Here is a 54,451-nt window from a genome sequence, read left to right as displayed (position 1 = left end):
GCGCTCTGCACGCCGAAGTCTTCGCGGTCCGCCACCTCCTCGCCCCGCTCCAGGAACGGGTTCTCGTCGAGCATCTGCTCGACCTCCTGCGCCATCTCCAGCGTGGACAGCTGCAGCAGGCGGATCGACTGCTGCAGTTGCGGCGTGAGCGCGAGATGCTGCGAAACGCGCAGCGACAGACCTTGCTTCATCCGCTCATCCCGTCACATGCGGAAGTTCTCGCCCAGGTAGACGCGGCGCACCTCGGCGTTTTCGATGATTTCGGCGGTGGTGCCGCTGGCCAGCACATGGCCGTCGCTGATGATGTAGGCGTGATCGCAGATGCCCAGGGTTTCGCGCACGTTGTGGTCGGTGATCAGCACACCGATGCCGCGCGACTTGAGGAAGCTGATGATGTGCTGGATCTCCAGCACCGCAATCGGGTCGATGCCGGCGAAGGGCTCGTCCAGCAGGATGAAGCGCGGCCGGGTGGCCAGCGCGCGGGCGATCTCGACCCGGCGGCGCTCACCGCCTGACAGCGCAGGCGCGGGCGAATCGCGCAGGTGGTCGACGCGCAGTTCCTTCAGCAGCTCGTCCAGCCGCGCATCGATCTCGCGCGCGGACAGCGGCTGGCCGCCGGCGTCCTGCTGCAGTTCCAGCACGGCGCGCACGTTTTGCGCCACGGTCAGCTTGCGAAAGATCGAAGCTTCCTGCGGCAGATAACCCAGGCCCAGCCGGGCACGGCGGTGAATGGGCAGGGACTCGATGCGGTGGTCGTCCAGCAGGATCTCGCCACCATCGGCGCGCAGCAGGCCAACGATCATGTAGAACGAGGTGGTCTTGCCGGCGCCGTTGGGGCCCAGCAGACCGACGACCTCGCCCTTGTCCACCGACAGGGAAACGTCCTTGACCACCTTGCGGCTGCCATAGGACTTTTTGAGCCCCCGGACTTCCAGCCGGCTGTGCGACGCCATCTCGCCCGAGGGGCTGGCGCTGGCGACGGCCTCCGTCACTTCTTGGGCTCGGTGATCTTGCCGCTGGGGCGCAGCTTCGCCGGATCGGCTGCCGGAGCGGCCGGGCCGTTCTTCTCCTCTTCCGGAATCGGCGTGAGCATGGCACGCACGCGACCGGTGGGGTTGGCTGCGGTCTTGCTGGTGTCTCCGCCCTTGACCGTGAACACCTCGGTCAGGCTGTTGTAGAGGATCTCGGTGCCCTCGCTCACGTCGTTGAGCAGGGTGCCGCGGTAGCGGCGCAGCACGGCACGGCCGGTGAACAGCACCGTCTGCGCCTTGCTGTCGTATTCGATGCGGTCGCCTTCGCCCTCGATCCACTCGTCCAAACCCTCCCGCTTCTGGCGGAAGAAGCCGGCCTTTTCGGGCGTGCCCAGCAGCAGGCCGTACTGGTTGCCTTGCGGGTCCTGGCGCACGTCCAGCTTGGCGCCGCGCATCAGGATCGTGCCCTTGGTGATCAGCACGTTGCCGGTGAACACGCTGGTCTGGCGCGTCTCTTCGTAGCGCAGCGCGTCCGCCTCCACGTTCATGGGCTTGTCCTTGTCCGCCTTTTCGGCCTGCGCCAGCAGGGGCAGCATCAGGCCAATGACGGCCAACATCCGGGCGATGGAACGGGGGGTTGGTGCGTGTAGGTGCATGGCGTTTGAGGGCACAGATCTTGCATTCATTGTAGCGGCGCCCAGACCGTTTCGCGGCCGGGCCGGCACATTGTTCCGGCCCTGAAAACAGGAAGCCCGCTGGGGCGGGCTTCGACGGGTCCAGCGGCGGAAAACGGTCAGCCTTTGCGGGCCTCGGCGATCAGCGAGTCCGCCACCAGCAGGGTACGCGGTCCCTGCCCACCCACGTAGAACTTGCCGGCGATGCCCAGCGCGGGCGTGCCTTCCACCTGGTAGGCGTCTTGCAGGCCAACGGCCTTCTCGGCCAGCTTGGCGGCCTGGCCATTGAAGATGCCGGTGAACTGTTCCCGGTTGACGCCCTGCTTTTCGATCCATTGCATGATCGCGGGCGTCGTCGTCAGCGGCTGGCGCTCCTCGTGGATGGCCTTGAACACCTTGACGTGCAGCGTGTCCACCAGGTTCATGGCTTCCAGCGTGAAATACAGGCGCTGCATCGGCACGAAGTTCTGGTTGAAGGCCACCGGCATGCGGCGCACCGTGACGTGGGCCGGCTTGCGCTTGATCCACTCGCCGAAGACGGGCTCGAAGTTGAAGCAGTGGATGCAGCTGTACGCGAAGAACTCGACCACCTCGACCTGCCCCGCCGGGCTCTCGGTGGGCGCGGGCTTGGCCAGGCGCTGGAAGTCGGTGCCTTCCTTGAAGGCCACGCGCTGGGCCAGGGCCGGCGACAAGGCCAGACCGCTGGCGGTGGCGGCACCGGCCACCAGAAGGTGGCGCGAAAAATCTCGACGATGCATGGAATCGGACTCCTTGAAATGGTCTGAATCTGGCTCCGGCGGCTTGAAAAAGTTCCTCGGCCGCCCGTGGATCAGCGCTGCACCCGCACCAGCGCCGCCTCCACCCCGTTCACCTCCAGCTGCTCGCGCGTGGCCTCCGCCATCGCTTTCTGGCCGAACGGTCCCATGCGGACGCGGAAGACGGTGCGTCCTGCCTGCTCGCGCTCGGTGACGGTGGCGTCCATGCCGAGCATGGCCAACCGGGCCTTCTGGGCCTGCGCCTCTTCAGGTGACTTGAACGCCCCGGCCTGGACGAAGTAGGAGAACGGGTCGGCCCCTTGCGCAGCCGCGGGCTCCGACGCCCCTCCGGCCTTGGCCTTCATCAGGTCGCCCAGGGGATCGGTGTCCGGCTTGGCGGCCGCGGCATCGGCGGGCTTGGCGGTGGAGGCCTTGTCGGGCTCCGCGGTGGTGGCGTCCTTCGGCGCAGCGTCGCCGGCGGCTGGCGGGGCCGTCTCGACCGGGGCCGGCAGCGGCGGCGCCTTGTTCACCAGCCCGGCGTTCGGGTTCCAGCCCTTGTTGCGCTCGGCCTCCGCCGCATCGTCGGCCGGTTTGCGGGTGACACCCCGGTCCACGAACGGCACCGGCACGCGCGTCACATACACGGCCACCGAGAGCGCCAGGCCCAGGCCGACGAGCAGGCCGACCACGAAGCCGACCAGGGTGCCGCCACGCTGAGCGCGGGCCTGCGGGAATGAAATGTTCATGGGAGGTGGGGGTTTCACATCTTCTGCGGGGCACTCACACCCAGCACGGCCAGCCCATTGTGCAACACCTGCGCCGTCGCGCGGACCAGTGCCAGACGGGCCCGCTTGACCGCTTCGTCGTCCACCAGGATGCGCTCGGCGTCGTAGTAGCTGTGGTAGGCCGCAGCCAGTTCGCGCAGGTAGAAGGTCACGTCGTGCGGCGCAAAACCCTCGGCCGCAGCGGTCAGCATGGAGGGGTATTTCGCCAGCAGCAGCATCAGCGACTGCGCGGCCGGCGTGTCCAGCGGCGACAGGTCGACACCGGCCAGCGAGGCGACGTCCCCGCCCCAGGCGGCCAGCACCGAGCAGATGCGCGCGTGGGCGTACTGCACGTAGTAGACCGGGTTGTCGTTGTTCTTCTGCACCGCCAGGTCGACGTCGAAGGTGTACTCGGTGTCGGGCTTGCGGCTGAGCAGGAAGAAGCGCACCGCGTCCTTGCTGGTCCACTCGATCAGGTCGCGCAGCGTCACGTAGCTGCCGGCGCGCTTGCTGATCTTGACCTCTTCGCCGTTGCGCACCACGCGCACCATGGTGTGCAGCACGTAGTCGGGGTAGCCCTGGGGGATGCCCACGCCCGCGGCCTGCAGGCCGGCGCGCACGCGCGCAATCGTCCCGTGGTGGTCGGTGCCCTGGATGTTGATGACCTTGGTGAAACCGCGCTCCCACTTGGCGATGTGGTAGGCCACATCGGGCACGAAGTAGGTGTAGGACCCGTCGCCCTTGCGCATGACGCGGTCCTTGTCGTCGCCATAGTCGGTCGACTTCAGCCACAGCGCGCCGTCCTGCTCGTAGGTCTTGCCGTTGGCCACCAGCTTGTTCACCGTCGCGTCCACACGGCCGTCGGTGTAGAGGCTCGATTCCAGGTAGTAGTGGTCGAACTTGACCGCGAAGGCCTGCAGGTCCAGGTCCTGCTCGTGGCGCAGGTAGGCCACGGCGAACTGGCGGATCGAGTCGAGATCATCCGCATCGCCGCTGGCGGTGAACTCGCGGTCGTCGGCGTGCACCGTCTTCTTGGCCAAGAAGTCGTTGGCGATGTCCTGGATGTAGTCGCCGTTGTAGGCGGCCTCGGGCCATTCGGCGTCGCCGGGCTTGAAGCCCTTCGCGCGCAGCTGCGTGCTGGTGGCCAGCGTGCCGATCTGCACGCCCGCGTCGTTGTAATAGAACTCGCGGTACACGTCCCAGCCCTGTGTGCTGTAGAGGTTGCAGATGGCGTCGCCCAGCGCGGCCTGGCGGCCGTGACCCACGTGCAGCGGGCCGGTGGGGTTGGCGGAGACGAACTCGACCATGAGGCGCTGGCCATTGGACGGCTGGACACCGAAGGCGTCGCCGGCCTGCAGCACCTCCGTGACGATCTGCTGCTTGGCGGCCGGCTTCAGGCGCAGGTTGAGGAAGCCCGGGCCGGCGATCTCGATGTCGGCCACCCACCGCTGGTAGACCGGCTGCGCCATCAGGGCGGCCTTGAGCTGCTCACCCAGCTGGCGCGGGTTGGCTTTCATCGGTTTGGCCAGCTGCATGGCGGCCGTGACGGCGTAGTCGCCATGGGCTGCGACCTTGGGCGATTCGAAGGCGGCCTTGTCGCCGGCGCCGGGCGAGAGCTGGTCCAGCGCGTGGGCAAGGCCGGCCAGCAGTTCCTGTTTGATCTTGAGCATAGGGACGGGATTTTAGGTTCGGGAAAGCCCTGCTCCTGGCTGTCAGATCGCCTTAAGGGAAACGGGGGTATCGTTTCCAGGCCCGTTTCGGGCGCATCCACTCACCAAGGCACGACATGAAACACCTGCTGACCCTGATCGCCCTGACCGGTACCCTCTCGATGGCCATGGCCCAGACGGCGGCGCCCGCAGCCGCTCCCGCCAAGGCCCCGGCCACCGCTCCTGCGGCGGCCGCCGCGGCACCCGCTGCAGCCCCTGCAACGGCCGAGAAAAAGCCGACCGAACAACAGAACCGCATGAAGACCTGCAACGCCGACCCGAAGGCCAAGACGCTCAAGGGCGATGAGCGCAAGGCCTTCATGCAGAAGTGCCTGAGCGGCGAGGAAGAAGCCGGCAACAGCCAGCAGAACAAGATGAAGACCTGCAACGAGGAGGCGGGCAAGAAGGCGCTCAAGGGCGACGAGCGCAAGGCCTTCATGAGCACCTGCCTGAAAGGCTGATCACGCCGCCACAGGCGGCAGGGCGGCGTGCGCCGCCGCCTTGACCGCCTGCGTCAGCCGCTGCGCCGACAGCGGTTCGCGCGCCCAGTGCTGCCAGTACAAGGTCACGTCGACCGTGGCGCCCGGCAGCACCTCCTGCATGCCGGGTCGGTCCTTCAAGTGCTGCTCGGGCACCATGCCCCAACCGAGCCCCAGCTCAATCGCACGCTCGAATGCGTCCACCGCCGGCGCGTAGTGGCGCGGGTAGGCCGGCTGTTTCAATCCAAAGTGCTGCCGCAGGAAGGCGTCCTGCAGCGCGTCCTTGCGGTTGAAGATGATGGCCGGATGGGCCAGCAGCTTGTGGGGCGAGACCGCGCCGCGCGGCGTGCGGCAGCGCTGCACCACCTCGGGCGCGGCCACGCAGCGGTAACGCATCACGCCCAGCGGCTCGGCCACGCAGCCGCGCATGGGCTCGGTCAGGGTAGTCACGCAGCCGATCACCTCGCCGCTGCGCAGCAGGTCGTGCGTGTGGTCCTGGTCGTCGATCATCACGTCCAGCAGCAGGCGGTGTTTCTGCAGCACCGAGGCCACGCCGGGCAGGAACCAGCTGGCCACCGAGTCGGCGTTGGTGGCCACGCTCAGGCTCTGCCAGGCCGCACCGGCCCGCGATTCGGCCCCGCCCTGCAGCCCGGCCAGCAAGTCGGCCTCCATCATCTGCAGTTGCTTCACATGCGCCAGAAGCGCCTGCCCGGCGGCGGTGGCGCGCACCGCCTTGCCGCGCACCAGCAGGCGCTGGCCCAGGTGTTCTTCGAGCGACTTGATGCGAAGCGACACCGCCGCCAGCGTGAGGTTCAGGGCCTGTGCGGCCGGTCCGAAGCCGCGGTGTTCGACCACGGCGGCCAGGGCTTCGAGTTGGCGGGCGTCCAGCATGTCCGATTGAAACTTGAGCGAACCAGAAACGGTTCAATCCAGTTTAACCAGACAGCCCCTGCGACGGAGCGGCCGTGACCATGGGCAGGCCGCTGTGGTCCTTGAGACCGACGCCGGTCAGACCCAGGCGCAGGCCTTCGTGCACCAGCCAGGCCAGGCGGCGCGCGGCCGTGACCGTGTCTTGCCCGGCGGGGCGCACGTTGGAGATGCAGTTGCGTTCGGCGTCGCTGCGCCCGACGCGCGGTGCGTGGGTGAGGTAGATGCCCACGCTGTCGGGCGAACTCAGGCCAGGGCGCTCGCCCACCACCATGGCCACCATGCGGGCGCCCAGCAGCTCGCCCACCTCGTCGGCCACCGCCACCCGGGCCTGACCCACCAGCACCGGCGGGCTCTGGACGAAGGCCCCGCCCAGGGCCTCGCGGATGGCGCCGAACAGGGCCACCGTGTGGCGCTGGATGCCCAGGGCCGACAGGCCGTCGCCCACCACCAGGGCCAGGTCGGGCGCCGGGTTGTCCTCGCGCCAGGCCTGCAGGGCAGCCACGCTGGCCTCGTCCAGCCGGCGCCCCAGATCGGGGCGCAGCAGGTACTCGTGTCGGTCGTGGGCCCGGCTGTGCAGGCGCAGCGGCGCGGGCCAGCCGTCGGCCTGCAGCTGCCCGGCCAGCACATCCACGTCCAGCGGCAGGTGGATGGCGTCGCGCGCCTGCGCGTGCGCCAGGGTGAAGCCCAGCACCTCGCGCGTGGGCAGGCTGGCGCCGGTGCGGCCGAGCGCAATGCGCGCGGGGGTGAAACGCCGCAGGTGGGCCCAGGGGTCGGCGCCAGCGTCGATGTCCTGGCGCGGTGCGTCCGGCACGGACAAGAGGTCCTTCGTCATGCCGGCTCCGGCAAGGTCCACAGGCGCTGCGACAGCGGCAGCTGGGCGGTGGCGGGCAGCAGGCGCCCATCGGCGCCGGTCACCCCCACCCGCTGCAGCCAGGCCTCGAACTCGGGCGCGCGCTTCAGCCCCAGCAAATCGCGCAGCACCAGCGCATCGTGGAACGAAGTGCTCTGGTAGTTCAGCATGATGTCGTCGGCGCCGGGCACGCCGATCAGGAAGTTCAGACCCGCGCTGGCCAGCAACACCATGAGGTTGTCCATGTCGTCCTGGTCGGCCTCGGCGTGGTTGGTGTAGCAGATGTCGCAGCCCATGGGCAGGCCCAGCAGCTTGCCGCAGAAGTGGTCCTCCAGCCCGGCGCGGGTGATCTGCTTGCCGTCGTAGAGGTATTCGGGCCCGATGAAGCCGACCACGGTGTTGACCAGCATCGGCCGGTAGCGCCTCGCCACCGCATAGGCGCGGGCTTCGCAGGTCTGCTGGTCCACCCCGTGGTGGGCGTTGGCCGAGAGGGCGCTGCCCTGCCCGGTCTCGAAGTACATGACGTTGTCGCCCACCGTGCCCCGCTTCAATTCCAGCGCGGCGGCGTGCGCCTCGTCCAGCACCGACAGCGTGATGCCGAAGCTGCGGTTGGCCGCCTCGGTGCCGGCGATGGACTGGAACACCAGGTCCACCGGCGCGCCGAGCTGCATGGCCTGCAGCGTGTTGGTGACGTGGGTGAGCACGCAGCTCTGTGTGGGCACGCCGCCACGCTCGATCACTTCGGCCAGCACGTGGTTGAGGCGCACCAGATCGGGCACGCTGTCGGACACCGGGTTGATGCCGATCACCGCGTCGCCCGCGCCGTGCAGCAGGCCGTCGATCAGGCTGGCGACGATACCGGCCGGGTCGTCGGTCGGGTGGTTGGGCTGCAGCCGCACAGAGAGATGACCGCGTTGGCCCACCGTGTTGCGAAAGCGCGTGACCACCTCGCGCTTCTTCGCCACCAGCATCAGGTCCTGGTTGCGCATGAGCTTGCTGACCGCGGCCACCATCTCGGGCGTGAGCCCGGGCGAGAGCCGCTCCAGCGCCGCGGGCGTGGCGGCGTCGGACAGCAGCCAGTCACGGAAACCGCCGACCGTCAGACCGCTGACCGGCGCGAAGGCGGTGCGGTCGTGGCCGTCGATGATCAGGCGCGTGACCTCGTCGCCCTCGTAGGGGATGAGCGCCTCGTCCAGGAAGCGCTGCAGCGGCACGTCGGCCAGCACCCAGCGCGCGGCCACCCGCTCCTGCTCGGTGGCCGCGGCCAGGCCGGCCAGGGCGTCGCCCGAGCGCAAAGGCGTGGCCTTGGCCATCACCTCGCGCAGGCTGCCGAAGCGGTGGTTCTGCAGTCCCAACGTCGCGCTCAGATTCACGTCAGCGGCTCCTTGTGGCGGGTCCGGTCATGGGGTGGATTTCATTCTGCCGCAGCGGCCAGCATGGCGTCGTGCGGCGCCGCATCGCGCTGTGCGGCGGTCAGGCGGAAGTAGGCGTAGCCCAGCACCATCAGCCCCAGGAAGATGAGCGATAGCAGCTGGTTGAAATACACCACCGCCGCCAGGCAGACCAGTCCGCAGCCGATGGCGATCGCAGGGAACAGCGGGTAGAGCGGCGCGCGGAAGGGACGGTCCAGCAGGGGCTCGGTGGCGCGCAGCTTGAACAGCGAGGCCATGGACATGATGTACATGACCAGCGCGCCCAGCACCGCCATGGTGACGATGTTGGCCGTCAGCGGCAGGCCGCCGATGGTGACCCACTGGTCGCTGAACACCGCCGCGATGCCCACGATGCCGCCACCGATGAGGGCGTTGACCGGGGTGCGGAAGCGCGGGTGCACCTTGGCGAACATCGCCGGCAGGTAACCCGCACGCGCCAGGGCGAACATCTGGCGCGAGTAGCCCAGCACGATGCCGTGGAACGAGGCCACCAGGCCGAACAGTCCGATCCATACCAGCATGTGCAGCCAGCCGCTGGACTCGCCCACCACCATCTTCATGGCCTGGGGCAGTGGGTCGTTGATGTTGGACAGCTTGGACCAGTCGCCCACGCCGCCGGCCATGACCATGACCAGGAAGGCCAGCGCCACCAGGGTCAGGATGCCGGTGATGTAAGCGATGGGAATGGTGCGCTTGGGGTCCTTGGCCTCTTCGGCGGCCATGGCCGCGCCTTCGATGGCCAGGAAGAACCAGATGGCGAACGGGATGGAGGCGAAGATGCCGGCCCAGGTCGCGCCGCTGAACTCGGCCGAGCCGGCCCAGCCGTTGGCGGTGAAGTTAGCCAGCGACCAGCCCGGGGCGACGACGCCGGCGAACACCAGCAGCTCGATCACCGCGAGGATGGTGACGAACAGCTCGAACGCCGCCGCGATGCCCACACCCACCGCGTTGAGGCCGATGAAGATCACGTAGGCGCCGACGGCGGCCCACTTCGGGTCCAGCGCCGGGTACTGCACGTTCAGGTAGGCGCCGATGGCCAGCGAGATGGCCGGCGGCGCGAACACGAATTCGACCAGCGTGGCGAAGCCGGCGATGAAGCCGCCGGTGGGGCCGAAGGCACGGCGCGCGTAGGCGAACGGGCCCCCGGCGTGCGGGATGGAGGTGGAAAGCTCGGTGAAGCTGAAGATGAAGGTGGTGTACATCAGCGCCACGAACAGCGTGGCCAGCAGGAAGCCCAGCGTGCCGGCGCTGGCCCAGCCGTAGCTCCAGCCGAAGTACTCGCCGGAGATGACCAGGCCGACGGCGATGCCCCAGAGGGAAAAGGTGCCCAGCACGGGCTTGAGCTCCCGGGCGACCTGAGTGGATGCGGTGGACATGGGACGTTCTCTTGTGTGTGGATGAAAAGCCCGAACGGCTCGGGCGGCCTGACGCGCAGTGTGGGTCGCCGGCCCGCTTCGCCCTATCCCGGATCGGAAACACGCCCCGCCGTGGCGCACTTTTTCCGAAACGGGATAGCCCGGACCGGTGCACCCCCGGGTTTTCCCGCCGTGCGCCCGTGGCACGGAACTTGATACTCCCGCTGCACCCCGGCGCCGCGTGCGCCGAAGGAGCCCGCCATGCCCGCTGCCTGCCCCACCCCGCCGACCGCCTTCCGCGTCAAACGCACGCGCGAGGTGGACGTGCACGCCCGCAACCTGGACGCCTGGGACCAGGACTATGTGCAGACCTCGCCCGGCGTGTTCCAGGGCCAGGTGCGCGAGCTGTTCGACGGCCCGCTGCAGGCCTTCGAGGAAGTGGCCAACTGCGCCACCAGCCAGCACTGCCGGCCCTGGCGCGGAGGTGTCTGGCTGGGCCTGTCGGTGCCCGAGCGACCCGAGGGCCTGCGCTTCATGGGCCGCCCGGTGGGGGGCCACGAACTGATGATCTCCGATGGCAGCGAGGCCTTCGACCTGCAGGTGCCCGCGGGTCACGGGCTGTACGGCCTGGTGTTCGACCCGGCCGAGTTGCAGGCCCATGTGCGCATGCGCGACCAGTCCGACGCCGCCCCGGTGCGCGGGCCGGGCGTGCGGGTGCAGCCTCTCACGCCGACCCAACGCTTCCGTCTCGTGGGGTTGATGCGCGAAGTGCTGCGCGGCCTGGAGGCCGACCCCGGCGCGCTCCAGCACGAGGCGAGCCGCCGCAGCCTGCGCGAGGCGCTGTTCTCTGTGCTGGGCGACACCCTCATGCCCGATGGCCAGGCCGACGCCGTGACGCCGCGCCAGCAGCGCCGGCAGGACGTGGTGCGCCGCGTGCGCGAACTGGTGACCGAACAGCCGCAGGAGTACCTGGGCGTGGAACGGCTCTGCGAGGTGCTGCACATCACCCGGCGCACGCTGCAGAACTGCTTCCAGGACAGCCTGGGCATCAGCCCCGCCAGCTACCTGCGCCTGGTGCGGCTGAACGCGGTGCGGCGCGAGCTGCGCGACGCGGATTCGGGCCAGACCATCGGCGACGTGGCCGCGCGCTGGGGCTTCTGGCACATGGGCCATTTCAGCCACGACTACAAGGCGCTGTTCGGAGAGACGCCGTCGTGTACACGTGAGCCCCCACGCTCCGCCGCTGCGCGGGTCGCTGCCCCCCGAGGGGGCTGATCCGGCTAGGGGCGGCCCGGCGCCGGATCGCCGCTCCAATCAAGCGGTATTTAACCAACTCGATTTCGAGTTGAAATGATTTAACAAAGCGGCGCACGGCGGCAGACTCCTGCCCCATGACCCTCGCATTCCCCACCTTCACCGCCGGCATGGTGCTCAGCATGTCGCTCATCATGGCCATCGGCCCGCAGAACGCGCACGTGCTGCGCATGGGCCTGCAGCGCCAGCACCTCTGGCTCACCGTTGCCGTCTGCGCGCTGGCCGACATCGTGCTCATCTCGCTGGGCGTGTTCGGCCTGGCCCGGCTCGGCGGCCTCTCGGACAAGCTGCTGGGCGCGCTGATCGGCGCCGGCGTGCTGTTCCTGGGCGTGTACGGCTGGCAGGCGTTCCAGCGCTTTCTCAAGCCGCAGACCCCGGTCGCGCCAGCACAAGCCACGGCCGCGGCACACCCGGCGCCGGTGACGCAGCACCAGGCCATCCTCTCGGCCCTGGCCTTCTCCTGGCTCAACCCGCACGCCTGGCTGGACACCGCCGTGCTGATCGGCACCGCCTCGCTGGCCTACGGCCCTGGCAGCAAGGCCTTCGGCCTGGGCGCCGCCACCGGCTCGGTGGTCTGGTTCCTGGTGCTGGGCGCCGCGGCCTTCTGGCTCGGCCGGCGACTGAACTCGCTGCACCTCTGGCGCGCACTGGACGGCGCCGTGGCGCTGATGATGTGGGGCACGGCCGCCTGGCTGCTGGCCGGATTGTTCTGAGAGGAGACACCATGAGCGCCACCCGCCCCGCCTCCGCCCCGGTCACCATCTTCGGCCCTGACTTTCCCTTCGCCTACGACGACTGGCTGGCCCACCCGCAAGGCCTGGCCCAATTGCCGACCAGCGCGTACGGCACCGAGGTCGCCATCGTCGGCGCCGGCATGGCCGGCATGACCGCGGCCTACGAGCTGATGAAGCTCGGCCTCAAGCCCGTCATCTACGAAGCCTCGCGCATGGGCGGGCGCCTGCGCTCGCAGCCCTTCGAGGGCGGCCAGGGCGTGGTGGCCGAGCTGGGCGGCATGCGCTTCCCGGCCTCGTCCACCGCTTTCTTCCATTACGTGAAGCTGCTCGGGCTTGAGGCCAAGCCCTTCCCCAACCCGCTCACGCCCGCTGCCGGCAGCACGGTGGTCGACCTGGAAGGCCAGACCCACTACGCGCGCACCCTGGCCGACCTGCCGCCGCTGTTCCGCGAAGTGGCGGACGCCTGGGCCTCCGCGCTGGAAGAGTTGGGTTTCGGTGATCTGCAGCAGGCCCTGCGCCAGCGCGACGTACCCATGCTCAAAGCGCTGTGGAGCCGGCTGGTGCCGCTGTGGGACGACCGCACCTTCTACGACTTCGTCGCGCAGTCCGAGGCCTTCTCGAAGCTCTCGTTCCGCCACCGCGAGGTGTTCGGCCAGGTGGGCTTTGGCACCGGCGGCTGGGACTCGGACTTCCCCAACACCATGCTGGAGATCCTGCGCGTGGTGCTGACCGGCTGCGACGAAGACCAACACCTGATCGTGGGCGGTGTGCAGCAGGTGCCGCTGGGCCTGTGGCAGCACGCACCGGCGCAGGTCGCGCACTGGCCGGCGGGCACGTCCCTCGCCAGTCTGCACGGCGGCGCCACACGGCCGGGCGTCACCGCCATCCGCCGAGCCCCATCGGGACAGCTGGCCATCACCGACAGCTGGGGCACCGAGCGCGAGTACCCCTCGGTGCTCGTGACCTGCCAGAGCTGGCTGCTGACCACACAGATCGCCGTCGAAGAAAGCCTGTTCTCGCAAAAGCTGTGGATGGCGCTGGACCGCACGCGCTACATGCAGTCGAGCAAGACCTTCGTGATGGTGGACCGGCCGTTCTGGAAGGACATCGATCCCGCGACCGGCCGCGACACGCTGAGCATGACGCTCACCGACCGGCTCACGCGCGGCACCTATTTGTTCGACAACGGGCCCGACAAGCCTGCGGTGATGTGCCTGAGTTACGCCTGGATGAGCGACGCGCTCAAGATGCTGCCGCACCCACCCGCCCGGCGTGTGCAGCTGGCGCTGGAGGCCCTGCGCAAGATCTACCCCACCGTGGACATCGCCGGCCACATCGTCGGCGACCCGATCACCATCTCCTGGGAAGCCGACCCCTACTTCCTCGGCGCCTTCAAGGGCGCCCTGCCCGGTCACTACCGCTACAACCAGCGCATGTACGGCCACTTCATGCAGGACCGCCTGCCCGCCGCCGAGCGCGGCATCTTCCTCGCGGGCGACGACATCTCGTTCACACCCGCCTGGGTCGAGGGTGCGGTGCAGACTTCGCTGAACGCGGTCTGGGGCATCGTCCACCAGCTTGGCGGGCAGTGCCCAGCAGAGAACCCCGGCCCCGGAGAGTTGTATCCCACCCTCGGCCCCGTGGCCTTGCCAGAATGACAACGTGAACGACCTTCGCATCGCGCTCTGGCAGACCCCGCACCCGGCGAGCCTCGCCGAGGCACTGCAACGACTGGACACCGCCTGCGCGCAGGCACGGGTTCAGGGCGCCGACCTGCTCATCACGCCCGAGATGTTTCTCACCGGCTACGCCATCGGTGCCGACCGCGTGGCGGCCCTGGCCGAACCCGCGGACGGGCCGATGGCGCAGGCCGTGGCGCGCATCGCGCAGCACCATGGCATCGCCATCGTCTGCGGCTACCCGGAACAGAACCCGGACGGACGGCCGTTCAACGCGGCACAGGCCATCGGCGCCGATGGCACACGGCTGATGAACTACCGCAAAACCCATCTGTTCGGCGACCTGGACCGCGCGCAGTTCAGCGCGGGCGACGCGGCTTCACAGGTCTTCGAATGGCGCGGCTGGCGCCTGGGCCTGCTGATCTGCTACGACGTGGAATTCCCGGAGACCGTGCGGCTGCTGGCGCTGCAAGGGGTGGACGCAGTGCTGGTGCCGACCGCCAACATGGTGGGATACGACGAGGTGCAGCAACTGCTGGTGCCGGCCCGTGCCTGCGAGAACCGCGTGTTCGTGGCCTACGCCAACGCCTGTGGCAGCGAAGGCTCCGTTCACTATGGCGGTGCCAGCACCGTCGCCAGTGCCCGCGGGCATCTGTTGGTGACCGCCCAGCGGCACGCGACGCTGATGGTCTCTGCGCTCGATCCCGGCGAGCTGGTCGACGCCCGGCAGCACAGCCAGCTGCCAACCCGCCGACCCGGGCTCTACCAGCCGCTCGCGGTCAGAGAATGACCGCGCCAGGTGCCTGGGAGCGCACGAACTCCAGCACCGACGGCGTTTGAAGGTTGGTGAACAAGGTGTTCACCGTGGCCTTCTCACCGCAGGGCGCCTTCGGCCCGCTCGATGCCACGCCGACCATCGCCGGCCCGCCCGGCAGCACGCGGTACATCGGTCCACCCGAGTCACCAGGGCACACGTTGCTCTGGCTGCCGTCGAACGTGAAGCCCAGGCTCTGCTCGTTCACCACGGACAGGTTGGCGGCGCCCACCGCAAGCCAGCCCGTGGGCTCACCCCATCCAGCGAAGGTGACGGCCTGTCCGGGCGCCGCCGCCTGACTGGCCAGAATGGGCATGGTGGGATTGGGCAGACCGGCGGGGAATGTCACCACCGCCACATCGTTGGGAGTGGGCGGGCCCGATCCGTCATAGCCTGGATGCAACGCCCATTTCTTGGCGGCGAGCCCTTTGGCGCTGGCGTCGGTCTTGAAAAGAGCCGCCAGGACATACCTGGGGCTGCCTTCCAGGCAATGAGCCGCCGTGATCACATGGGTGGGCGATATGCGGGTGCCTGAACAGGCCACTTGCTCTCCATTGGCCCGCGCGATGAGCAGGTACACCACCGGCGTGCTCTTGAACGACACGCAGGACGCCCCGTTGACCACCTTGGGCTGAGCGCCCGCACTGTTGCACAGCGCCGTGGGCTCCAGGTTCACAGGTTCGGCCCCATCGCCTCCCCCGCAACCGGCGAGCACCGCCGACGTCAGCACGGCGGCGCAGCCGCTCCTCCAAACGAAACCCGTCCATCCTGTCTGGTTCATAGACCCTCCCTTGAGATGTGACATTATGTATCAGCATCTCTTCTCAGCGCTCTTCGGCGCTTCCCGGATCTTGGATCTCAGAGGTAGGCCGCCTCGGGCGCCTGCGCGCGGATGAAGTTGCTCACCGCCGGACTCTGCACATTGGTGAACAGCGAGCCGTCGCCCTTGCCACAGTCGGCCACGGTGCCCGAGGACGTGATGCCGATCAGCGCGGGCTGCCCGCCCGCCGTGCGGTAGGCCGGGCCGCCCGAGTCGCCGTTGCAGGTGTTGCTCAGCTCGCCCGAGTAGGTGTAGCCGATGCTGGTCTCGGTGACCGTGGTCAGGGTCGCGAAGCCGACCGCCAGGTCGAAGCCGGGCGCGCCCCAGCCCGCCACATAGACCGGCTGACCGGGTGCGGACGGCTGGCTCAGCAACACCGCCATGGTGGGGTTGGGCAGCGCCTGCTGCAGCACGATCACCGCCGCGTCGTTGACCAGCGCGTTCGAGCCGCGCTGGTACTGCGGGTGCACCGCCCAGCGGCTGGCGGGCACACCGACCACCGTGCCGTCCGCGCGCCAGAGCCCGGCGAGCACACGCCGGGTGCCGGCCGGCAGGCAGTGCGCCGCCGTGACGATCTTGGTGGGCGTGACCAGCGTGCCAGAACACACCGCCGTGCCCGAGCTGGTGGCGACGTTGAGCAGGATGACCGACGAACGCTCCGGCGCCCCGCAGTTGGCGCCGTTGAGCACCTTGGGCTGCAGCCCCAGGCTGCCGCACATGGATTCCGCGCTGGGCAGCGAGGCATCGTCGCCGCCCCCGCACGCTGCCAACAACACCGCCGTGGCGGCCGCGGCCACCGTGGTCATCCATCCCTTGCCGATCCGATTCATGGGTTCACCCTGTTGGTTGAGAAATGGGAAAGGGCCCGCTGAGCGGCCCCGTTGCAGCCGCCAATGTACCGCCGCCGGCCCAGAAATCCGTCTGCGCGTAGTGGTGCTTGAGAAAGTCGATCCACAGCCGCACCCGCAGCGCCAGGTGCTTGCGCTGGGGGAACAGCGCATAGATGCCGTTGGGCGGCGCGGCGTATTCGTCCAGCACGGTCTCGAGCCGGCCGGCCGCGATGTCGGCCTCCACTTCCCAGGTGCTGCGCCAGGCGATCCCGTAACCGGCCAGGCACCATTCGCGCAGCACCTGCCCGTCCGAGCAGTCCAGCGGACCGCCGGGGCGCAGGTGCACGATCTCGGCCTCGGCCCCCGGCGCGGCGTCCTCGCCCGGGGGCATGCGGAACGCCCAGCCCCGGGTCTGCGAGGCGTCGGACGAGAGGGTCAAGCAGTCGAAGCGCGCCAGATCGGCTGGCGACGCGGGCCGGCCGTGCCGCCGCAGGTAGTCGGGTGTGGCCACGCACATGCGGCGGTTGTCCGCCAGGCGCACGCTCACCAGCGACGAGTCCGGCAGGTCGCCCACCCGCACCGCGCAGTCGTAGCCCTCCCCCGCAAGGTCGACCACCCGGTCGCTGAGGTTGAGCGAGATCGTGACCTCGGGGTGCAGCTCGCGGAAGCGCGGCACCAGCGGCGCCACGTGGCGCCGTCCGAAGCCGGCGGGGGCCGTGATGCGCAGGTGGCCGCTGGCCTTGACACCACCCGCGCTGACGCTGGCCTCGGCGTTGGCCAGGTCGGTCAGCAGGCGCTGGCAGTCCTCGATGAAGGCGCTGCCCTCATGGGTGAGCGTGATGCGGCGCGTGGTGCGCACCATGAGCTTGACGCCCAGGCGGGATTCCAGCGCATCCAGCCGCCGGCCGATGATGGCCGGCGCCACGCCCTCGGCCTTGGCGGCGGCCGTCAGGCTGCCGCGCGTGGCGACCGAGACAAAGGTTTCCAGCTGCTTGAGCTTGTCCATGGGCCCGCAGATTACCCCAACAAAAGGAGGCAATCAACGGGACTTTTGGACGGATTTTTTACCTGAGTGTGGAGTCGGGGTGGTCAGTTGCACTGGGCCGGCAAATTCGGGATCACGCCACAGTTGAGGCCACCCTTGGCTGTGCAGGCGTTGTTGGCCGCCGTCTGTGCATCGAATGCGGTGCCCGCCGCGGCCACCCCCCAAACCCAGCCGCCCGAACTGCCCGAACCGGAGGCAATCGCGCCGCACTCCTCGAACTGCAGCACCACCTGGCAATCGCCGGCGTCGCACTCGTCGCGTGCCGCGTCGTTGGCGATCGACTGGGTCAGGGCTTCGGACGCAATGCCCACCCGCTTGGTCGATTCGCTGACCGCAATGGCGCCGTGATAGTCGTCGTCGCTGCCCCCGCAGGCCGCCAGCGTCGCGGCGGCGATCAGCGCCGCACCCCAGGTCCACAACTTTTTCATGGGTGTCCTCCACCGGAAAGATTGATTGGCATGAACGCCCGATGCGCCCACCGCAGACAGTCTATGCCAGTGGCGCGGCCGCGTCTTGATCCAGATCGCAACCGCATGTGAATCAGGCGCGCCAGCCTTTGGGCAGGCCGGCTTCGGGCGTCATGCCGTAGAGCGGCTCGCCCGGCAGACCGGCTCGGAGCGGTTCGCGCGCCGCGATCAGCGTTTGCAGGTCCACGCCGGTGGACACCCCCATGGCCTCGAACATGAACACCAGGTCTTCCGTCACCACGTTGCCGCTGGCGCCGGGCGCGTAGGGGCAGCCGCCCAGGCCGCCGAGCGAGCTGTCGAAGCTGCGCACGCCCACGTCGTAGGCCGCGAGGCAATTCGCCAGGCCCAGGCCGCGGGTGTTGTGCATGTGGGCTGCGCCGGCCTTCTCGCCCAGCTCGGCGCGCAGACGGGTGAACAGGCGCCTGACTTGTGCAGGATTCGCCATGCCGGTGGTGTCGGACAGCCCAACCTCGTCCACGCCCGCATCCGCACAGGCCACGGCCAGCGCGATCACCTCGTCCTCCGGCACCAGCCCCTGCAGCGTGCAACCGAACGCTGTGGACAGGCCCACCTCCACCGGCACCTGCGGCGCAACCTCGCGGCGCAGCGCCACCACCTCGCGCAGCTCGGCCACCATCTGCTCGCGCGTCTTGCGCACATTGGCCAGCGAATGCGCCTCGCTGGCCGACACCGGCAGGGTGAGCTTGTGCACCCCCGCCGCCAGCGCGGCCTCGGCGCCGCGGCGGTTGGGCACCAGGGCCATCACCGTCAGACCCGGCAAGGTGACGGCGTGGCGCACCACCTCCGCCACGTCGGCCATCTGCGGCAGCAGCCTGGCGGGCACGAACGAGCCCACTTCGATTTCGCGCAGGCCGGCCGCGGCAAGGGCGTCGATCCAGCGACACTTGTCCGCCGTGGGCATGGTGGCCTGGACGGACTGCAGGCCATCGCGCGGCCCCACTTCGCTGATGTGAACGTCGGGAGTGCTCATGCCAGCCTCACGCGACCGCCCGCTGGCGGCGCAACTGTTCGATGTCGGATTCCGCATAGCCCAGACCGTGCAGCAGCTCGGCGGTGTGCGCCCCCATCGCCGGCGGGTCCAGCCGCACGCCGGGGCGCTGGCCGTCCAGTGTGAACGGGAACAGCGTGGTCTTGACAGTCTGGCCGGCGCGTTCACCGTCGGGCAAGGTGATGTCGGCCAGGCCCCCCGTGGCCAGCAGGTGCTCGTCGGCGTACAGCTCCTCGGGCTTGCGGATGGGGGCGAACGGCAGGCCGACCTTCTCGAACAGCGCAGCCAGATCGGCCGCCCGCCAGCGCGCCAGCCGCTCGCGCAGGATGGGCAGCAGCTGCGGCCGCAGCTTCACACGGGCGTTGTTGTCGGGGTATTGCGGGTCGGCCTTGAGGTCGGCAAAACCCAGCGCGTCGCAGAAGGTCACCCACTGCGGATCGCTCACGGCCGCCAGGAAGATCTGCTCGCCGTCCTTCACCGTGAACACGTCGTACACCGCCCAGGCCGAGATGCGTTCGGGCATGGGCGCGGCGGCCTGGCCGGTGATGGCGTACTGCAGCATGTGCTGGCCGACCAGGAACACGTTGTTCTCGAACAGCGCGCTCTGCACCTCCTGGCCCCGGCCGGTGATGCCGCGCTGGATCAGCGCGCCCAAGGCGCCGATGGCACCGAACATGCCGCCCATGATGTCGTTCACGCTGGTGCCCGCGCGCAGCGGGTCACCCGGCCGGCCGGTCATGTAGGCCAGGCCGCCCATCATCTGCACCACCTCGTCCAGCGCGGTGCGGTGGTCGTAGGGGCCGGGCAGGAAGCCCTTGAGACTGATGTAGATGCAGCGGGGGTTCACCTGCGAGAGCGACGCGTAGTCCAGCCCGTATTTGCCCATGGTGCCGGGCTTGAAGTTCTCGGCCACCACGTCGGCGCTGGCGGCCAGGCGGCGCGCCACCTCGGCGCCCTCGGCCTGGCGCAGGTCGATGGCGATGCTCTTCTTGTTGCGGTTGAACAGCGGAAAGAAACCCGCGCCAGAGCCCAGCAGGTGGCGCGTGCGGTCGCCTTCGATGGGTTCGACCTTGATTGTCTCGGCCCCCATGTCGGCCAGCACCATGCCGCAGGTGGGGCCCATGACCATGTGGGTGAATTCAACGACGCGCAGGCCGGCGAGCGGCAGCGCTCGGGTGGGGGCGGCGGCGCCCCCGGCAATCTGGTTCATGCAATGTCTCCGTTCCGGGGCTTCGGTGTTTCCCCCGGTGAGGGCAGTTTAGGCTTTACCAAAACAGCTCAAAGCGGTATTTTTGCCTCCATGGTTTTCCGTTATGGAAAATCTCAACCCATGCGCGACCTGGACCTCACCAACCTGCGGCTGTTCGTGGCCGTCTGCGACCACCGCAACATTGTCCGCGCCGCCGCCGCAGCCCACCTGACGGCCAGCGCGGTCAGCAAGCGCCTGGCCCAGCTCGAGGCGCAGATCGGCACGCCGCTGCTGGTCCGGCGCCGCCACGGTGTCGAGCCCACGCCCGCCGGCGAGAGCCTGCGCGAGCATGCCCGCGAACTGTTGCTGGGCGCCCAACGCATCGAACGCGACATGGCCGCGTTCGCGGCCGGGCTGCGCGGCCAGGTGCGCCTGCTGGCGACCGCGTCGGTCATGGCGGCGCCACTGGCCGAGGACGTGGCGGGCTTTCTGGCCCAACCGGGACATGACGGCATCCAGGTGGAACTGGCCTCGCGCTCCGGCGCCCAGGTGGTGCAGGGCATCCGCGACGGCGTGGCCGCGCTGGGCATCTGCTGGCACAGCCCGCACGGCGCCGACCTGCGCGGCCTGGCGCACGCCCCCTACCGCAGCGACCGGCTGGGGCTGGTGGTGCCCCGGGACCATGCGCTGGCCGGACTGCCGCGGGTGCGGCTGGTGCAGGCGATGGACAACTCCTTCGTCGGCCTGCCGGTGGACAGCGCGGTGCAGGCGCTGATGCTGCGCGCCGCGGCCGAGCTGGGCCAGACGCTGCGCTACCGCATGATCGTGACCGACTTCAAGGCCGCGTTGCGCGTGGTGGCCACGCGGCTGGCGGTCGGCGTGATGCCGGTGGCCGTGGCCCAGCCCCGGACCGACAGCCTGGGCCTGGCCGTGGTGCCGCTGGACGAGGCCTGGGCCGAGCGCCGCTTTGCGATCTGCTTTCGCGGCGAGGCCGATCTGGTCCCGGCTGCCCGGGTGCTGCGGGACCACCTGGTACAGCAGGCCGCCACCGCGGCGCCCTGATTACCCTCTTTTTTGTCACAGATAAGTCCGACATCAGGCCATTAATCAGGAGACAAGTCTCGAATAAAGTGACGGGATGGAAAAACCCCGTGCGGTCCTGTTCGATGCCTACGGCACGCTGTTCGATGTGTACAGCGTGGGCTTGCTCGCCCAGCAGCTGTTCCCGGGCCAGGGCGCCCGCCTGGCCACCGTCTGGCGCGACAAGCAGATCGAATACACCCGGCTGGTGACCACCAGCGAGCACGGCGCGCACTACCGCCCGTTCTGGGAACTCACGCAAGCCGCGCTGGCCTACGCCATCAAGCTGATCGAGCCGGCCGCGCGCAGCGACTGGGCCGCCTACGAGGCCAAGGCCACGCAGCTGATGAACCAGTACCGGCACCTGAGCGCTTTCCCGGAAAACCGCGAGGTGCTGCAGGCCCTGAAAAGCCGCGGCATCGTCACCGGCATCCTGAGCAACGGCGAGCCGCAGATGCTGGGCATCGCCGTGCGCAGCGCCGGCCTGGAGGGTTTGCTGGACCACGTGATCAGCGTGGACGGCGTGCGCAAATACAAGACCCACCCCGACGCCTACGCGCAGGGCGAGAAAGTCACCGGACTCTCGCGCCAGCAGATCGTGTTCGTCAGCAGCAACGCCTGGGACGCGCTGGGCGCGACCTGGTTCGGCTACCGCACGCTGTGGGTGAACCGCCAGAACCAACCCTTCGAGGAACTGGGCACGCCGCCCACGCGCACGGCCACGAACCTGCGCGAAGTCCTCGCCTTCTTCGACTGATTTCCTTTTCTCTTTGAACCGACGGAGTCCCTCCATGACGCAACGCACCACGATTCACGGTCTGCAGGTTTCCACCGACCTGTACGAGTTCATCAACGGCCAGGTCCTGCCCGGCACCGGCGTGAGCGCCGAGACCTTCTGGCAGGGCTTTGACAGCATCGTGGCCGACCTCGCACCCAAGAACGCCGCCCTGCTGGCCGAACGCGACCGTCTGCAGGCCGAGCTGGACAAGTGGCACAGCGCCAACCCCGGCCCGATCACCGACATGGTGGCTTACCGCAAGTTCCTGGAAACCATCGGCTACCTCGTGCCCGAGCCCAGGAAGGTCAAGGCCACCACCAAGAACGTGGATGACGAGCTGGCCACCCAGGCCGGCCCGCAGCTGGTGGTGCCCATCCTGAACGCCCGCTACGCGCTGAACGCCGCCAACGCGCGCTGGGGTTCGCTCTACGACGCGCTCTACGGCACCGACGTGATCTCTGAAGACAAGGGTTGCGAGAAGGTCGGCAAGAAGGGCGGCTACAACCCCAAGCGCGGTGCCAAGGTCATCGAGTACTGCCGCTACGTGCTGGACCGCTGCGCCCCGCTGAAGAAGGGCTCGCACGTCGGCTCGACCGGTTACAAGGTCAACAAGGACGGTGAACTGGTCGTGGGCCTGGCCGAAGGCGGCACCTCCAAGCTGGCAGACAAGAGCCAGTTCATCGGTTTCCAGGGCGAGGCCAAGGCACCGACTGCCGTGCTGCTCAAGCACAACGGCCTGCACCTGGAAATCCAGATCAACCGCAGCACCGCCATCGGCAAGACCGACGCCGCCAGCGTGAGCGACCTGGTGGTCGAAGCCGCGCTGTCCACCATCCTGGACCTGGAAGACTCCGTCGCCGCCGTGGACGCCGAGGACAAGGTGCTGGCCTACCGCAACTGGCTGGGCATCCTGCAGGGCACGCTGACCGAGTCGTTCGAAAAGGGCGGCAAGACCCTGACCCGCGGCCTGAACGCCGACCGCGAGTACACCGGCCCCAACGGCAAGAAGGTCCGCCTGCATGGCCGCTCGCTCATGTTCGTGCGCAACGTGGGCCACCTGATGACCAACCCGGCCATCCTGTGGGGCGCCGAAGGCAAGGAGATTCCCGAAGGCATCATGGACGCGATGGTCACCACCGCCATCGCCATCCACGACCTGAAGAAGGGCAAGAAGGATCCGGTCCGCAACTCGCGCAAGGGCTCGGTCTACATCGTCAAGCCCAAGATGCACGGCCCGCGCGAAGTGGCCTTCGCCTGCGAACTGTTCAGCCGCGTCGAGAAGGTGCTGGGCCTGGCCGACAGCACGGTCAAGCTGGGCATCATGGACGAAGAGCGCCGCACCTCCGTCAACCTCAAGGCCTGCATCGAAGCCGCCGCCAGCCGCGTGGCCTTCATCAACACCGGCTTCCTGGACCGCACCGGCGACGAGATGCACACCGCCATGCTGGCCGGCCCCATGGTGCGCAAGGGCGACATGAAGACCAGCGCCTGGATCCAGAGCTACGAGCGCAACAACGTGCTGGTGGGCCTGGGCTGCGGCCTGCGCGGCAAGGCGCAGATCGGCAAGGGCATGTGGGCCATGCCCGACCTGATGAAGGCCATGCTGGAGCAGAAGATCGCCCACCCCAAGGCCGGCGCCAACACCGCCTGGGTGCCCTCGCCCACCGGCGCCACGCTGCACGCCCTGCACTACCACCAGGTGCTGGTGTCCGACGTGCAGAAGGAGCTGGAGAAGGTCAAGGCCGACAAGCTGCGCGACGACCTGCTGACCGGTCTGCTGACCGTGCCGGTGAGCGCCAACCCGAACTGGACCGAGGCCGAGAAGCAGGCCGAGCTGGACAACAACATCCAGGGCATCCTGGGTTATGTGGTGCGCTGGGTGGACCAGGGCGTGGGCTGCTCCAAGGTGCCCGACATCAACGACATCGGCCTCATGGAAGACCGCGCCACGCTGCGCATCAGCAGCCAGCACGTGGCCAACTGGCTGCACCACGGCATCGTCACCGAGCAACAGGTGCGCGACACCTACGAGCGCATGGCCGCCAAGGTGGACAAGCAGAACGCCGGCGACAAGCTCTACCAGCCCATGGCCGGCAACGTGGCTACCAGCAAGGCCTACCAGGCCGCCCTGGACCTGGTGTTCAAGGGCAAGGAACAGCCGAGTGGTTACACGGAGCCGCTGCTGCACGCCTGGCGGTTGAAGGTGAAACAGGGCTGACACCCCCGCCGCGCTTCGCGCGACCCCCTCAAGGGGGCGGCATCAGCGGCCCGGCGAAGCCGGTTCCGCGATGCCCCTGGACCATGCAACGGCGCCTTCGGGCGCCGTTTTCTCTGGGTGTCTACAAGGTGGCGCGCGCCAGCTGCCGTGCCCGCTGCGTCCGGCCACCGTAACCCCAGTCCGTCGCCGGCAGCTCGCGCACCGTGACGTAGCTCGCCACCTCAAACCCGCCATCGGGCGTCAGCTGGCGCTGCAGCTCGTCGAACGCGGCGGCGATGAAGCGGGCCTTCTCTTCCTCGGTGTTGGTGCCGGCCGTGATGCCGATCTCCAGCATTGCCGCGGTGCCCTGCACCGTGCGCCCGCCGACGCACCAGCGGGCCCGTGGCAGGTCGTCGATCACCACCGCGGTGACCTCCGGCCGCTTGTGCAGGATGTCGGCCGTCAGGCGGGTGAGCGCGGCGGCCAGCGCCTGGTAGCGCTCGGGGTTCTGCAGCGGGGTGACTTTGAGCAGCAGGGTGGGCATGTTCAGCCTTCCATCAGGCGGACGGCCGGGGCGCCGTGTGCCCGGTGTGCCGCGAGGCCGCGGACCAGGGCGCGCAGCCGGTCGGTGGTGGCGCCACCGAAGCGCTGCACCGCGGCCCGTCGCTCGCGCTCGGCTTGGTGCAACAAGGCGTCGAACAGGGCCGCGTGGGCCTGGGGTGTGAGGGTCTGGTGAAGGTGTTCGGTGCGCATGGCGGGCTCCTGTTGGCGATGAATGAAGGGGTGAACGGACTCTAGGCAAAGCCCCTTCCGCGGGAAACGGCGGACCGCTCAAAACGGTTTTGCAGTCCGTGCAAGGCCCTGCGCACCGGCCCGCACTACCATCGCCGCATGGACGCGCTCGCCTTCGACGACCTCAAGCTGTTCGCCCGGGTGGCCGCGCTGGGCAGCCTGTCGGCGGCGGCGCGCGAGCGCGACGTGCCGGTCAGCCAGGTCTCGCGCGCGCTGACCCGGATCGAGAAGACCTGCGGCGCGCGCCTGGTTCACCGCTCCACCCACGGGCTGTCGCTCAGCGCCGAGGGCGAGACCTTTCTCGAACACTGCCACCGCATCACCGGCGCACTCGACGGGCTGCAGGCCGACTTCGCGCAGCAGTCGGGCGAGGCGCGCGGCCTGGTGCGTGTGGCGGCCAGCACGGTGATCGCGCAGTACCTGCTGCTGCCCAGCCTGAACGCGCTGAACCGGCAGCACCCGCAGCTGCGTGTGGAGCTGGAGGTGAGCGACCGGCTGGCCGACATGGCGCGCGAGGGCATCGACATCGCGATCCGCACCAGCACCGAGCTGCCCGAGACCCAGGTGGCGCGGGCCCTGGGCCAGCTCGGTCGCGCGCTCTACGCCTCGCCCGCCTACGCGGCCCGCGCCGGCCTGCCGCAGCACCCCGACGAGCTGCCCCGCCACCGCCTGATCAGCAACACCGCGGCGCCGCACCTCAACCGCTGGCCGTTCCTGATCGACGGCGCGCCCTGCCGGCGGACCGTCGACGGCTACTGGCGCACCAACGACACCGGACTGGCCGCCAGCATGCTGGTGCAGGGCCTGGGCATCGGCCGTCTGGCCACCGTGGCCGCCGCGCCCCTGGTGCAGCAGGGCCTGCTGGTGCCGGTGCTGGCCGGCTTCGTCGACCCGCAGCCGGTGCCGCTGTACGCGGTGACCGCCAGCGCGCGCCAGCGGCTGCCCAAGATCCGGGCCTGCATCGACTTCTGGGCCGGCTGGATCGCCCACGACCGCACGCCCGAACTGGCGGCCTCGGTGGGGTGACCGCGATGCACACCCCCATCTTCCTGGCGCGCGCCCTGGGGCTGGCCCTGCCCCTGCTGGTGGCGACACCGGCACCGGCGCAGGCCCCGTCCGCCCGGTGGCAGGCCGTGTGCGAGGCGCAGCTGCCGCCGACCGTGGTCGAGGTGGTGGCCGAGCCGGCGCCGATCCGCCACCGCCAGGACCGCAGCGTGGCCGACCTGATGCAGATCCAGCGCCTGCCGCAGGAGAACGCCTACACCCTCGGCCTGACCGAGATGCGGCTGGGCACGCGCATCGCCTTTCGCAGCCCGACGCTGAGCCACCCGCGCGAGCGCCTGGTGTGCATGCGCCCGGCCATCACCGTCACGCTCAGCCTGGACCCGCACGTGGTGTCGGTGGCCAGCGAGTTCCAGGAGGGGAGCTGCGCCCACCGCCACATCCTGGCGCACGAGATGCGCCATGTGCAGGTCAACCAGCTCACGCTGGTGAACGCGGCCGAGCGCATGCGCGAGGGCATGCGACAGTCCTTCGGCAACAAGGTCTATTACGGCGAGGCCGCCGAGCTGCAGGAGCGCCTGACGCGCCACATCCGCGAGCAGTGGTTGCCCTGGGTCGATGCGCAGATGAAGCACACGCTGCAGCGCCACCGCGAGATCGACACGCCCGAGGAATACGCGCGCAACCGCACCGCGTGCGGCGGCGAGATCGCGCGCACGCTGGACGCGCTGCGCTGAACCTGGAACCGGACCATGGCCCTGACCTACCTGATCTTCGACGCCGCCGACGATGGCGAAGGCACCGGCAGCTGGGAGGCGGTGGCCAGCGTGCGCCGCGCCGACCTGGCGGCGGTGATGGCCGAGGTGGACGCCGTGCTGGCGCGCGCGCAGCGCGAGGCGCCCGGTCCGCGCGGTCCGCTGGACGAGGGCGGCACCTGGGACGCCGACACGCAGGTGCACGAGGACTGCGGCTGGACCGAGGTCCGGTTGACGCTGACCGGGCCCTGGGACTGGGGCGAGGCCTTGATGGCCGACTTCAGCGGCCTTTGAACACCGGCGGGCGCTTCTCGCGGAAGGCCGCCACGCCCTCGGCCGCGTCTTCGCTGAGGGCCAGCCGCTTCTGCGTGGCGTCGAACTCGGCCATCGCCACCATCGGCCCCTGCTCCACCGCCTTGAGCGCGTTCAGCCGCGAGGCGATCACTGCCAGCGGCGCCTGCTTCGCGATCTGGCCGGCGATGCGCAGGGCTTCGTCCAGCTCCTGCCCGGCCGGCACCACGCGCTGCACGAAGTGCAGCCGCAGCGCCTCGGCGCTGTCGAACTCGTCACCGGTCAGCAGGTGCAGCAGGGCATTGCCCAGGCCGGCGCGCTCGGCCATGCGCAGCGTCGCGCCACCGGTGGCCATGATGCCTCGCGCCACTTCGAGCTGCGAGAAGCGACCGTCATCGGCGGCGACCACGATGTCGGCCGCCAGCATCAGCTCGATGCCCAGCGTGAAGGTGATGCCCTTGACCGCCACCACCATGGGCTTGGTGCGGCGGCGCCAGCCCGGATCGCCCAGGTTCAGCGGATCGACCAGGCCGTGCGGCACCGGCGACTCGCCGCGCTGCATCAGCGGCGCGAAGCTGGGCAGGTCCAGGCCCGCGGTGAAGTGTTCGCCGTGCGCGTGCAGCACGCCCACGCGCAGCGCCGGGTCGTCGTCCAGGCGCGTGTAGGCCTCGGCCAGCGCGCGCATCATGGCCGGCGTGAAGCCATTGCGCTTGGCGGGCCGGTCGATGCCGATCAGCAGCAGCGGGCCGCGGGCCAGGCAGGTGATGCGGCCTTCGGGCGGGGTGGTGTCGGTGGGTGATGGACTCATGCGCGCCATGGTGGCAGCGCACCCGGTCACCGTCCGTCACCCAGGCGTCATGCGGATTTCAGCGCACGCGCTGCACGTCCAGCGGGTTCACCGGGTTCGCCTGGTGGCCCCAGCTCTGGCGCAGGAAGCTCGCCACCGCGGCGATCTCGGCGTCCTGCAGCAGGGTGCGGAAGGGCGGCATGCCGTAGGGGTGCGGGTGGCCGGGCGTGGACGGCGCGAAGCCGCCGCTGAGGATGGCCTGCAGCGCGTTGGTGGGATCGTCCATGGTGACCACGCGGTTGCCGGCCAGCGGCGGATAGGCGCCTTCGCGGCCCTCACCCTGTTCGCCATGGCAGTCGGCGCAGTGCTGCCGGTACAGGCGCCCGCCGGTCTCCAGCAGCGCACCGTCGGCGCGCTTGAACGCGGGCGCTTCGCTGCGGCGCACGGGCAGAGACTTCAGGTAGCCGGCCATCGCGTTGACATCGGCCTCGGGCAGGTGCTGCGTGCCGTGGAACACGACTTCGGCCATGGGCCCCGCCACGCTGGCGCCGTCGACGCTGCCGTTCTTCAGCAGCGCGGCCACGCGCTCCGCCGGCCAGTCCTGCACGCCCGCCTGGCGCGGGTCGAGCAGCGAAGGAGCGAGCCAGCGGCCGTCGGGCAGGCGCTCGCCACCGAAGCCCTCGGTGGTCGCGCCCCAGGCGTTGCGTGCGCCGTGGCAGGCGGTGCAGTGGGCGGCACCGTTGACCAGGTAGGCGCCGCGGTTCCACTCGGCGCTCTGCGCCGCGTCGGGCTGGAAGCGCCCCGGCTCGAAGAACAGCACGCGCCACACCGCTAGCGCCGGCTGGGTGCCGTAGGGGAAACGCAGCGCGTGCGGCGGGTTGGCCTGGCGCACCGGCGGCAGACTGCGCAGGTGGGCCCAGAGCGCGGCCACGTCCCCGTCGGTCAGGCGGGTGAAGTGCGTGTAGGGGAAGGCCGGGTAGAGCAGCCGGCCATCGCGCGAGCGGCCTTCGTGCAGCGCGCGCCGGAAGGCTTCCTGCGACCACGTTCCCAGGCCGGTCTCGGCGTCGGGCGTGAGGTTGCCTGCATACAGATCACCGAACGGCGTGCCGATGCGGCGACCGCCCGCGTAGGGCGCGCCGCCACGCACGGTGTGGCAGGCCATGCAGTTGCCGGCGCGCGCCAGCTCGGCGCCGCGCGCGAGCAGCGTGGGATCGGCGGGGGCGGCCTCGGTCGATGGCGGCAGCGCGGGGGCGTGCAGCTCCACACCGACCACCGCGCCCAGCAAGGCCAGGCCCGCCACGAAGACCGCGGTGAGCCAGCGCAAGGGGTGGCGCCTCATTTCGCAGCTCCCGGCGCAGGCGGCGTCAACCCGCAGCGCAACGGCAGCGGCCCGGTGCCCGGTGTGGCCGGGTGGGTGTCGGCCGGCAGCGGCTGCGCGGCCAGCCAGCTGGCCACCGCCGCGACGTCCGTGGGCGAGAGGCGCTGCGCCACGTGGGCCATGCAGTCGGGCGCGAAGGCCTTTCGCAGCCCGGTCTGCCAGGCGCCGAGCTGGCCGATCAGGTAGTCGCGCGGCAGGCCCAGCAGGCCGGGCACGGCGGGCCGCACACCGGTCATGGCCGCGCCGTGGCAGGCGGTGCAGGCGGGAAGATCACGCGCCGGGTCGCCCTGGCGCACCAGGGCCTCGCCACGGGCCAGCGTGGCCGCGTCACCCTGCTGCGGCAGCGGCGGCGGGTAGGGCAGGTCCAGCGAAGCGAAGTGCTGCGCGATCAGGCGCAGGTAGTCGTCGCTCAGGTGGTCCAGCAGGTAGCGCATGCCCTCGTTGTTGCGCCGGCCGTCGCGAAAGTTCAGCAGCTGGTGGTAGAGGTAGTCGGCCGGCTTGCCCGCGATGCGCGGGAAGAAGCCGCCGGGGGTGGCCTTGCCTTCGGCCCCGTGGCACAGGGTGCAGGCCTGCACGCGTTGCGCCATGGGGTCGGGAACGGTGCGCGGATCGGCCGCCGCCGCGCCGCCAACGGCGAGGGCGAGCACGAACGACACAAGAAGGGGAAAGGGTGACAGGGGCAGCACGGAAGACCTTGAACAGAGCAGTGCAAAAAGTACCACAGGGCGTGGGTGACTACACTGATCAGAACCGGCCTTTTCCATGCAGACCACGCCCACCTCCGACCCCACCCGCTGCCCGCTCTGCGGCGGTGACAACCGCTGCGCGATGGAGCTCGAACGCGCCACCGGCCAGACACAGCCGCCCTGCTGGTGCGTCGATACCGCGTTCCCGCCCGACCTGATGGCCCGGCTGCCTCAGGAGGCCGAGGGCAAGGCCTGCATCTGCGCCGCCTGCGTGGCGCGCTTCGCCGCCCCGCCGCTCAGTTGACCACGAAGGCCAGCGCGACACCACCCAGCGCCAGCAGGCCGAGCCCGCCGACGAAGACGCTCTCGGCCAGCCGCTCCCAGCGGCCGGCCTCGCGCGCCACCCGCATCGACACGAAAGACAGCAGTGCGCTGCCCAGGAACACCAGCCCGTCCACCGCGAGCAGCTTGTCCACCAGCATCCGGCTCTCGCTCGACGGTCCGAGCAGGCTGATGTAGAGCGCGGTCAGGCAGACCCCGATCATGGTGGCCGAGGTCGGCAGGATGTGGGCCGACAGGCCCGCCGCCGGACGCGCACTCGCGGAGTCGTGCGCCATCAGCCCAGCTTCACCGGCACGAAGATGCGGTCGCCGTCGCGCTGGATCAGCAGCGCCACCGACTTCTGGGCCCTGGCCACCGCCGCCCGCACCTGCTCGACGCTGGTCACCGGCGTGCCGTTGACCGCCACCAGCAGGTCGCCCGGCTGCACCCCGGCGCGCGCCGAGGCGCCGGCCACGTCCTCGATCACCAGGCCGGCGTCCACGCCCGCCTCGCGCTTTTCCTGCGGTTGCAGCGGCCGCAGCGCCAGCCCCAGGCGCCCCTGGCTCGCGGCCTGGTCGGCCTGGGCCACCTCGGCCTTCTTCGCAGCCGCATCGCCCAGCTGCGCGCTGAGAGTTTCGCGCTTCCCCTGGCGCGCAAGTTCGAGCGTGACCTTCTCGCCCGGGCTGGCCTGGCCGATCCAGGCCGGGAGGTCGCCCGACGAGACGATGGGCTGGCCGTTGACGCTCAGGATCACGTCGCCGGTCTTCAGCCCCGCCTGGGCCGCCGGGCCGCCGGGTTCGACGCCCGAGACCAGGGCGCCCTCGGGCTTGTCGAGCCCGAAGGAGTCGGCCAGCGCCTGGTTCACTTCCTGCACCGTCACGCCGAGGCGCGCGTGGCTGGCCTTGCCGGTGGCGACGATCTGGTCCCGCACCTTGCTGGCGACCTCGATCGGGATGGCAAAGGACAGGCCCTGGTAGCCGCCCGAGCGGCTGTAGATCTGCGAGTTGATGCCCACCACCTCGCCGCGCGCGTTGAACAGCGGCCCGCCCGAGTTGCCGGGGTTGATCGCCACGTCGGTCTGGATGAAGGGCACCAGGCTGTCGTCGGGCAGCGAACGGCCCTTGGCGCTGACCACGCCGGCGGTCACGCTGTTCTCGAAGCCGTAGGGCGAGCCAATGGCCAGCACCCACTCGCCGGGCCGCATCGACCGGGAACTGCCCAGCGGCACCACGGGCAGGTTCTTGGCATCGATGCGCAGCACCGCCACGTCGGTGCGCGGGTCGGCCCCGAGCACCTTGGCCTGGAACTCGCGCCGGTCGGTGAGCTTGACCGTCACCTCGCTGGCGTCCTGCACCACATGGGCGTTGGTCAGGATCAGGCCGTCGCTGCTGACGATGAAGCCCGAGCCCTGGCCACGCACCGGCTGCTCCGTGGCACCGCCGCGCGGTCCTGCGTAGCCGGGGAAGTTGCGGAAAAAGTCGTAGAGCGGGTCGCGCGGGTCGAGCCCGGGCGCACCGGCCCGCTCTTCGTCCGACACCTTCCTCGTGCCGCTGACACTGATGTTGACCACCGCGGCGCCGTGGCGCTCGGCGATGCTGGCGAAGTCCGCCTGGCCCGGACCCGCGGCGGGCGCGGCGGCCGCGACCACGGCGGTCGGCGACGGCGCGGCGGCGCTGGCCTGCGAACCGTGCAGCCAGGTGGCGCCGGCACCGCCGATCGCTCCGGCGGCCGCCAGGGCCAGCACCAGACGGGTGGGGGTGAGGAAGTTGAGTTGCATGATCGCTCCTGTGAAAAGGGTGGGACTGGCAACGAATGTGGGCGCGTTCACTTAGACGGGGCTTAATCGGCCCGCGGTGGCACACTGGTCGCATGAGATCGCACCCGCTGCACGGCCTGCACTGGTCGGCCCGTTTCAGCGCCCTGGAACGCCAGGCGCTGGCGCTGCTGCCCGGGGTGCTGACCGGCCTGGCGGTGGCTCGGCTGGTCGCCGCACCGGCCGGCACCGCCCTGCTCTGCGGCTGGGTCGTGTACTGCACGACCTACCTGGGGCTGATGGCCCACCTCGCGCACCGCCTCAACGCCGCCGACACCCGGCGCCGCGCCCAATGGGAAGACCCGGGTGCGGCCATGCTGTTCGTGCTGGTCACGCTGGCGGCCGTAGCCTGTCTGGTGGCGGTGGCCGTCGCCGCCGATGCGGGCGCCCACCTGCGGGGCGCGGCGCGCATGGCCCATCTGGCGCTGATGGTGCTGTCCCTGATGGGCGCCTGGCTGCTGATCCAGAGCGTGTTCGCGCTGCACTACGCGCGGCGCTACTACCGGCCGGACGGGCTGGACCGCCCGCATGTGGGCGGCCTGGCGTTTCCGGGCGGCGAGGCGCCCGACTACTTCGACTTCTTCTACTTCAGCGCGGTGATCGGCATGACCTCGCAGGTCTCGGACGTCGCCATCACCGAGCGCTCGCTGCGCCATCTGGCCACGGGGCATGGCCTGCTCTCGTTCGCCTTCAACCTCACCGTGCTGGCGCTGGCGGTGAACGTGCTGGCGAGCACGCTGGCCTGATCAGGTCGCCGGCAGCTCCAGCCGCACGCGCAGGCCGCCGAGCGTGGGCGAAGCGTCCAGCCGAAGCGCGCCGCCGTGCATCTGCGCCACCGACTGGGCAATCGCCAGCCCCAGGCCGCTGCCGGTGGAGGGCGCATCGGGCAGGCGGTAGAAGCGGTCCAGCACGCGCGTGCGCTCGGTCTCGGGAATGCCCGGGCCGCTGTCCTCCACCACCAGCGCCACCCTGCCCGGTGAGTCGCCAGCCCGAACGCCGACCTCGATCTGGCCGCCGGCCGGCGCGTACTTGATGGCGTTTTCGACCAGGTTGCGCAGCAGCAGGCGCAGCGCGTCCGCATGACCCTTCACCGGGGCCGCTTCCAGGCCCGACAGCCCGATCTCCTGCGCGCGGGCCTGGGCGTCGGCCACCGACTCGGCCACCATCTCTCGTGCCAGCGCCACCAGGTCCAGCGGCACCGCCGGGGCGCCCTCGGCCTGCAGCGCCTGCTGGCGCGCCAATTCCATCAGCTGGCCCACCAGCCGCGTGGCGCGGTCGATGCCGGCGTCCAGCCGCTGCAGCGCGCGCTCACGGTGCTCGGCGTCCTCGGCGCGGCGCAGGCCCTGCACCTGCAGCCGGAGCGCCGCCAGCGGCGAGCGCAGCTCGTGCGCCGCGTCGGCCACGAAGCGCTGCTGCACCTCGAAGGCCTGGCCCAGGCGCTGCAGCAGGCCGTTGAATTCCTGCACCAGCGGGCGGACCTCGTCGGGCAGGTCCTGCCCGGCCAGCGGCGCCAGGTCGTCGGCGCTGCGCGCGGCCACCTGCTCGCGCACCCGCGCCACCGGGGCCAGGGTGCGCCGCACCAGCCAGCCCACCGCCAGCATCAGAACCGGCGCCAGCCACAGCACCGGCGTGGCCGTCCGCAGCGCCAGGTCGCCGGCCATGCGCTGGCGCACGGCCATGTCCTGCGCGACCTGGATCACCAGCCCACCGGTGATCACCGAATAGACGCGGTAGGTGGTGCCATGCGCCACCACGTCGGCGAAGCCCAGCACCGCGCGCGCCGGCAGTTCGGGCCGGTCGGCCGAGCGCAGCAGCAGCGAACCGTCGACGGACCAGATCTGCAGCACGAAGTCGAAGTCCTGCTGCGAGGGTGGCACCGGCAGCACGCCGGTGGCCAGGCCCTCGGGCAGGCCGGCACGCAGCGTCTGGGCGGTCTGGCGCATCTGGTAGTCGAACAGGGCGTCGGCCTCGGCCCGCGCCGCGCGCCAGGCCAGGGCGGCCTGCAGCAGCGCGGTGCCCAGGATGGCCAGCAGCACGAACACCAGCAGGCGGGTGCGCAGGGAGGTCGGCCAGCGCAGCGTCATGCCTTGGGCACCAGGTAGCCGACGCCGCGCACGTTCTGGATGATGTTCGCGCCCAGCTTCTTGCGCAGGCCGTGGATGTAGACCTCGACCGCGTTGGAGCTGATTTCGTGCTTCCAGTCGTAGAGTTTTTCTTCCAGCTGCGCGCGCGAGAGCACCAGACCGGGCCGCGCCAGCAGCGGCTCCAGCACCGCCCACTCGCGGCCCGAAAGCACCACCGGCTCGCCGTTCACCGTGACCTCGCGCGTGGCGGGGTTGATGCACACGCCCTGGTGTTCGTAGACTGGTTCGGCGCGTCCGGAGGCGCGGCGCAGCAGGGCGCGGATGCGCGCCAGCAGCTCGTCCATCTCGTAGGGTTTGACCACGTAGTCGTCGGCCCCGGCGTCCAGCCCCTCGACGCGCTGTTTCAACGCGTCGCGCGCGGTGGCGATGAGCACCGGCACCCGGGAGCGGCGCGCGCGCAACCGGCGCAGCACCGACAGCCCGTCCTGCCGGGGCAGGCCCAGGTCGAGCAGCACCAGGTCGTAGTCCTGGGTGCGCAGGGCCGTGTCGGCAGCGTCGCCGTCGCGCACCCAGTCCACGGCGTACTGCTCGGCGCGCAACAGGTCGAGCACCGATTCGCCGATCATCGAGTCGTCTTCCACCAGCAAGAGGCGCATCGCAGGCCGCGGTGGCCTGAGTGCCGCGCGCGGGTGCCGGCAATGTTACGCGGCATGTCCCTGGCCACGCTTGGTGCGGGCAAACCCGATAAGCTGCCGCCTGGACCCGCCCGCATGAGCACACCGCAAGACGACCCCCACGCCATCACCGCCCTGCGCGCCCGCCACGGGCCGCGCTACCGTTGGCTGCTGCTGCTCTCGGTGATGCTGGGCACCATGGCCTCGGTCATGTCCTCGACCATCGTCAACGTGGCCATTCCCGACCTGAGCCACCACTTCGCGCTGGGCCAGGAGCGCGCGCAGTGGGCCACCTCAGGCTTCATGGCCGCGATGACCGTGTCCATGCTGACCACGCCCTGGCTGCTGGCGCGCTATGGCTACCGCGCCACCTACACCGGCTGCATGTGGCTGCTGCTGGCCGGCGGCCTGGCCGGCGGCTTCGCGCAGCATTTCCCGCTGGTGCTGGCGGCCCGCGTGGCCGAGGGCCTGGCCGCGGGCGTGGTGCAGCCGATCCCGGCCATCATCATCCTGCGCGCCTTCGAGCCGCAGGAGCAGGGGCGCGCCAGCGGCATCTTCGGCATGGGCGTGGTGCTGGCGCCGGCGCTGGGGCCCAGCATCGGCGGCCTGCTGGTGGACGCCTTCGGCTGGCGCTCGATCTTCTTCATGGTCGTGCCCTTCTGCCTGGCCTCGCTGTGGATGGCGCAGCGCTTCGTGCCGACCAACGCGCCCGGCGGCGCCGCGGCCAACCCGCAGGGCGCGGCGCTGGACTGGCGCGGCCTGCTGCTGGCCACCACCGGCACGCTGTGCCTGCTCAACGGCCTGGTCGAACTCAAGGGCGGCACGGCGCTGGCGGCCTTTGGCCTGCTCGGCGCGGCCGTGGCGGCGCTGCTGGCGTTCGTGACCCTGCAGCGGCGCATGCTGCTGGCGCGCACCCGCCACCCCGACCAGGGCACGGACCCGCTGCTGAACCTCTCGCTGTTCCGCGACCGGCGCTTCGCCATGGGCAGCATCGTCGCCTTTATCTACGGTGTTGCGCTGTTCGGCTCGACCTACCTGCTGCCGGTCTACATGCAGATGGGCCTGGGCCTGTCGGCCTCGTTTGTCGGCAGCATCCTGCTGCCCGCCGGTCTGGTGCTGGCCGTGACCATCGCGGTGGTGGGCCGGCTGTCGGACCGGCAGCCGGCCCACCGGCTGGTCAGCATCGGCCTGCTGCTGCTGGCCAGCTCGTTCGCGCTGATGCCCACCATCGACACCGAGCATCGCGCCCAGACGCTCACCCTGCTGGTGGCCTGGGCCATCCTGGGCCGGCTGGGCCTGGGCTTCATCCTGCCCTCGCTGAACGTCGGCGCCATGCGCGGCCTGGACCGGGCACAGATCCCGCAGGGCGCCAGCGCGATCAACTTCCTGCGCATGCTCGGCGGCGCGGCCGGGGTGAGCCTGTGCGGCATCGTGCTGGAGTGGCGCACCGCCGCCCACGGCCTGACGCTGGCGCCCGGCCACACCGCGCCCGGCCACCTGGCACCGTTCAACGAGACGTTTTTCATGGTGGCAGCCATTTGTGCGCTGGCCATCGGGGCCGCCTTGAAAATGCGTGAAAAAACCGCGAAGGCTGCCGGACAATAGCCGGATGTGCCAACTGCTGGGTCTCAACTGCGCCACGCCGACCGACGCCTCGTTCAGCTTCACCGGCTTCTGCCAGCGCGGGGGCGCCACCGACCACCACGCCGACGGCTGGGGCATCGCCTTCTTCGAGGGCCGCGGCCTGCGGCTGTTCATCGACCACGAAAGCGCGGCCAACTCGCGCATGGCCGAGTTCCTGCGCAGCTACCCGCTCAAGAGCAAGAACATCATCGCCCACGTGCGCAAGGCCACCATCGGCGAGGTGAGCCTGGAGAACGCCCACCCGTTCACGCGCGAGCTCTGGGGCCGGCACTGGGTGTTCGCCCACAACGGCGACCTCAAGGACTACTTTCCCAAGCTGCACAGCGCGTTCCGCCCGGTCGGCACCACCGACAGCGAGCGCGCCTTCTGCTGGCTGATGCAGGAGCTGGCCAAGTCGCACGCCAGCCTGCCCAGTGTCGAAGAACTCACGCACACACTGCGCGAGCTCATCCCCCAGGTCACGCCCTACGGCACCTTCAACTTCCTGCTCTCCAACGGGGATGCGATGTGGGCGCACTGCAGCACGAAACTGCACTGGCTGGTGCGCCAGCACCCGTTTGCACAGGCCACGCTGATGGACCACGACTGGACGGTGAACTTTGCCGACCTCAACCAGCCCGGCGACCGCGCCGCGGTGATCGTGACCACGCCGCTGACCCGCAACGAGCAGTGGACGGCGTTCGAGCCCGGCGAACTGAAGGTGTTCGTCGACGGCGCGGTGGTCTGACCCTCAGCGCCGCCCGCCGCGACGCTGCCGCTCGCGCAGCATGTAGAGGTACAGGCCCTCGACCTTCTCGCGCGCCCAGGGCGTCTTGCGCAGGAAGCGCAGGCTGGAGCTGATGCTGGGGTCGACGTTGAAGCAGCGCACCGGGATGCGCTCGCCCAGGCCGTCCCAGCCGTAGGTCTCGACCAGGGCGTGGAGGATCGCCTCCAGCGTCATCCCGTGGAGCGGGTTCCTCGGCTGAACATGAGTGCCCCCATGCTCCACCGCTTCGCGGGTCGCTGCCCCCCGAGGGGGCTGATCCGGCTTGGGGCGGTCCGGCGCCGGATCGTTGAGTTGCTGCTCGTCGCTCACGCGGGCACTTTCAGGGTGGCTTCCAGCGCGTCCACGAACATGGCTGGCACATCGAAGCCCGTCTGGTCGTGGATCTCCTGGAAACAGGTCGGGCTGGTGACGTTGATCTCGGTGACCCTGTTGCCGATCATGTCCAGCCCCACCAGCAGCAGGCCGCGCGCGGCCAGCACCGGGGCGATGGCCTCGGCCACGGCGCGGTTCTCGTCGCTCAGCGGTTGGGCCACGCCCTTGCCACCGGCTGCGAGGTTGCCACGCACCTCGTTGCCCTGTGGAATGCGCGCCAGCACGAAGGGCGCCACCTTGCCGCCGATCAGCAGCAGGCGCTTGTCGCCCAGCGCGATCTCGGGCAGGTAGAGCTGCACCATCACGCTGGTCGCGCCGCCCTGGTTCAGCGTCTCGATGATGGAACCGAGGTTCATGCCGTCGGCGCCGACCCGGAAGATGCCCATGCCGCCCATGCCGTCCAGCGGCTTGAGGATGATGTCCTGGTGTTCGGCGTGGAAGGTGCGGATGGCCTCGGGCGAACGCGTCACCAGCGTGGGCGGCGCGAACTGTGCGAATTCCATCAGCGCGAGCTTTTCGGGGTGGTCGCGCAGGGCGCGTGGGCTGTTGAACACGCGGGTGCCCTCGCGCTCGGCCTGCTCCAGCAAATGGGTGCTGTAGAAGAACTCGCTGTCGAACGGCGGGTCCTTGCGCATCAGCACGGCGTCGAAGTCCTTGAGCGATTCGACCGCTTCGCCGCTCACTGTGAACCAGTCGCGTGCGTCGCCCGTCAGACGGATGCGGCGCACCGTGGCACTGACCACACCGCCGCTGCGCCAGCCCATGTGGCGCGGCTCGGTGGCGGCGATGGCGTGGCCACGCTTCTGCAGCTCGCGCATCATGGAAAAGGTGGTGTCCTTGTAGGTCTTGAAGGACTCGAGCGGATCGGCGACGAAGAGGATGTTCATGGGCTTGTCTTTCGGGCTCCGTACTGTTGCACAAACAGCGCCAGCGCGCCGGCCACCACGCCCCAAAACGCCGAGCCGATGCCGGCAATCACCACGCCGCTGAGCGTGACGAGAAACGTGATCAGCGCGGCTTCGCGGTGGGCGTCGTCCTTCAGTGCGGCGTGCAGGCCGCCCCCGATGCTGCCCAGCAGCGCCAGCCCGGCGATCGCCAGCACCAGCTCTTTCGGAAAGGCCAGCAGCAGGCCGGTGACCGCCGCACCCACCAGGCCGATGGCGATGTAGATCAGCCCGCAAGCCACGGCCGCGGTGTAGCGCTTGCCCTTGTCGGCGTGGGCCTCCTCGCCCATGCAAATGGCGGCGGTGATGGCGCTGAGGTTGAGCGCGAAGGCCCCGAACGGTGCGAGCACCAGGGTGGCCACGCCGGTCATGGTGATGATGTTCGAGATCGGCATGTGATAGCCGGCCGCCCGGATCGCCGCCACACCCGGCAGGTTCTGCGAGGCCATGGTGACGATGAACAGCGGCAGCGCCAGGCTGACGAAGGCGCCGAACGTGAACTCGGGCGCGGTGAACACCGGCACCGCCCACTGCAGCGTGAGCGCGCCAGCATTGAACTGGCCCCGCGCCACCACCCAGGCCACCGCTGCAAGCAAGGTCAGCGGCACCGCGTAGCGCGGCAGGAAGCGCCGCCCCAGCAGGTAGGTGAGCAGCATCAACACCACCAGCGGCAACGCGGTCTGCGCGGCGGCAAAGGCCTGCAGCCCGAAACGCGCCAGCACGCCGGCCAGCAGGGCCGAGGCAATCGCCATCGGGATGCGGTTCATCACCCGCTCGAACAGACCGGTCGCCCCGGACAGGATGATGAGCGCCGCGCAGGCCATGAAGGCGCCGACCGCCTGCGGCATGGTGAAACCACCGGCCAGACCGGCCGTGGCCAGCACCGCGGCACCCGGCGTGCTCCAGGCCACCATCACCGGCTTCTTCAGGATCAGCGAGGGAATGGCCGAGCACAGGCCCATGCCCAGGCCCAGCGCCCACATCCAGGAGGTGATGAGTTCGGGCGTGGCGCCGAAGGCCAGTGCGGCCTGGAAGACGATGGCGACCGAGCTGGTGAAGCCCACCAGCACCGCCACGAAGCCGGCCGTGGCGGCCGAGAGGTTCAGGTCACGGAAGAAAGACATCCGGCGATTGTGCCGGGCGTCAGATCTCCAGCTTGGAGCCCAGCTCGATCACCGCATTGTTCGGCAGGTTCAGGAACTCGGCGGCCGCACCCGCGTTGTGGTGCATCTGCGCGAACAGCTTCTCGCGCCACAGCGCCATGCCTTCGCCCAGCGTCGGCACCACCAGGTCGCGCGAGAGGAAGTAGCTGGTCAGCATGGGCTCCAGCTCGCAGCCGCGTCCGCGCATCAGCTCCAGCGCCTTGGGCACGTCCGGGTCGTTCTTGAAGCCGTAGTGGATCACCACCTCCCAGCAGTCGTGCCCCAGAGGCCGGACCTCCAGCCGCTTGTCCAGACCGATCCAGGGACGTTCGTGGCTGCGCACGGTGACAAACAGGTTCTGCTCGTGCAGCACCTTGTTGTGCTTGAGGTTGTGCAGCAGCGCGTTGGGCACGGTGCCGGTGTCCGCGGTCAGGAACACCGCGGTGCCGGCCACCCGCACGGGCGGTGCCATGAACACCGCTTCGAGAAAGCTGTCCAGCTCGATCGCCTCGGCCTGCTGGGCCTTGGCCATCAGGGCCCGGCCTTGCTTCCAGGTCATCATCAGCGTGAACACCACCCCGCCGATCAGCAGCGGGAACCAGCCGCCGGCGAACAGCTTGAGCAGGTTGGAGCTGAAGAAGGCCAGGTCGACCAGGAAGAACCAGCCGGTGGCGGCCACGCACAGGGCCAGCGGGTACTTCCAGCCATAACGGATGACGAAGAAGGTCAGCACCGTGGTGATGAGCATGTCCAGCGTGACGGCGATGCCGTAGGCCGCCGCGAGGTTGGACGAGGACTTGAACATCACCACCGCCAGCACGATGGCGGTGAACAGGCCCCAGTTGACGAAGGGGATGTAGATCTGCCCGGTGTCGTGCACGCTGGTGTGGCGGATGTTCAGGCGCGGCAGGTAGCCCAGCTGGATCGCCTGTTTGGTGACGCTGAACGCGCCAGAGATCAGCGCCTGCGAGGCGATCACCGTGGCCATGGTGGCCAGCCCCACCAGGGGCAGCTGGGCCCACTCGGGCGCCATGTTGAAGAAGGGGTTCTTCACCGCATCCGGGTTCTCCAGCAGCAGCGCACCCTGGCCGAAGTAGTTCAGCGTCAGGCAGGGCATGACGATGGCAAACCAGGCCAGGCGGATCGGCTTCTTGCCGAAGTGGCCCATGTCGGCGTACAGCGCCTCGCCGCCGGTGACGCACAGCACCACGGCACCCAGGATGATGAAGGTGGTACCCGGCTGCTCCCACATGAAGCGCAGCGCGTGGTGCGGGCTGAGCGCCTCCAGGATCTCGGGGTGGCCGACGATGTGCGACACGCCGAGCACGGCGATGGAGAGGAACCACAGCACGGTGATGGGGCCGAAGAACCTGCCGATGCCGCCGGTGCCCCGCTTCTGCACGAAAAACAGCGCAAACAGCACCAGCAGGGTCAGCGGCACCACGTACTGCTTGAAGGCGGGCGACACCACTTCCAGACCTTCCACCGCGGACAGCACGGAAATGGCAGGGGTGATCACGCCATCGCCGTAGAACAGCGAGGTGCCGAAGATGCCGATGGCCAGCAGCCACTTGCGCAGCCCGGGTCGGTCCTTCACCGCCTGCGAAGCCAGTGCCAGCATCGCAATGAGCCCGCCTTCGCCACCGTTGTCGGCGCGCAGCACGAGCGTGACGTATTTGAGGGAGACGATGACGGTGAGGGTCCAGAAGACGATGGACAGCACACCGTAGACGTTGGCGTGGGTGAAGGGCACATGGCCCGACCCGAAGATTTCTTTGATGGCGTACAGCACCGAGGTGCCGATATCGCCATAAACCACACCGATGGCGCCCAGGGTGAGCGCAGCAAGCGACGACTTGTTCGAGGACACAAAACCGTCCGGCCATGCAAGGCCAGACCCGTTGTCTGGAAGACCGCGATTCTGCGCCCGCACCCACCCGGCTGTCAGCCGGGAGATCGCCTCAAGCGGACGGCCGGGCGCTGGATGTTGCGACGCAACAACCGTCCGGCCTCAATCGTAGTTTTCGGCCTCGGGGTCGGTGGCTTCGAGCTCGTAGGCGGCCGAGAGCATTGCCAGCCGGCCGATCACGCCGTACATGTAGAAACGGTTGGGCACGCTGGCACCAGGTTTGGCACCCGGCTGGGGCAGCTGGGCGCTCTGCTCGAAGGCCAGGGGCACGAAGCTTGCGCCCGGAGCGGCCAGGCTCTCGTCGGTGCTGCGGTCGGCGTGCACCCGGTAGAAACCGCCCACCACGTAGCGGTCCATCATGTAGACCACCGGCTCGGCCACGGCCGCGTTGATGCGCTCGTTGGTGAGCACCCCTTCCTGGATGATCACCTCGCCGATGGCATGCCCCGCGGTGGCTTTGGCGCGCGCCCGGAACCAGGCATCGTCCAGTTCCTTGGCGTCGCGCACCGTCAGCTGGCCCAGCGCCGCATGGCTGTTGTCGGCCTTGATGACGACGAAAGGCTTCTCGTTGATGCCGTATTCCTTGTACTTGCGGCGCACGCGCGCCAGCAGGGCGTCGGTGTTGCTGCGCAGGCATTCCAGCCCGCTCTGCTCGGCGAAGTTGACCGCGCCGCACTGGTTGAACATCGGCGTGATCAGCCAGGGGTCCATGCCCAGCAGCTTGCCGAAGCGCTTGGCCACTTCTTCGTAGGCCTTGAAGTGGTTGCTCTTGCGGCGGATGCCCCAGCCGGCGTGCAGCGGCGGCAGCAGGTACTGCTCGTGCAGGTCTTCCAGGATGCCGGGGGCCCCCGCGCTGAGGTCGTTGTTGAGCAGGATGGTGCAGGGATCGAAGTGCTTGAGCCCCAGGCGGCGCTTGCTGCGGATCAGGGGTTCGAGCGTCACCGACTCGCCGCCGGGCAGGTCGAAGGTGGTCGGCGCCTTGATGTCGTTGGACAGCGAGCCCAGGCGCACGTTCAGACCGGCCTGGTAGAAGATGCGCTGAAGTTGGGCCAGGTTGGCCAGGTAGAAGGAATCGGTGCGGTTCTCGGGCACCAGCAGCAGGTTCTTGGCCTCGGGGCAGATCTTCTCGATCGCGGCCATGGCCGCCTGCACCGCCAGCGGCATCATCTCGGGCGTGAGGTGGTTCCAGGCGCCGGGGTAGAGGTTGGTGTCGACCGGCGCCAGCTTGAAGCCGGCGTTGCGCACGTCCACCGAGCTGTAGAAGGGCGGCGTGTGCTCCATCCACTCCAGACGGAACCAGCGCTCGATCACCGGGGTGGATTCGAGGATCCGCTGCTCCAGCTCGTTGATCGGACCGGTCAATGCCGTGACGAGGTGCGGAACCATGGGGACAACCTTTGCGCTAAGAAGAAGACGACCGCCCCATTGTAGGGACCGGCCGCGACAGCCAAAGGCCAGAAGTGGGGTCGCGGGCGCGGCTTGCAAGCCCCTCTCAAGTGCGGATTTCGCCCTCGCCCAGCACCACGTACTTCAGTGAGGTCAGGCCCTCGACACCCACCGGGCCGCGGGCATGGAACTTGTCGGTGCTGATGCCGATTTCGGCGCCCAGCCCGTACTCGAAACCATCGGCGAAGCGGGTGCTCGCATTCACCATGACGCTGGCCGAATCGACCTCGCGCAGGAAGCGCTGAGCGTGCACATGGTCGGTGGTGAGGATGGCGTCGGTGTGGTGGCTGCTGTAGCGGTTGATATGGGCGATGGCCTCGTCGACCCCGGCCACCAGCTTGACGCTGACAATGGGCGCGAGGTATTCCTCGCTCCAGTCCTGTTCGGTGGCCGCGGCCACGGTCGCACCCGGCACGGCGGCCAGGATCGCCATGGCCTCGGGGCACCCGCGCATCTCCACGCCCTTGGCGGCGTAGACCGCGCCGATCTTCGGCAGGAACTCGGCCGCCACGCCGCGCGCCACCAGCAGGCTCTCGGTCGCGTTGCAGGGGCTGTATTTCTGTGTCTTGGCGTTGTCGGCCACGGTCACGGCCATGGCGATGTCGCAGGGGTCGTCCACGTAGGTGTGGCAGTTGCCGTCCAGGTGCTTGATGACGGGCACCTTGGCTTCGGCGCTGATGCGCTCGATCAGGCCCTTGCCGCCGCGCGGGATGATCACGTCCACGTACTGCGGCATGGCAATCAGCTGCCCCACGGCGGCGCGGTCGGTGGTGGGCACCAGCTGCACCGCGTCGGCCGGCAAACCGGCAGCCACCAGGGCCTGCTGCACCAGCGCGGCCAGCGCGCGGTTGGAATCGATGGCCTCGGACCCGCCGCGCAGGATGCAGGCGTTGCCGCTCTTGATGCTCAGGCTGGCGGCCTCGATGGTCACGTTCGGGCGGCTTTCGTAGATCATGCCGAACACGCCGATGGGCACGCGCATCTGGCCCACGCGGATGCCACTGGGCTGCTGCTTCATGCCCATGATCTCGCCGATGATGTCCGGCATGGCCGCCAGCTGCTCGCAGCCTTCGGCACAGGTTTCCAGCACCTTGGGCGTGAGCTTGAGCCGGTCCACCATGGGTTCGGCCAGGCCGGCGGCACGGGCACGCACCAGGTCCTTGGCGTTCTCCACCTGCAGCGGTTCGACACTTGCGCGCAGCAAGCGGGCCAGCTCGCGCAGGGCCTTGAGCTTGGTCGCGGCGCCGGCCTTGGCCATCAACGCCGAGGCGGCCTTGGCCTGGCTGCCCAGGGTGTTCATCAGTTCGGAGGTGGAGGTCGCGTTCATCACGCGATTTTCGCAGAGTGCCTACTTCAGCGCACAGGCGTTCGCCACGCGAAGCGCCATGCGGTGCAAAGCATCCCACGGATCGGCCGGCCAGTCGGGCTGTTTGAGTCCTTTGACGATGCCGTCCACCGTGTGGGCGTCCTGCAGCCATTGCGCCAGCTGCGCGGGCCGGATGAGCGGCAGCGCTCGCTCCATGAGCTTTTCCTTCACCCCCCAGACCCGGTTCTCGCGCAGCGCCATGGGCAGCGGGCGGCCCGCGTCCATCGCCCCGCGCACGCGGTGCAGTGTGCGGATGTCCTCGGACAGCGCAAAGTGCACCAGCACCGCCGCCTCGCCCTCGGCCTGCAGGCCGTCGAGCATGCGCTGCACCCGCAGCACCTGGCCTCCCAGCACCGCCTCGGCGAGCTTGAAGGGCGTGTAGCGGGCCACGTTCAGTACCGCGTTCTCGATCTGCTCGAAGCTCAGTTCGCCGGCCGGATAGAGCAGGCCCAGTTTCTGGATCTCTTGGTGCGCTGCCAGCAGGTTGCCTTCCACCCGGTCGGCAAAAAACTGCAGCGTTCGCTGCCCTTCTTCACCCGCTGCCACGCGCTGCCCCTGGGCCTGAAGCCGTTGGGCGATCCAGGCCGGCAGGGCCTGTCGCTCCACCGGGTCCACCCGGACCGTGACACCGAAGCTGTCCAGAGCACCAAACCAGGCCCCCTTCTGGGTGGCCATGTCCAGCCGCGGCAGCAGCACGAGCGTGAGCGTCGAGTCGTTGTCCCGGGCGCCTTCGGCGATCTGCTGCAGCACCTGGGACCCGTCCTTGCCCGGCTTGCCGGACGGGATCTGGATCTCGATCAACTGCTTGTCGGCGAACAGGCTCATCGAGCCGCCGCTGGCCAGCACCCCGCTCCAGTCGTAGTGGGCACCGGCCACGGTGTGCACGGTGCGCTCGGTGTGGCCCTGCGCACGCGCCACAGAACGGATCGCATCCGCCGCCTCCTGGATCAGCAGGGGCTCGTCACCGTGCAGCGTGTAGAGGGAGCGCAGTCCCTTTTGCAGATGCCCGGCCAGCTGCGGGGCGGCAAGCTGCATGGGATCAGAGGCTCTTGACGGCGGCCAGCCGGCGCAGCACTTGCTGCACGATGTCGCCGTCCATGTCGCGGAACATCAGGTTCTCTTCGGCGGCCTTGGCCAGGGCGACCGTCTCGCTGAAGCTGATGTCGCGCTCCAGCAGCAGCTCGGTGTCTTCGATCAGCACCTTGCCCTTGGGTGTGGCGAGCCGGAAACGGAACCGGGTGCGCAGCGTGAGCTCCCGCACCTGTCCGGAATCGGTCTGGCCGGACACCACGCGCTCGTGCCGGTCCAGGGCGACGAAGAGCACCACTTGCGGCTGCTCCGCCGCCTGCGCCGGGTCGACCGGCGCCTGGGCGGCGGCCGAGGAGTTCACCACCCGGATGCCGGACGAGACCATCGCCTGCTGCAGCCCCCGGGACACCGCCGTGTTTTCAAAGCCCGCCACCCGCACCGACTCGAACGCAAACTTGGGCGCTTGGCGCAGCGCGAAGCCACAACCCGTCAGGCCGGCCAGAAGGCCCGCCGACCCGGCCGCTGCCAGACCACGCAGGGCAGCCCGTCGGGCCGGTGATTTCAGGACAGCAGGGGCCATGGCTTGGGGTCTCGCTCGGGTGGGTGACAACGGGAAGGCGTGAATCGCAGGTTTTATACCACCACGTTCACCAGACGGCCGGGCACCACGACGACCTTCTTGGGCGCCGCGCCGTTGGCCGCTTTATGGAAGGCTTCGCTGGCCAGCGCCGCGGCCTCGATGGCGGCCTTGTCGGCGCCGGCGGGCACGGTCACGCTGCCGCGCAGCTTGCCGTTGACCTGCAGCACCAGCTCGATCTCGTCCTGCTTGAGCGCGCCCGGGTCCACCTGCGGCCACGGCGCATCCAGCAGGTCGCCCAGCGCACCGGCGTAACCCAGTTCACTCCAGAGCGCGTGGGCGACGTGCGGCGTCGCGGGGTAAAGGGCACGCAGCAGGATGCCGAAGCCCTCGATCACCGCCACCTGCGCGCCTGCGTCGTCGAACTGCTTGAAGTCCTCCAGCGCGTTGAGCATCTTCATCGCACCGGAGACCACGGTGTTGTACTGCATGCGCAGGTAGTCGTAGTCCACCTGCTTGAGCACGGTATGGATCTCCAGGCGCAGGGCCTTGGCCGCCTTGCCGAACGCAATGTCGTCCAGGCGGGCAGCCCCCTGGGCAGCCGCGGCCGCTCCGGCCCAGTCGGTCTGGGACAGCTTGACGCCCAGGTTCCAGACGCGGCGCAGGAAGCGGTAGCTGCCCTCCACGGCCGCGTCGTTCCACTCCAGCGTGGCCTCGGGCGGCGCGGTGAACATGGTGTACAGGCGCGCGGTGTCGGCGCCGTACTTCTCGATCAGGTCCTGCGGGTCGACGCCGTTGTTCTTGGACTTGGACATGGTGCCCACGCCCTCGTAGTCGATGGTGGTGCCCACCGGCAGATCGCCAACCGCGTTTTTCAGCTTCGCGCCGACGATCTTGCCGCCTTCGTCCAGCACATGCTCCACGTCGTGCGGCCAGAAATACTCCTTGCCGCCCTTCTCGGTGCGGCGCGAGTAGATGTGGTTGAGCACCATGCCCTGCGTCAGCAGCCTGGTGAAGGGCTCGTCCACTTTCACCAGGCCCAGGTCGCGCATGACCTTGGTCCAGAAGCGCGCGTACAGCAGGTGCAGGATGGCGTGCTCGATGCCGCCGATGTACTGGTCCATCGGCATCCAGTAGTCCGCGCCGCCCGCGACCATGGCGTCCGGGTTGGTCGGGTCGCAATAGCGCATGAAGTACCAGGACGAGTCAACGAAGGTGTCCATGGTGTCGGTCTCGCGACGTGCGGGCTTGCCGCAGCAGGGGCAGTCGACCTTGAGGAAGGCCTCGCACTTGTTCAGCGGATTGCCGCTGCCGTCCGGCACCAGGTCCTCGGGCAGGCGCACCGGCAGGTCCTTCTCGGGCACCGGCACCGGGCCGCAAGACTCGCAGTGGATGATCGGGATCGGCGTGCCCCAGTAGCGCTGGCGGCTGATGCCCCAGTCGCGCAGGCGGAAGGTGGTCTTCTTCTCGCCCAGGCCTTGGTCGGCCAGCAGCTCGGCGACCTTGTTCACCGCGGCCTTCTGGTTCAGCCCATCCAGCACGCCAGAGTGCACGCACACGCACTTGAGCTTGTCGCCGTACCACTCGGCCCAGGCGTCGGTCGAGAACGTCTCGCCTTCGACGGCCACGACCTGCTTGATCGGCAGCTGGTACTTGAGTGCGAACGCAAAGTCGCGCTCGTCGTGTGCCGGCACGCCCATCACGGCGCCGTCGCCGTAGCTCATGAGCACGTAATTGCCGACCCACACCTCGACCTGAGCACCGGTCAGCGGATGGGAGACGAACAGGCCCGTGGGCATGCCCAGCTTTTCCTGCGTGGCCAGTTCGGCCTCGGTGGTGCCGCCCTTCTTGCAGTCTTCGATGAAGGCGGCCAGCTTGCCGTTGGTCGCGGCCGCGTGCAGGGCGAGCGGGTGCTCGGGCGCCACGGCACAGAAGGTCACACCCATGATGGTGTCGGCACGCGTGGTGAACACATACATCCTGCCGTCGCCGATCGGTTGACCGTCAGAGCCCTTGATGTCGTGCGTGAACGCGAAGCGCACGCCCTCGCTCTTGCCGATCCAGTTCTCCTGCATCAGGCGGACCTTGTCGGGCCAGCCGTTGAGCGTGGCCTTGTCGTTGCCGATCTGCACGTGGTTGAGCAGCTCGTCGGCGTAGGCGGTGATGTTCAGGTAGTAGCCCGGTATCTCGCGCTTTTCGACCAGCGCGCCGGTGCGCCAGCCGCGGCCGTCGATCACCTGCTCGTTGGCCAGCACGGTCTGGTCCACCGGGTCCCAGTTGACGATCTGGGTCTTGCGGTAGGCGATGCCCTTCTCCAGCATCTTCAGGAACAGCCACTGGTTCCACTTGTAGTAGTCGGGGGAGCAGGTGGCGACTTCGCGCGACCAGTCGATGGCCAGCCCCATCGCCTGCATCTGCTTCTTCATGTAGGCGATGTTTTCGTACGTCCACTTCGCTGGCGGCACGCCGTTCTTGAGCGCCGCGTTCTCTGCCGGCAGGCCGAAGGCGTCCCAGCCCATGGGCATCAGCACGTTGTGACCGTTCATGCGCAGGTAGCGCGTGAGCATGTCGTTGATGGTGTAGTTGCGCACGTGGCCCATGTGCAGCTTGCCGCTGGGGTACGGCAGCATCGAGCAGGCATAGAACTTCTTTTTGCTCCGGTCTTCGGTGACGCGGTAGGCATCGGTGGCGGTCCAGTGGGCGTGCGCGGCGCGCTCGACGTCCTGGTGGGCGTATTTGTCTTGCATGGGGCTGGGGGCCGGGCGGGGCCGGCGTTCGAAAGGGGCAGCGGACTGCGTCGCCCCTGATTTTAGGGCTTGCGGTTCAGCGGCCCGGTGCCGGTGCAGTGGGTGCACCGGTGGCCGGATCGGCCACAAAACCGATGCGCGAGAGCCCGACCGCCTGGGCCATCCCGATCAGCTGCACCATGCGTCCATACGGCACCGCGGTGTCGGCGCGCAGCTGCAGCTCGGTTTCAGGGTCGCGCCGGGCAATCTCTTCCAGGCGCTGCTGGAGCGCCGCGGCATCCACCGGCTGCTCGTCCCAGTAGACCTGCCCTTGTGCGTCGACGCTGATCGACACGAAGGCCTCGGGCTCCTCGACCTGGGCGGCCTTGTCCTCGGCCTTGGGGAGCTCCAGTTCCAGCCGGCTGGACATCAGCGGCGCGGTGATGATGAAGATCACCAGCAGCACCAGCATCACGTCCACCAGCGGCGTGACGTTGATGTCGCTGATCGGCTGGTTGCCGCCCGGCTTTTCCAGTCGTCCGAAGCTCACTGCGCCCGCTCCTGATGGTGCACCAGCAGTTCGCGCAGGTCGCGCGCAAAGCCCTCGAGGTCGGCCTCGATGCGGGCGATCTGCCGGCCCAGCACGTTGTAGGCCAACACGGCGGGAATTGCCACCGCCAGACCCGCCGCCGTCATGACCAGCGCCTCCCCCACGGGGCCCGACACCTGCTCGATGCGGAACTTGCCGTCGATGCCGATTTCGGTGAGCGCGTGATAGATGCCCCACACCGTGCCCAGCAGGCCGACGAAAGGAGCCGTGGAGCCCACCGTGGCCAACAGCACCTGACCGAACTGCAGGCGGTGCAGCACCCGGTGCAGCGCATCCCGCAGCACGCGTGTGAGCTGTTGCGAACGGTCCCCTGCGGCGGCCAGCGTCTGGGGCGCCGCCTGCTCGATGGTGCGTGCGGCCTCCAGCAGGGGCAGCACCAGACGCCGGGGATCGAAGGTCTTGAGGCGCTGCTGGGCCTCGTCCAGATAGCCCGCCTGCCAGAACGCGGCCGTGGAGGTCTGCACGTCGCGCACCGCCCGGCGCAGCAGCCAGCCTTTCCAGAGGATGACGACCCAGCTCGCAACCGACATGGCCAGCAGCAGCAAGGCCACGCTGCGGCTGACCGCATCGCCCTGCAAGATGGTTTGCCAGACGCCACCCATGGAACGTTCTCCCTCGTCCGTCTCGCTCAGCGCAGGCCGAGCACATCAAACATGTCGTAGAGGCCGGTGGACCGGCCGGCCAGGAACCGCACCGCGCGCAGGCTGCCCTGCGCATAGGTGGCCCGGCTGCTGGATTTGTGGGTGATCTCGATGCGCTCGCCCGTGCCGGCGAACAGCACGGTGTGGTCGCCCACGATGTCGCCGCCGCGCACGGTCGCAAAACCGATGGTCGACGGATCCCGCTCACCGGTCACGCCCTCACGGCCATACACCGCGCATTCCTTGAGGTCGCGGCCCAGCGCGTCGGCAATGACCTCACCCATCTTCAGGGCCGTGCCGCTGGGGGCGTCCACCTTGTGGCGGTGATGGGCCTCGATGATCTCGATGTCGTACCCCGTCGACAGGGCCTTGGCCGCCATCTCCAGCAGCTTGAGCGTGACGTTCACGCCCACGCTCATGTTGGGCGCCATCACGATGGCGATCGACTTCGCCGCCTCCGCGATCTGCGCCTTCTGCGCATCGCTGAAGCCGGTGGTGCCGATCACCAGATTGACTTTGTGCGCCACGCAGGCCTGGAGGTGCGCCATCGTCCCTTCGGGGCGGGTGAAGTCGATCAGCACCTGGCTGCCGGACAGCCCCGCAGCCAGATCGGCGGTGATCGCCACACCCGTGGCCTTGCCGGAGAACGCACCGGCATCCAGGCCGACCGCGGTGCTTGTGGCCACATCCAGCGCGCCGGTCAGCTCACAGTCGCCGCTGCCGCGCACCGCCTCCACCAGCATCTGGCCCATGCGGCCGCTGGCACCGGCAATGCACACCCGGTGCAATGGGTCGTTCACCTTGCTCATCGTGGTGCCCCTGCGGGTTCCAGTGGCGGGTAGGCGGTGGTCGGCGCGGCCGGCGCGACCGGTGCTGGCGCGGGTGCGGAACCCGCATTGCGCGCCTGGAATGCCTTGAGCTGCTCTTCGGTGGCCTCCAGCGGCGGCACTTTTCCGGTCTTGCGCCGGGCATCCAGGGAGGACACGAACTCGGTCTCGCTGGGCAGTTCGTCCGATTCGATGCGGTCCATGACCTCGCCCTTGAAGAACACGGTCACCCGCCGCTGCTGCGGCGGCTGTCCCTGGCGCTTGAGGGTGAACACGTAGTCCCAGCGGTCGGCATGGAAGACGCTGGTCAGCAGCGGCGAACCCAGCACGCCCCGTACCTGGTCGCGCGCCAGGCCGGGCTGCAATGCCTGGACCTGTTCACGGGTCACCACGTTGCCCTGAAGGACATCCACCTTGTAGGGGGTCACGAGTCCCGCCACGCCGGACGCCGAAGGCATCTTCTCGCCCACGCTGGAGCAGGCGCCGAGGGCCAGGCAGGCAGTCACCACCAGCGCAGAACACTGCCATGTTCTGCGGCGGATCCGGGGCGCAGGGTGCGTCAGGGGATTCAGGATAGACAGGCGCATGTGCGACTCTCAGATAAAGCGCTCGACCGCGGGCATCCCCGGGTCATTGGCACCACCGCCGCGCGCTGACGATATGATCCGGCCATTGTAGCCCCGGGGTCCGGACGGGATTCCGGGGTCATCCAATAGCCACCCGCTTCTGCCGCCATGTCCAACATCGATGAACTCAAGAGCACGGGCCTGAAGGCCACCTTGCCGCGGCTGAAGATCCTGGAAGTCTTTCAAAACGCCAAGCGCCGCCACATGACGGCGGAAGACGTGTACCGCATCCTGCTTGAAGAGCACTCCGACATCGGTCTGGCCACGGTCTACCGCGTGCTGATGCAGTTCGAACAGGCAGGGCTGCTTTCGCGCTCCAACTTCGAATCAGGCAAGGCCGTCTACGAGCTCAACGAAGGACAGCACCACGACCACCTCGTGTGCCTGGACTGCGGCCGGGTGGAGGAGTTCTTCGACCCGGAAATCGAGAAGCGCCAGCAGATGATTGCCAAGACCCGCGGGTTCGTGCTGCAGGAGCATGCCCTCTCGCTCTACGCCACCTGCAGCAAGGCGGACTGCCCGCACCGCGCCGTGCCAGCGGATCAGCGCTGAGCCGATCCGCCCGTTTCGATCATTCGCTGCGCATCATGGCCGCGCGGTGCCGCGAGACGAACTCCTGGTAGGTGTCGATGCCGCGGAACTGCAGGATGGTGTTGCGCACCGCCGCCTCCACCAGCACAGCGATGTTGCGGCCAGCCACCACCTGGATCACGGCCTTCCTCACCGGCACGCCGAGCACGTCCTGGTACAGAGGCTCGTGCGGCATGCGGTCGTAGTCGCGCTCCATGGTTTCTTTGCGCACCAGGTGCACGATGAGCTGCAACCTCATCTTGCGACGCACCGCGGTCTCACCAAAAATGGCTTTGATGTCCAGCAGGCCGATGCCGCGCACCTCCAGCAGGTTCTGCAGCAGCTCCGGGCAGCGCCCCTCCACGCTGGTCTGGTTGATGCGGTAGAGATCGACGGCGTCGTCGGCCACCAGGCCATGCCCACGCGAGATCAGTTCCAGCCCCAGCTCGCTCTTGCCCAGGCCCGACTCGCCCGTGATCATCACGCCCATGCCCAGAATGTCCATGAACACGCCGTGCATGGACGAACGGTCGGCGAAATGCCGGGAGAGGTAGGCCCGCAGCACATCGATCACGAACGCGGCCGGCTCGGGTGTCGCGAACATCGGGATCTGCGCGCGCTCGGCCATCGCCATCAACGGATCAGGCACCGCCTGGCCATCGGCCACGATCAGCACCGGCGGCTCCAGGGTCACGATCCGCGCGATACGTCGCCGGTTGTCCTCGTCGCTGGGACTGGTGAGGTAGGCCATCTCCCGCTCGCCGAACACCTGGACACGGTACGGGTGGATGTAGTTGAGATAGCCGACCAGGTCGGCACCCGAGCGGGCCTCGCGCACCGCGACTTCGTCGAACCGGCGCTCGGAGGCGCCAAGCCCGGCGACCCATTGCCACTTCAGCGCATCGCGATGATCTTCGAAGAGAACGTCGGCACTGACAACGGTGGGCTTCATGGAACGACAGAGGAAGGGCTCGCCAGGCCGCCCCAAGGCGAGACCAGCCCCCTCGGGGGGCAGCGACCCGCGCAGCGGTGGAGCGTGGGGGCAGGCAAGTCTTATGCGGCCGCGTGGGCCGACTGCCAACCGGTGATGAGCGCGTGCAAAGCGGCGGCGTCGGTCGAACTCTTCATCTGCTCGCGCAGCGGGCTGTCGCTGAGCAGCTCGGCGATCTCGGAGAGGATCTCAAGGTGTTTCTGGGTCGCCGCTTCCGGCACCAGGAGAAAGATCATCAGCTGCACCGGCTGTTCGTCCGGCGCATCAAAGCCAATGGGATTGGCCAGCTGGAACACGGCCGCCAGCGGCTGCTTCAGCCCCTTGATGCGGCCATGAGGAATGGCCACGCCATGGCCCAGCCCGGTGGAGCCGAGACGCTCGCGGGCGAACAGGCTGTCGGTGATCAGCGCACGGTTGAGGCCATGCAGGGTTTCAAACAGAAGGCCCGCCTCTTCGAAAGCACGCTTCTTGCTGGTTGCGTCCACGCCAACGAGCACCTGGCTGGCGGGCAGAATCACGGATAGACGGTTCATGTGGGCCTCTTCGGACCGCAAATTATGCCGAGTTGACCGTGCTTGCCTAGACGGCAGGCACAAAAAAGCCGCTTGACTTTCCAAGCGGCTTATTGCATTGCAGCAAGCCCGCCGGCATGGCGGCGGGCCGCAGCGGGGACTCACATCAGGCGTTTGGCCGAATCGTGGTGGTGGTCCTGCGCTTTGTCCTTGTAACGCAGTACCTGGCGGTCGAGCTTGTCCGCCAACTCGTCGACGGCGGCGTACAGGTCCGCGTGGGCGGATTCGGCGAACAGGTCTTTCCCCTTGACATGGATGTTGCATTCGGCCTTTTGCCGCTGGTCTTTTTCCTTGAGGTTGTCCACCGTCAGCAGCACCTTGATGTCGACCACCTGGTCGAAGTGCCGGGAGATGCGTTCCAGTTTTGAAGTGACATAGCCGCGCAGGGCGGGAGTGACTTCGAGGTGGTGACCGCTGATCGTCAGGTTCATACAAGAGCCTCCTAATGCTCCGGGTTGACACAAGCCGCCAGTGGGGCGGACCCCCCTGCGGCCTCGGGGATGTCTTGAACCCACTATGCCCACGATTGCGCCGGGGCGCAAGCCTGCAACGCAACAAAGGTCGTCAAGGAAAACCTTGGCATTCATGACCGGGCCACAGGTGCGGCCGAATGGATCACCAGCCGGCGCGACAGCGCGATGGACGCCAGGCTGGCGCCGACGCCGATCAGGCCGGCCACCCAGTAGTGCTGCACCTGCCCCGCGGCATCACGTCCGATGATCAGGCCAGAGAGGAACGAGGCGAACCCCATCGAGGCCGACTGCACCGCACCATTGAGCGCCATGAAGGTGCCACGCAGGGACGGGTCGGCGGCCCCCGTGATGAGGGCCATGCCGGGGATCATGCGTCCGCTGAGAAACACGAACAGCGCGGTGGTGGCCACCAGGATGACCGGCAAGGGCCAGGGCGGAAGCATCGTCATGGTCAGGATCGGCACGGTGACGATCACAGCCAGCGCGCTGAACACGGCCACCTTGCCCCGGCGGTCGGTGAGGCGCCCGATCCAGCGGGCCGTGACCAGTGTGGTGACCCCGCCGACCAGATAGATGTAGGGCACCTGCGCCGGCAGCACGCCGGCGTTGGTCTGCAGGTAGATGGTGATGAACGGGATCACGCAGAAGCCGGCGAACACCAGCAGTGCAGAGAAGGCGAAGGCCCGCAGGTGATTGGCTTCGGCCAGCACCCGGCCGATGGCGCGCCAGGCCGACGGCTGGCCGTGGGCCTTCAGGTGGTC

The 54,451-nt window shown here is 69.0% G+C and carries 58 protein-coding genes (2 of these 58 only partly in view); 16 read left to right on the top strand and 42 right to left on the bottom strand.

Annotated features, from left to right (window positions below; translation table 11 throughout):
• The 6 genes from rpoN to argS form a co-directional block, all read right to left on the bottom strand.
• A protein-coding gene (rpoN, locus tag RCO38_RS22900; RefSeq protein WP_308330822.1) for an RNA polymerase factor sigma-54 crosses the window boundary here: on the bottom strand, nt 1-191 show its 5' portion. Its footprint begins 1,429 nt before the window's first position; the window shows 191 of its 1,620 coding nt (coding positions 1-191); the start codon lies at nt 189-191; its stop codon lies beyond the left edge, outside the window.
• 12 nt (nt 192-203) lie between these two features.
• The gene (gene lptB, locus RCO38_RS22895) at nt 204-953 is read right to left on the bottom strand and encodes an LPS export ABC transporter ATP-binding protein (RefSeq protein ID WP_374694578.1); all 750 of its coding nucleotides are present in this window, start codon (nt 951-953) and stop codon (nt 204-206) included.
• 35 nt (nt 954-988) lie between these two features.
• Entirely contained in the window at nt 989-1,588 is a 600-nt protein-coding gene (lptA, locus tag RCO38_RS22890; protein WP_308330818.1) for a lipopolysaccharide transport periplasmic protein LptA, read from the bottom strand.
• A gap of 176 nt (nt 1,589-1,764) precedes the next feature.
• Nucleotides 1,765-2,403, bottom strand: a complete 639-nt coding sequence (locus RCO38_RS22885) for a thiol:disulfide interchange protein DsbA/DsbL (protein WP_308330816.1) — start codon at nt 2,401-2,403, stop codon at nt 1,765-1,767.
• Between the two features lie 71 nt (nt 2,404-2,474).
• Complete coding sequence (locus RCO38_RS22880) at nt 2,475-3,146, bottom strand: SPOR domain-containing protein (RefSeq protein WP_308330815.1); 672 nt, start codon at nt 3,144-3,146, stop codon at nt 2,475-2,477.
• A gap of 14 nt (nt 3,147-3,160) precedes the next feature.
• On the bottom strand, nt 3,161-4,834 hold the full coding sequence (gene argS / locus RCO38_RS22875) for an arginine--tRNA ligase (RefSeq protein WP_308330813.1): 1,674 nt from the start codon (nt 4,832-4,834) through the stop codon (nt 3,161-3,163).
• Between the two features lie 116 nt (nt 4,835-4,950).
• On the opposite strand from argS, the gene RCO38_RS22870 reads away from it, so the two are divergent.
• The gene (locus tag RCO38_RS22870; protein WP_308330812.1) at nt 4,951-5,334 is read left to right on the top strand and encodes a PsiF family protein; all 384 of its coding nucleotides are present in this window, start codon (nt 4,951-4,953) and stop codon (nt 5,332-5,334) included.
• On the opposite strand, the gene argP is transcribed toward RCO38_RS22870, so the two are convergent.
• From argP to eat, 4 genes are all read right to left on the bottom strand, one after another.
• Complete coding sequence (gene argP, locus RCO38_RS22865) at nt 5,335-6,243, bottom strand: HTH-type transcriptional regulator ArgP (RefSeq protein WP_308330811.1); 909 nt, start codon at nt 6,241-6,243, stop codon at nt 5,335-5,337. It abuts the gene before it with no gap.
• Between the two features lie 43 nt (nt 6,244-6,286).
• Entirely contained in the window at nt 6,287-7,114 is an 828-nt protein-coding gene (eutC, locus tag RCO38_RS22860) for an ethanolamine ammonia-lyase subunit EutC (protein ID WP_308330810.1), read from the bottom strand.
• Nucleotides 7,111-8,445 carry an ethanolamine ammonia-lyase subunit EutB gene (locus tag RCO38_RS22855; RefSeq protein ID WP_374694577.1) on the bottom strand — a complete coding sequence of 445 codons (1,335 nt, stop codon included), beginning with the start codon at nt 8,443-8,445 and terminating at the stop codon, nt 7,111-7,113. Before RCO38_RS22855 ends, eutC begins: the two co-directional genes overlap by 4 nt.
• A gap of 101 nt (nt 8,446-8,546) precedes the next feature.
• Nucleotides 8,547-9,941 (bottom strand): ethanolamine permease, encoded by a 1,395-nt coding sequence (gene eat / locus RCO38_RS22850; protein ID WP_308330808.1) that lies wholly within the window; start codon nt 9,939-9,941, stop codon nt 8,547-8,549.
• Nucleotides 9,942-10,181: 240 nt separating this feature from the next.
• Here eat and RCO38_RS22845 point away from each other — a divergent pair, with 240 nt between their 5' ends.
• From RCO38_RS22845 to RCO38_RS22830, 4 genes are all read left to right on the top strand, one after another.
• A complete protein-coding gene (locus RCO38_RS22845; RefSeq protein WP_308330806.1) occupies nt 10,182-11,195 on the top strand; it encodes a helix-turn-helix domain-containing protein in 1,014 nt (337 codons plus the stop codon).
• A gap of 116 nt (nt 11,196-11,311) precedes the next feature.
• On the top strand, nt 11,312-11,947 hold the full coding sequence (locus RCO38_RS22840) for a LysE/ArgO family amino acid transporter (protein ID WP_308330804.1): 636 nt from the start codon (nt 11,312-11,314) through the stop codon (nt 11,945-11,947).
• 11 nt (nt 11,948-11,958) lie between these two features.
• Nucleotides 11,959-13,626: a flavin monoamine oxidase family protein gene (locus RCO38_RS22835; RefSeq protein WP_308330803.1), complete on the top strand. Its 1,668-nt coding sequence runs from the start codon at nt 11,959-11,961 to the stop codon at nt 13,624-13,626.
• Nucleotides 13,627-13,630: 4 nt separating this feature from the next.
• Entirely contained in the window at nt 13,631-14,437 is an 807-nt protein-coding gene (locus RCO38_RS22830) for a carbon-nitrogen hydrolase family protein (protein WP_308330802.1), read from the top strand.
• On the opposite strand, the gene RCO38_RS22825 is transcribed toward RCO38_RS22830, so the two are convergent.
• From RCO38_RS22825 to RCO38_RS22800, 6 genes are all read right to left on the bottom strand, one after another.
• Nucleotides 14,427-15,242, bottom strand: coding sequence for a S1 family peptidase (locus RCO38_RS22825; RefSeq protein ID WP_308330800.1), 816 nt, complete (start codon nt 15,240-15,242; stop codon nt 14,427-14,429). The genes RCO38_RS22830 and RCO38_RS22825 overlap by 11 nt on opposite strands.
• 77 nt (nt 15,243-15,319) lie before the next feature.
• Nucleotides 15,320-16,111 (bottom strand): S1 family peptidase, encoded by a 792-nt coding sequence (locus RCO38_RS22820; protein WP_308330798.1) that lies wholly within the window; start codon nt 16,109-16,111, stop codon nt 15,320-15,322.
• Between the two features lie 4 nt (nt 16,112-16,115).
• On the bottom strand, nt 16,116-17,117 hold the full coding sequence (locus RCO38_RS22815) for a LysR family transcriptional regulator (RefSeq protein WP_308330797.1): 1,002 nt from the start codon (nt 17,115-17,117) through the stop codon (nt 16,116-16,118).
• Nucleotides 17,118-17,200: 83 nt separating this feature from the next.
• Complete coding sequence (locus tag RCO38_RS22810) at nt 17,201-17,584, bottom strand: DUF4189 domain-containing protein (protein ID WP_308330796.1); 384 nt, start codon at nt 17,582-17,584, stop codon at nt 17,201-17,203.
• Between the two features lie 112 nt (nt 17,585-17,696).
• Nucleotides 17,697-18,614, bottom strand: a complete 918-nt coding sequence (locus RCO38_RS22805) for a hydroxymethylglutaryl-CoA lyase (protein ID WP_308330795.1) — start codon at nt 18,612-18,614, stop codon at nt 17,697-17,699.
• A 7-nt stretch (nt 18,615-18,621) separates the two neighbouring features.
• Nucleotides 18,622-19,842 carry a CaiB/BaiF CoA transferase family protein gene (locus tag RCO38_RS22800; RefSeq protein WP_308330794.1) on the bottom strand — a complete coding sequence of 407 codons (1,221 nt, stop codon included), beginning with the start codon at nt 19,840-19,842 and terminating at the stop codon, nt 18,622-18,624.
• Between the two features lie 120 nt (nt 19,843-19,962).
• On the opposite strand from RCO38_RS22800, the gene RCO38_RS22795 reads away from it, so the two are divergent.
• From RCO38_RS22795 to RCO38_RS22785, 3 genes are all read left to right on the top strand, one after another.
• Entirely contained in the window at nt 19,963-20,883 is a 921-nt protein-coding gene (locus tag RCO38_RS22795; RefSeq protein ID WP_308330792.1) for a LysR family transcriptional regulator, read from the top strand.
• 76 nt (nt 20,884-20,959) lie between these two features.
• Nucleotides 20,960-21,658, top strand: coding sequence for a haloacid dehalogenase type II (locus RCO38_RS22790; protein ID WP_308330791.1), 699 nt, complete (start codon nt 20,960-20,962; stop codon nt 21,656-21,658).
• 34 nt (nt 21,659-21,692) lie between these two features.
• Nucleotides 21,693-23,897, top strand: a complete 2,205-nt coding sequence (locus RCO38_RS22785) for a malate synthase G (protein WP_308330790.1) — start codon at nt 21,693-21,695, stop codon at nt 23,895-23,897.
• Between the two features lie 121 nt (nt 23,898-24,018).
• Here the strand turns inward: RCO38_RS22785 and RCO38_RS22780 are convergent, their stop codons facing one another.
• Together RCO38_RS22780 and RCO38_RS22775 are read right to left on the bottom strand one after the other, a co-directional pair.
• Nucleotides 24,019-24,420, bottom strand: a complete 402-nt coding sequence (locus RCO38_RS22780; RefSeq protein WP_308330789.1) for a tautomerase family protein — start codon at nt 24,418-24,420, stop codon at nt 24,019-24,021.
• A gap of 2 nt (nt 24,421-24,422) precedes the next feature.
• Nucleotides 24,423-24,629 carry a hypothetical protein gene (locus tag RCO38_RS22775; RefSeq protein ID WP_308330788.1) on the bottom strand — a complete coding sequence of 69 codons (207 nt, stop codon included), beginning with the start codon at nt 24,627-24,629 and terminating at the stop codon, nt 24,423-24,425.
• A 138-nt stretch (nt 24,630-24,767) separates the two neighbouring features.
• On the opposite strand from RCO38_RS22775, the gene RCO38_RS22770 reads away from it, so the two are divergent.
• Genes RCO38_RS22770 through RCO38_RS22760 form a run of 3 tightly spaced genes read left to right on the top strand, consistent with a single transcriptional unit; the run spans nt 24,768 to nt 26,719 of the window.
• On the top strand, nt 24,768-25,694 hold the full coding sequence (locus RCO38_RS22770) for a LysR family transcriptional regulator (protein WP_308330787.1): 927 nt from the start codon (nt 24,768-24,770) through the stop codon (nt 25,692-25,694).
• Between the two features lie 5 nt (nt 25,695-25,699).
• The gene (locus tag RCO38_RS22765; protein WP_308330786.1) at nt 25,700-26,407 is read left to right on the top strand and encodes a hypothetical protein; all 708 of its coding nucleotides are present in this window, start codon (nt 25,700-25,702) and stop codon (nt 26,405-26,407) included.
• A gap of 15 nt (nt 26,408-26,422) precedes the next feature.
• Nucleotides 26,423-26,719: a hypothetical protein gene (locus RCO38_RS22760; protein WP_308330785.1), complete on the top strand. Its 297-nt coding sequence runs from the start codon at nt 26,423-26,425 to the stop codon at nt 26,717-26,719.
• Here the strand turns inward: RCO38_RS22760 and RCO38_RS22755 are convergent.
• The 3 genes from RCO38_RS22755 to RCO38_RS22745 are packed head-to-tail and all read right to left on the bottom strand — an operon-like array spanning nt 26,706 to nt 29,528.
• Nucleotides 26,706-27,524 carry a crotonase/enoyl-CoA hydratase family protein gene (locus tag RCO38_RS22755; RefSeq protein WP_308330784.1) on the bottom strand — a complete coding sequence of 273 codons (819 nt, stop codon included), beginning with the start codon at nt 27,522-27,524 and terminating at the stop codon, nt 26,706-26,708. The genes RCO38_RS22760 and RCO38_RS22755 overlap by 14 nt on opposite strands.
• A gap of 58 nt (nt 27,525-27,582) precedes the next feature.
• Nucleotides 27,583-28,842: a cytochrome c gene (locus tag RCO38_RS22750; protein ID WP_308330783.1), complete on the bottom strand. Its 1,260-nt coding sequence runs from the start codon at nt 28,840-28,842 to the stop codon at nt 27,583-27,585.
• Nucleotides 28,839-29,528 (bottom strand): c-type cytochrome, encoded by a 690-nt coding sequence (locus tag RCO38_RS22745; protein ID WP_374694576.1) that lies wholly within the window; start codon nt 29,526-29,528, stop codon nt 28,839-28,841. Before RCO38_RS22745 ends, RCO38_RS22750 begins: the two co-directional genes overlap by 4 nt.
• 115 nt (nt 29,529-29,643) lie before the next feature.
• Here RCO38_RS22745 and RCO38_RS22740 point away from each other — a divergent pair, with 115 nt between their 5' ends.
• The gene (locus RCO38_RS22740) at nt 29,644-29,871 is read left to right on the top strand and encodes a cysteine-rich CWC family protein (RefSeq protein WP_308330782.1); all 228 of its coding nucleotides are present in this window, start codon (nt 29,644-29,646) and stop codon (nt 29,869-29,871) included.
• Here RCO38_RS22740 and RCO38_RS22735 read toward each other — a convergent pair.
• Nucleotides 29,864-30,184 (bottom strand): hypothetical protein, encoded by a 321-nt coding sequence (locus RCO38_RS22735; RefSeq protein WP_308330781.1) that lies wholly within the window; start codon nt 30,182-30,184, stop codon nt 29,864-29,866. The two genes, RCO38_RS22740 and RCO38_RS22735, sit on opposite strands and share 8 nt — an antisense overlap.
• Nucleotides 30,184-31,665, bottom strand: a complete 1,482-nt coding sequence (locus RCO38_RS22730; protein WP_308330780.1) for a DegQ family serine endoprotease — start codon at nt 31,663-31,665, stop codon at nt 30,184-30,186. The genes RCO38_RS22735 and RCO38_RS22730 overlap by 1 nt, the downstream gene beginning before the upstream one ends.
• 92 nt (nt 31,666-31,757) lie before the next feature.
• Between RCO38_RS22730 and RCO38_RS22725 the strand changes: the two genes are divergently transcribed.
• A complete protein-coding gene (locus RCO38_RS22725) occupies nt 31,758-32,447 on the top strand; it encodes a DUF1345 domain-containing protein (protein WP_308330779.1) in 690 nt (229 codons plus the stop codon).
• Here the strand turns inward: RCO38_RS22725 and RCO38_RS22720 are convergent, their stop codons facing one another.
• Nucleotides 32,448-33,785, bottom strand: coding sequence for an ATP-binding protein (locus RCO38_RS22720; RefSeq protein WP_308330778.1), 1,338 nt, complete (start codon nt 33,783-33,785; stop codon nt 32,448-32,450). It abuts the gene before it with no gap.
• Entirely contained in the window at nt 33,782-34,441 is a 660-nt protein-coding gene (locus tag RCO38_RS22715) for a response regulator transcription factor (RefSeq protein WP_308330777.1), read from the bottom strand. Before RCO38_RS22715 ends, RCO38_RS22720 begins: the two co-directional genes overlap by 4 nt.
• 114 nt (nt 34,442-34,555) lie before the next feature.
• On the opposite strand from RCO38_RS22715, the gene RCO38_RS22710 reads away from it, so the two are divergent.
• Both RCO38_RS22710 and RCO38_RS22705 read left to right on the top strand, forming a co-directional pair.
• Entirely contained in the window at nt 34,556-36,064 is a 1,509-nt protein-coding gene (locus RCO38_RS22710; RefSeq protein ID WP_308330776.1) for an MFS transporter, read from the top strand.
• Between the two features lie 4 nt (nt 36,065-36,068).
• A complete protein-coding gene (locus RCO38_RS22705) occupies nt 36,069-36,830 on the top strand; it encodes a class II glutamine amidotransferase (protein ID WP_308330774.1) in 762 nt (253 codons plus the stop codon).
• A gap of 3 nt (nt 36,831-36,833) precedes the next feature.
• On the opposite strand, the gene RCO38_RS22700 is transcribed toward RCO38_RS22705, so the two are convergent.
• The 13 genes from RCO38_RS22700 to RCO38_RS22640 form a co-directional block, all read right to left on the bottom strand.
• Nucleotides 36,834-37,091, bottom strand: coding sequence for a VF530 family protein (locus RCO38_RS22700; protein WP_308330864.1), 258 nt, complete (start codon nt 37,089-37,091; stop codon nt 36,834-36,836).
• An 83-nt stretch (nt 37,092-37,174) separates the two neighbouring features.
• Nucleotides 37,175-38,128 carry a glutathione synthase gene (gshB, locus tag RCO38_RS22695; protein ID WP_308330773.1) on the bottom strand — a complete coding sequence of 318 codons (954 nt, stop codon included), beginning with the start codon at nt 38,126-38,128 and terminating at the stop codon, nt 37,175-37,177.
• Nucleotides 38,125-39,309 (bottom strand): benzoate/H(+) symporter BenE family transporter, encoded by a 1,185-nt coding sequence (locus tag RCO38_RS22690; RefSeq protein WP_308330772.1) that lies wholly within the window; start codon nt 39,307-39,309, stop codon nt 38,125-38,127. Before RCO38_RS22690 ends, gshB begins: the two co-directional genes overlap by 4 nt.
• A 19-nt stretch (nt 39,310-39,328) precedes the next feature.
• Nucleotides 39,329-41,197, bottom strand: a complete 1,869-nt coding sequence (locus RCO38_RS22685) for a potassium transporter Kup (RefSeq protein WP_308330771.1) — start codon at nt 41,195-41,197, stop codon at nt 39,329-39,331.
• A gap of 141 nt (nt 41,198-41,338) precedes the next feature.
• Nucleotides 41,339-42,622 (bottom strand): glutamate--cysteine ligase, encoded by a 1,284-nt coding sequence (gshA, locus tag RCO38_RS22680; RefSeq protein WP_308330770.1) that lies wholly within the window; start codon nt 42,620-42,622, stop codon nt 41,339-41,341.
• Nucleotides 42,623-42,728: 106 nt separating this feature from the next.
• On the bottom strand, nt 42,729-44,009 hold the full coding sequence (locus tag RCO38_RS22675) for a glutamate-5-semialdehyde dehydrogenase (RefSeq protein ID WP_308330769.1): 1,281 nt from the start codon (nt 44,007-44,009) through the stop codon (nt 42,729-42,731).
• A 21-nt stretch (nt 44,010-44,030) separates the two neighbouring features.
• Entirely contained in the window at nt 44,031-45,083 is a 1,053-nt protein-coding gene (gene holA, locus RCO38_RS22670; RefSeq protein ID WP_308330768.1) for a DNA polymerase III subunit delta, read from the bottom strand.
• Between the two features lie 4 nt (nt 45,084-45,087).
• Nucleotides 45,088-45,657, bottom strand: coding sequence for an LPS-assembly lipoprotein LptE (locus RCO38_RS22665; RefSeq protein WP_308330767.1), 570 nt, complete (start codon nt 45,655-45,657; stop codon nt 45,088-45,090).
• A gap of 53 nt (nt 45,658-45,710) precedes the next feature.
• Nucleotides 45,711-48,401: a leucine--tRNA ligase gene (gene leuS, locus RCO38_RS22660; protein WP_308330766.1), complete on the bottom strand. Its 2,691-nt coding sequence runs from the start codon at nt 48,399-48,401 to the stop codon at nt 45,711-45,713.
• A gap of 76 nt (nt 48,402-48,477) precedes the next feature.
• A complete protein-coding gene (locus RCO38_RS22655; protein WP_308330765.1) occupies nt 48,478-48,930 on the bottom strand; it encodes an ExbD/TolR family protein in 453 nt (150 codons plus the stop codon).
• Entirely contained in the window at nt 48,927-49,592 is a 666-nt protein-coding gene (locus tag RCO38_RS22650; protein WP_308330764.1) for a MotA/TolQ/ExbB proton channel family protein, read from the bottom strand. The genes RCO38_RS22655 and RCO38_RS22650 overlap by 4 nt, the downstream gene beginning before the upstream one ends.
• A 26-nt stretch (nt 49,593-49,618) precedes the next feature.
• Nucleotides 49,619-50,440: a 4-hydroxy-tetrahydrodipicolinate reductase gene (gene dapB / locus RCO38_RS22645; protein WP_308330763.1), complete on the bottom strand. Its 822-nt coding sequence runs from the start codon at nt 50,438-50,440 to the stop codon at nt 49,619-49,621.
• The gene (locus RCO38_RS22640) at nt 50,437-51,045 is read right to left on the bottom strand and encodes an outer membrane protein assembly factor BamE (RefSeq protein WP_308330762.1); all 609 of its coding nucleotides are present in this window, start codon (nt 51,043-51,045) and stop codon (nt 50,437-50,439) included. The genes dapB and RCO38_RS22640 overlap by 4 nt, the downstream gene beginning before the upstream one ends.
• 147 nt (nt 51,046-51,192) lie before the next feature.
• Between RCO38_RS22640 and fur the strand changes: the two genes are divergently transcribed.
• Nucleotides 51,193-51,636: a ferric iron uptake transcriptional regulator gene (gene fur / locus RCO38_RS22635; RefSeq protein WP_308330760.1), complete on the top strand. Its 444-nt coding sequence runs from the start codon at nt 51,193-51,195 to the stop codon at nt 51,634-51,636.
• A 19-nt stretch (nt 51,637-51,655) separates the two neighbouring features.
• On the opposite strand, the gene hprK is transcribed toward fur, so the two are convergent.
• From hprK to RCO38_RS22615, 4 genes are all read right to left on the bottom strand, one after another.
• Nucleotides 51,656-52,606, bottom strand: coding sequence for an HPr(Ser) kinase/phosphatase (gene hprK / locus RCO38_RS22630; RefSeq protein ID WP_308330759.1), 951 nt, complete (start codon nt 52,604-52,606; stop codon nt 51,656-51,658).
• Between the two features lie 101 nt (nt 52,607-52,707).
• A complete protein-coding gene (locus tag RCO38_RS22625) occupies nt 52,708-53,178 on the bottom strand; it encodes a PTS sugar transporter subunit IIA (RefSeq protein WP_308330757.1) in 471 nt (156 codons plus the stop codon).
• A gap of 140 nt (nt 53,179-53,318) precedes the next feature.
• Complete coding sequence (hpf, locus tag RCO38_RS22620) at nt 53,319-53,648, bottom strand: ribosome hibernation-promoting factor, HPF/YfiA family (protein WP_066156861.1); 330 nt, start codon at nt 53,646-53,648, stop codon at nt 53,319-53,321.
• A 152-nt stretch (nt 53,649-53,800) separates the two neighbouring features.
• Nucleotides 53,801-54,451: the 3' portion of an MFS transporter gene (locus RCO38_RS22615; protein ID WP_308330756.1), read on the bottom strand. The gene runs 576 nt beyond the window's last position; the window shows 651 of its 1,227 coding nt (coding positions 577-1,227); its start codon lies beyond the right edge, outside the window — the gene reads right to left on this strand; its stop codon occupies nt 53,801-53,803.

This window comes from Hydrogenophaga pseudoflava (assembly GCF_031020795.1).
In the GTDB taxonomy this organism is placed as follows: domain Bacteria; phylum Pseudomonadota; class Gammaproteobacteria; order Burkholderiales; family Burkholderiaceae_C; genus Hydrogenophaga; species Hydrogenophaga pseudoflava_A.
This window is presented reverse-complemented; position numbering and strand designations above follow the sequence as displayed.

Coding starts and splice junctions, on each gene's coding strand:
- eat (WP_308330808.1), bottom strand. CDS start 9,941: ATGTCCACCGCATCCACTCAGGTCGCCCGGGAGCTCAAGCCCGTGCTG.
- RCO38_RS22665 (WP_308330767.1), bottom strand. CDS start 45,657: ATGGCCCCTGCTGTCCTGAAATCACCGGCCCGACGGGCTGCCCTGCGT.
- RCO38_RS22735 (WP_308330781.1), bottom strand. CDS start 30,184: ATGGCGCACGACTCCGCGAGTGCGCGTCCGGCGGCGGGCCTGTCGGCC.
- holA (WP_308330768.1), bottom strand. CDS start 45,083: ATGCAGCTTGCCGCCCCGCAGCTGGCCGGGCATCTGCAAAAGGGACTG.
- hpf (WP_066156861.1), bottom strand. CDS start 53,648: ATGAACCTGACGATCAGCGGTCACCACCTCGAAGTCACTCCCGCCCTG.
- RCO38_RS22795 (WP_308330792.1), top strand. CDS start 19,963: ATGCGCGACCTGGACCTCACCAACCTGCGGCTGTTCGTGGCCGTCTGC.
- RCO38_RS22705 (WP_308330774.1), top strand. CDS start 36,069: ATGTGCCAACTGCTGGGTCTCAACTGCGCCACGCCGACCGACGCCTCG.
- RCO38_RS22625 (WP_308330757.1), bottom strand. CDS start 53,178: ATGAACCGTCTATCCGTGATTCTGCCCGCCAGCCAGGTGCTCGTTGGC.
- eutC (WP_308330810.1), bottom strand. CDS start 7,114: ATGACGAAGGACCTCTTGTCCGTGCCGGACGCACCGCGCCAGGACATC.
- RCO38_RS22790 (WP_308330791.1), top strand. CDS start 20,960: ATGGAAAAACCCCGTGCGGTCCTGTTCGATGCCTACGGCACGCTGTTC.
- RCO38_RS22800 (WP_308330794.1), bottom strand. CDS start 19,842: ATGAACCAGATTGCCGGGGGCGCCGCCGCCCCCACCCGAGCGCTGCCG.
- RCO38_RS22720 (WP_308330778.1), bottom strand. CDS start 33,785: ATGACGCTGCGCTGGCCGACCTCCCTGCGCACCCGCCTGCTGGTGTTC.
- RCO38_RS22760 (WP_308330785.1), top strand. CDS start 26,423: ATGGCCCTGACCTACCTGATCTTCGACGCCGCCGACGATGGCGAAGGC.
- RCO38_RS22845 (WP_308330806.1), top strand. CDS start 10,182: ATGCCCGCTGCCTGCCCCACCCCGCCGACCGCCTTCCGCGTCAAACGC.
- RCO38_RS22690 (WP_308330772.1), bottom strand. CDS start 39,309: ATGTCTTTCTTCCGTGACCTGAACCTCTCGGCCGCCACGGCCGGCTTC.
- gshB (WP_308330773.1), bottom strand. CDS start 38,128: ATGAACATCCTCTTCGTCGCCGATCCGCTCGAGTCCTTCAAGACCTAC.
- RCO38_RS22750 (WP_308330783.1), bottom strand. CDS start 28,842: ATGAGGCGCCACCCCTTGCGCTGGCTCACCGCGGTCTTCGTGGCGGGC.
- RCO38_RS22840 (WP_308330804.1), top strand. CDS start 11,312: ATGACCCTCGCATTCCCCACCTTCACCGCCGGCATGGTGCTCAGCATG.
- RCO38_RS22870 (WP_308330812.1), top strand. CDS start 4,951: ATGAAACACCTGCTGACCCTGATCGCCCTGACCGGTACCCTCTCGATG.
- RCO38_RS22825 (WP_308330800.1), bottom strand. CDS start 15,242: ATGAACCAGACAGGATGGACGGGTTTCGTTTGGAGGAGCGGCTGCGCC.
- RCO38_RS22775 (WP_308330788.1), bottom strand. CDS start 24,629: ATGCGCACCGAACACCTTCACCAGACCCTCACACCCCAGGCCCACGCG.
- fur (WP_308330760.1), top strand. CDS start 51,193: ATGTCCAACATCGATGAACTCAAGAGCACGGGCCTGAAGGCCACCTTG.
- hprK (WP_308330759.1), bottom strand. CDS start 52,606: ATGAAGCCCACCGTTGTCAGTGCCGACGTTCTCTTCGAAGATCATCGC.
- RCO38_RS22855 (WP_374694577.1), bottom strand. CDS start 8,445: ATGGCCAAGGCCACGCCTTTGCGCTCGGGCGACGCCCTGGCCGGCCTG.
- RCO38_RS22715 (WP_308330777.1), bottom strand. CDS start 34,441: ATGCGCCTCTTGCTGGTGGAAGACGACTCGATGATCGGCGAATCGGTG.
- RCO38_RS22785 (WP_308330790.1), top strand. CDS start 21,693: ATGACGCAACGCACCACGATTCACGGTCTGCAGGTTTCCACCGACCTG.
- RCO38_RS22725 (WP_308330779.1), top strand. CDS start 31,758: ATGAGATCGCACCCGCTGCACGGCCTGCACTGGTCGGCCCGTTTCAGC.
- RCO38_RS22755 (WP_308330784.1), bottom strand. CDS start 27,524: ATGAGTCCATCACCCACCGACACCACCCCGCCCGAAGGCCGCATCACC.
- RCO38_RS22730 (WP_308330780.1), bottom strand. CDS start 31,665: ATGCAACTCAACTTCCTCACCCCCACCCGTCTGGTGCTGGCCCTGGCG.
- RCO38_RS22710 (WP_308330776.1), top strand. CDS start 34,556: ATGAGCACACCGCAAGACGACCCCCACGCCATCACCGCCCTGCGCGCC.
- RCO38_RS22740 (WP_308330782.1), top strand. CDS start 29,644: ATGCAGACCACGCCCACCTCCGACCCCACCCGCTGCCCGCTCTGCGGC.
- RCO38_RS22765 (WP_308330786.1), top strand. CDS start 25,700: ATGCACACCCCCATCTTCCTGGCGCGCGCCCTGGGGCTGGCCCTGCCC.
- RCO38_RS22650 (WP_308330764.1), bottom strand. CDS start 49,592: ATGGGTGGCGTCTGGCAAACCATCTTGCAGGGCGATGCGGTCAGCCGC.
- RCO38_RS22885 (WP_308330816.1), bottom strand. CDS start 2,403: ATGCATCGTCGAGATTTTTCGCGCCACCTTCTGGTGGCCGGTGCCGCC.
- argS (WP_308330813.1), bottom strand. CDS start 4,834: ATGCTCAAGATCAAACAGGAACTGCTGGCCGGCCTTGCCCACGCGCTG.
- argP (WP_308330811.1), bottom strand. CDS start 6,243: ATGCTGGACGCCCGCCAACTCGAAGCCCTGGCCGCCGTGGTCGAACAC.
- RCO38_RS22675 (WP_308330769.1), bottom strand. CDS start 44,009: ATGAACGCGACCTCCACCTCCGAACTGATGAACACCCTGGGCAGCCAG.
- RCO38_RS22820 (WP_308330798.1), bottom strand. CDS start 16,111: ATGAATCGGATCGGCAAGGGATGGATGACCACGGTGGCCGCGGCCGCC.
- gshA (WP_308330770.1), bottom strand. CDS start 42,622: ATGGTTCCGCACCTCGTCACGGCATTGACCGGTCCGATCAACGAGCTG.
- RCO38_RS22640 (WP_308330762.1), bottom strand. CDS start 51,045: ATGCGCCTGTCTATCCTGAATCCCCTGACGCACCCTGCGCCCCGGATC.
- RCO38_RS22770 (WP_308330787.1), top strand. CDS start 24,768: ATGGACGCGCTCGCCTTCGACGACCTCAAGCTGTTCGCCCGGGTGGCC.
- dapB (WP_308330763.1), bottom strand. CDS start 50,440: ATGAGCAAGGTGAACGACCCATTGCACCGGGTGTGCATTGCCGGTGCC.
- RCO38_RS22805 (WP_308330795.1), bottom strand. CDS start 18,614: ATGAGCACTCCCGACGTTCACATCAGCGAAGTGGGGCCGCGCGATGGC.
- leuS (WP_308330766.1), bottom strand. CDS start 48,401: ATGCAAGACAAATACGCCCACCAGGACGTCGAGCGCGCCGCGCACGCC.
- RCO38_RS22835 (WP_308330803.1), top strand. CDS start 11,959: ATGAGCGCCACCCGCCCCGCCTCCGCCCCGGTCACCATCTTCGGCCCT.
- lptA (WP_308330818.1), bottom strand. CDS start 1,588: ATGTTGGCCGTCATTGGCCTGATGCTGCCCCTGCTGGCGCAGGCCGAA.
- RCO38_RS22780 (WP_308330789.1), bottom strand. CDS start 24,420: ATGCCCACCCTGCTGCTCAAAGTCACCCCGCTGCAGAACCCCGAGCGC.
- RCO38_RS22810 (WP_308330796.1), bottom strand. CDS start 17,584: ATGAAAAAGTTGTGGACCTGGGGTGCGGCGCTGATCGCCGCCGCGACG.
- RCO38_RS22880 (WP_308330815.1), bottom strand. CDS start 3,146: ATGAACATTTCATTCCCGCAGGCCCGCGCTCAGCGTGGCGGCACCCTG.
- RCO38_RS22815 (WP_308330797.1), bottom strand. CDS start 17,117: ATGGACAAGCTCAAGCAGCTGGAAACCTTTGTCTCGGTCGCCACGCGC.
- lptB (WP_374694578.1), bottom strand. CDS start 953: ATGGCGTCGCACAGCCGGCTGGAAGTCCGGGGGCTCAAAAAGTCCTAT.